This is a genomic window from Paenibacillus glufosinatiresistens, from assembly GCF_031470375.1.
Classification (GTDB): domain Bacteria; phylum Bacillota; class Bacilli; order Paenibacillales; family Paenibacillaceae; genus Paenibacillus_AQ; species Paenibacillus_AQ glufosinatiresistens.
The window spans coordinates 115,344-172,196 of sequence record NZ_JAVFHT010000006.1 but is presented as its reverse complement, the minus strand read 5'-3'; the positions used below and the strand labels follow the sequence as shown (position 1 = coordinate 172,196).

Below are 56,853 nucleotides of genomic sequence, written 5' to 3'. Positions count from 1 at the left end.
GCCGAGCGCGCCCGGTGCTTCCTTGGAGAGATACTGGAACAGGGGATGGGCGCCGCTGCCGTTCACGTTGATTTTCTCGTACATCGGGAAGGTAACGCCATAATTGAGCTGGCAGAATTCTTCGATCTCTCCGCTGCTGCCCGGTTCCTGTCCGGCGAATTGATTGCTCGGGAACCCCAGCACTTCCAGCCCGCGGTCCTTGAATTTGTCGTAGATCTCCTGAAGTCCCTTATATTGCGGGGTCAGACCGCACTTGCTGGCCGTGTTGACAATCAGCAGCACCTTGCCTTCGTATTGGGACAGGGACTCCTCCTGCCCGCGTAGCGTATGGGCCCGGAATTCATAGACGCTCATGGTCGATTCCTCCTGTAATGTATTTTCAACAACTTAATTGTATACCATTAATTCAAACAGTCAATGGCGTTTCAATCTTCCCCCGGCGTGTAAATGGTAAGTATGGGCGGGTGCCCAAACGCGAAGAATATCAGCTGAAGGAGAGGATTAGGAATGAACAGCGAGACGAATGAACTGAAGCCGCTCTATACGGCAACCGCAACGATACACGGCGGACGCGAAGGCTCTTTTGAGACCTCCGACGGTGCGCTCAAGTCCAACCTGACGATGCCGAAGGAACTCGGAGGCTCCGGCGGAACGGGGACGAATCCCGAGCAGCTGTTTGCAGCCGGCTACGGGGCTTGTTATGAGAGCGCGCTGGCGAATATCGCCCGCAAGGAGAAGGTACGGCTGACCGATGTGGAAGTCACCTCCAATGTCACGATCGGCAAGGATGATACCGACGGCGGGTTCAGACTGGCGGTTCGGCTGGACATCAAGCTGCCGGGAATTGAGCGTTCGCTGGCGGAGGATCTGGCCCGCAAGGCGCATGACTTCTGCCCGTACTCCAAGGCTACCCGCGGCAATATCCCCGTTGAACTGAACGTTCTGTAGACGGGACGGCGGCTTGGTTGACATCCCCCTCAAAATTCTTTAAGATGTCTAGGTATTAAATCTAGAAGCGATGGGTGATGAAGCATGTCTTACAGACCGAATATTACGAACGTGACCAAAGCCAGCAGCAACGATAAAGAGGGCTTGTACGAATTTATAATCAAGCTTGCCGACGGTACGGAATGCCGCGCCTTCTATAACCGTTACCCGGAATGGAAGATGACGAACATCAGCCGCCTGCTCAAGACGCCTTGTCCGGTATGCCGCAAGGATTTTATCTGCAAGTGCATGGATGCGTTCACGCCGGAACTTGAAGAGCAGATGAGCAACACCTGGATCGAGAAATCCATCGCCGAATAGTCATCAGAGTCACAAGCGCGGGAGTCCCCGCGTTTTTTTGTTGCCTGTCAAGCGGGAAGGAGGGGAGAACATGAACGATGCTTCGCCAAAAGCCCCCGCCGGGCCAGACGGCCCCGTCGTCCTTATCGACGGCGTGTGCCACCTGTGCCAGTGGGCGGTCCGGTTTATCATTCCCCGCGATCCGGCGGGGAAATTCCGCTTCGCTGCGCTGCAGAGCGCAGCCGGCGCCAGCCTGCTCCGGTCCGCGGGGCTTGCCCCCGGCCGGATGGACTCGGTCGTCCTTGTAGAGGACGGCCGGGCCTATACGGATTCGGCCGCCGCGCTCCGGATTGCGCGGGGACTGCGCAATCCGTGGCCGCTGCTGTACGGCTTCATGCTCGTTCCCCGTCCCGTTCGCGACGCGGCCTACCGATTCGTGGCCCGCAACCGGTACCGCTGGTTCGGCCGGGACGAGAGCTGCCTGCTGCCGGCCCCGGGCATCCGGGACCGGTTCCTGCCGGAGGAGCCGGAGGGCCCGCCGGGCAAGGAAGCATCCATGCATACAAGCAGAGATGAATAGAGCGATTTTTAAATATTGTACGTACCTTCTCTATATGCTACTATGTATGTAAATTATAGGGATGACGACGGAAGCACCGTTCAACAGCCGCAGATTTGCGGTTGTGAACGGTGCTTTTTTTGTTGCGTTGTTGTCCGGGAGGAGGGAGCGCAGTGGCTGCCCGAATTGTACTTGCTGTGCGGGAGAACGAATATATCGAGCCTCTGCTTGCCTACGTGCAGCGCAGCGGTTACCGCGATCAGATCGGAATCAAGGCTTTCAGCCGGCCCGAACTGTTCGCCGCTTATATGCAGGGGAAGGACCGGCCGGATGCGGTTGTGGGCGACCGCGCTTTTGTGGAAGTTTGGCTGGTCGGAGGGAGAAGCGAGGTGCCGTGGGCGGTGCTGGAGGAAGGAGGCGGTCCCGGGGGTAACTCCCCGGAGAACCGGGAGAGGAGAAGCGAACCCGGCCGGAGCATTGCGAAGTACCAGCCGCTCCCGGATCTGCTGGGCTGCATGCTTCAGCTCTGCGGAGGCTCCCGGTTCCCCGGCGGCGGACGTAAGGGAGAGACCCGTCTGATCGGTGTGGTATCGGGCTCCGGAAGCTGCGGGAAGACGACGGTCGCCCTCAATATGGCGAAGCTGCTGGGAGGCCGGGGGCTTCGTGTCTTCTATCTGAATCTGGAGACGGTCGACAGCACCGGGCTGTATCTCCGAACCTCACCGGCGCCGGGACCGGGGCTGGAGCGGCTGCTCTATGAGCTGCAGGGGCTTCCGGCAGAAGCGGGCCGGGGGTTGGCAGGGCGCTATGCGGTCCGCAGCGATGCTCTGCGGTGCGACACCTTCCGGCCGGTAGAGAATGTGAAGGAAATGCTGAAGATGACGGCGGAAGATACGGACCGGCTCCTGGGTCTGCTGACGCATGACGGCGGATACGATGCGGTAATTGCAGATACGGGGAGCATCGCGGAAGAGCGGGCAGAAGCGGTTCTGCGGCGCAGCGAGGAACTGATCTGGGTACTGCGCGACGATGAGCCGAGCCTCTACAAGACGGAACGCTGGTTGGCGCATTACCGCTCCTCCCGACCGGAGATGGCCGGACCGCTGCTGGACAAGAGCCGGTTCGCGCTCAATTTCTGCGGGGAGACGGACAGCCGCAGCCGGCTGCCGCCGGAGATGCCGATTCAGGCGGCGCTGCCGTATATGCCGGCATGGAGTCTGCCGAACCGGGGCGAGCTGTGCCTCAACTCGCCGGGATTCCAGCAGGCCATTGAACGGCTCTGCGAAGCGATTACCGACCGTTCGGCGCTTGAGCCCGGGATGGCGCGGGGTTCGGCGAGAACGGGGGACATCCCGTGAACGATGAGCTGTTTCAATCGCTGCGCAGTGAAATTCGGGCCGGCCTGGATGTAACCGCTGCGGTGCCGGACGATGAGCTGCTGGTGCGGATCGAAGGAGCCGTCTTTGCCCGCTCCGGCCTGAGCCTGCTGACCGCCCAGGAGAAGCGGAGTCTGGTCAGGCGCCTGTTCGATTCTTTTCGGGGCCTGGATGTTCTCCAGCCGTTGGTGGATAACCCGGAGATCACGGAGATTATGATCAACAGCCACCGGGAGATCTTTATCGAGCAGGAAGGAGAGATCCGGCGGTTGGAGGAAGAATTCGAATCGCCGTCCAGGCTGGAAGATATTATCCAGTCGATCGTATCGGAGGTGAACCGTACCGTCAATGAATCGACCCCGATTGTGGATGCAAGGCTCAAGAACGGTTCGCGGGTCAACATTGTGCTGCCGCCGGTGGCGCTGAAGGGCCCGGCCATGACCATCCGCAAGTTCCCTGCGGAGCCGATGACGATGGCAGAATTGGTGAAGCGGGAAGCGCTGACCGGAGAAGCGGCGGAGCTGCTGAGCCTGCTGGTGAAGAGCAAATACAATATCTTCATCAGCGGAGGGACGGGTTCGGGCAAGACGACCTTCCTCAATGCGCTCTCGCAATTCATCCCTTCGGAGGAGCGGGTGATTACGATTGAGGATTCGGCGGAGCTGCGCATCGTTGCCGTCCCGAATCTGGTCTCGCTTGAGACGCGAAATGCGAACACCGAAGGCCGGGGCGAGATTACGATCCGGGACCTGATCCGGTCATCGCTGCGGATGCGGCCGAACCGGATTGTGGTCGGCGAAGTCCGGGGGCCGGAGGCTCTGGATATGCTGCAGGCGATGAATACCGGACATGACGGCAGCTTGTCGTCAGGGCATAGCAACAGCGCGCGCGATATGCTGAGCCGGCTGGAGACGATGGTGCTCAGCGGAGCAGAGCTGCCGGTCGCAGTCGTCCGGCAGCAGATCAGTTCGGCCATTGATATCTTCGTTCATCTAAGCCGGATGCGAGACCGCTCTCGGCGCGTGTTGGAGATCTGCGAAGCGGACGGCATGGAGAACGGCGAAATCCGGCTGAATCCGCTGTACCGGTTCAGAGAGAACGGCGAATCCGGAGGGCGGATATGCGGAACGCTCGAAAGAACCGGCAATCCCCTTTTGCATACCGGCAAGATCGACATGGCCGGCTGCCGCAGAGATCTGCAGAGGCTTATGAAGGAGGAACCCTATGAGGCAAATTCAGATTTCCGCGCGGAGCGGAGCGGGGAGAGCATCAGACAGAAGCGGTTGGCGGAGGAGATGGAGGAAAGGAACCGATGAGGAGAGGAGAAGCAGAGACAATGGAACGGATGCGAAGAATGACGGGGTTGAAAGGCCCGAAAGAGGAAGCCGGCCGGGGAGCGCCCTTCCGGACTATAGGCAGTATACGCTCGGAAGAAAGACGACCCGGCTTGCTGCGGCCGCCGGCTGCACGCTTCTCTATGGCGTCGGCCTCCTGTTCTACTCCCATCCCCTGCTGGCGCTGCTGCTGGTACCGGGAGGATTCTGCACCCCGCGCCTGCTCCGGAATTATATGCGGAGCCGCCGCCGCCGGATTCTGAATCTTCAGTTCAAGCAGACGCTGTTCTCGCTGTCCTCCTCCCTGTCGGCCGGCCGTTCGGTCGAGAATGCGTTCCGCGAGGCTATCCGCGATCTGCTGCTGCTGGACCCCGACGGGGGCGGAGACATGGCTGCCGAGCTGAATATCATCTGCACCCGGCTGGAGTACGGGCAGCCGATCGAGGAGGCGCTGCAGGACTTCAGCCGCAGGGCAGGGATGGAGGATGTCGCCCGGTTCGCCGACGTATTCAGCGTCTGCAAGCGAACAGGGGGCGATCTGATCGAGGTTGTCCGCCGGACATCCGGCATTATCGGCGAGAAGCTGGATATCGAGCAGGAGATTGCCGTCAGCGTCGCCCAGAAGAGATTCGAGGCTCAGGCGCTGCTGCTCTCGCCGCTGGTTATGCTGCTGTTCATGAACCTCTCAGCCGGCGATTACATGCAGCCTATGCACACCGGTGTCGGTCTGTTGATCTCTACGCTGGCGTTGGGCGGGCTTGTTCTGTGCTATGGCTGGATCAGCAAGATTATGAATATCCCGCTGTGAGAGGAGGAGAGGCATGAAGCTGATCTGCGCTGCGGTCGCCGTACTGCTGGCAGGACTATGGGCAGGGCTTAAGCTTCGGCTGGAGAGAAGCAGCCGGCTGAAAGCGCTGCGAAGCCTTCCGATGGAAGGCCTTCGGCTGCGGGCCGCCGGCGAACCGATGCTGGCATTGCTGGAGCGGCCTGCAGCGAAGGCCCTTTTTCCGGGATATGTGCTCCGCCTCCAGCGCTCCGTTCAGCGAATCTATGGTATCCGCCAATCCTCGGAACGGACGCTGCTGTTCATGGCAGAGATGCTGGCATATGCCTGGCTGTTGCTGCTTGGCGGCTGTGCAATGACGCTGCTGGGGGCGGGAATGGCCGGCCTGGTGATGGGACTGCTGCTGGCTGTGCTGGTTCCGGCTGCATTGGGAATGGATCTGCACAGCAAGGTGAGACAGCGCGAAGAACTGATATTGATGGAGCTGCCTGAATTGCTGAACGGCATCCTGCTGCTGGTCGGCGCGGGCGAGACGGTCCAGCGGTCCATTGTGCGCTGCATGGAGAGCCGCCGGGACCGGACGGACCACCCCCTGTACCGCGAGATGTTCACGCTGATGGCGGAATGGGAGAGCGGCTATTCGGTTCAGCAGGCTTTTGAGAATTTCAGCAAGCGCTGCGCCGTGCAGGAAGTGTCGCTGTTCACGACGACGATTCTTCTGAACCACCGGAGAGGAGGTTCCGACCTGGCTCTGGCGCTGCGGGACCTGTCCCGCGTTCTGTGGGAGAAGCGGAAGGCGGTCAGCCGGACCCGGGGGGAGCAGGCGTCATCGAAGCTGATTTTTCCGATGGTTCTGATTTTTGTGATTGTAATGGTACTGGTGGGGGCTCCCGCATTAATGATGCTGAACATGTGAAGGAGGAACGGAGATGAAGGAATTGGCAGCTATGATGAAGGCACTGTGGCATGGAGAAGAGGGGCTTGGGACTCTGGAGATGATTCTGATTATCGCGGTGCTGGTAGCGGCGGTGCTGCTCTTCAAGGACAAGATCAAGGATCTGATTACGAAGCTGTTCGCGATCGCGGGCAACAAGAGCCAGGAGGTCTTTAACGATTAAGAGCCTGGGAAGGGAGGAAGACGGCAGCTTCACGCTGGAAGCGTCGCTTCTGCTGCCCATTCTGCTGGCGATGGTCATGCTGCTGCTGTTCTTCGCGCTCTACAGCTACCAGAAGACCATGCTGGTGCAGGTGTCTTCGGCTGCCGCCGAACGGGCTGCGTATACCTGGGACAACAGCCGGAAGGCGGAAGACGGATCATTCGCGGCCGAGGAGACTGATTCGCTGTATTGGCGCATCAAGGACGACCGGCTTCTGGCCCAACTAACCGGCTCCGGCGGCGGGGCATCGGAGGGGGTAACGATTCCGATGCCCGGCAGCGATGCCTTAACCGAAGATAAAGCTTCCCTGCCTGTCGCGAAGCTGCTTCACACGGCAGCCCGAATCCCTTCGGAGCTGTCCGGTACCCTGAATTACCGCTATGCCCTAAGTGGGAGAAGGGTGACGGTTCAACTGAAGCGTGTTCTGAATCTTCCTGTGATAGACGGCATGCTGAATGACAAAGCGCAGCCGGCTGCGGTCTCCCGTTCTCTTGTGGCGGAGCCGGTTGAGTTCATCCGTACGGTTGAACTGATGCGTTATCTGGGATCCAAGTTTCAGCGGGACGGGGCGGGAGCGGCCGGCGGAATGAAGAAGACGGATGCTTCCGCGGTTATGGGCAGGCTGGCAGACAAATAGGCGGTGCGGTTGATGCCGCAAGTTGGCATGCTTGGATGAAAGGAGGACAAATATGATTCGCAGTCTGTATAGAACCCGCCCCGACAACCGCAGAGCGGACGGCGGACACAACCGAAGAATACGGGAGAGAGGAAGAACGGATGGATCGGTATCCCTTTTTCTGATGTTCGCCTTGGCTTTGATCTTTCTGTTCACGGCCGTTCTCATTGACTATTCCCGGATTGCGGCTGCGAATGTGCAGGGCGAAAGGCTGGCCCGGGCAGCGGTACGTTCCCTGATGTCGATGTATGATGCCGATCTGCAGCAGGCTTACGGACTCTATGTCTATGGGGGAGAACGTCCCGAGGAAGCCGTGAGCCGGGTATTGAACGGCTCTCTGGAGAGGAGCGGCCGGGATGACATCATGAACATCGTTCCGCTAACAGCGGACTCGTCTGAAGTGTCTTTGAGCAGGCCGCTCGGCGACTATGCGGTATTCCGGCGGCAAATTGCAGAGGAAATGAAATACAAGGCGCCGATCGACGCCGCTCTGGAGCTGGCCGGCCAATTCAAAGGCTTATCCGGAGCGATGGAGGAAGCATCCCGAACCACACAACTGTATGCGAATCTTCAACCCTTGTACGATCGGCGTGAGGCGGCGCTGGACCGGATGCTGGACAACCGGCGTCAAGCGGCTGAGGCCGCAAGGAAGCTGCTGGACCGAATTATGGCGCCTCCCGGCGGAAGCATTGCCGACAGCACGCTCGGTTCGATTGCGAATGCGGCGGACATCGCAGCTCAGTACCGGGATTACGCAGGCAAGAGCAGCGCGGACATGAGCCGCCCCGAGAAGGAGACGCCTCGCTATACTGAGGCCATCTCGCGTTACCAGGAGCAGAGAAGCGCGGTTATTGCCGATATCGCCAAGCTTGTCGGGGATTACAGGGAGGAGAGTGCGCGTCTGCTGAAGGAGGCCGGTTCGGCCATGGAAGAAGCCGGGAGCCTCAATGCGGAGATGAGGCGGAGAATCGAGGAAGAGAGAGCTTCGCCCAGGCAGGCCGGATATGCCTCCGCCGACTCTTGGGAGGTGCCCCCGGCAGGCAGCGCGTCCGGCGAAGCGGCGAATCTTCGAGAACAGGCAGAGCAGCTTCTTCTTTCGGATTCTCTGCTAAGCAGTATGGACGGGTGGCTCTCGGACCAGCGGCAGGCTGCCGACCGGGGAGTTGCGGCCGCAGACCGGCTGCCCGCAGCACTTGCTCCCTCTGCGGCTCCGGGGGCCGACGGCGAGCGGCTGAAGATCGCCGTTCTGTCGGCGGCAACCGGCCTTGATGCTTATGTCCGGGATTATGGCGCCTCAGGAACCAGGCTTGAACGGGAGCGAAGGGACGTGGAGAGCCGACGTGCCGGAGATGAGGAGCGAAAGGCGCTGGAACAGGAGGCCAAGACCAGTCTCGGCAGTCTGTCTGAGGTGCTTGGCCGCCTTCGGTCCGGCGGAGAATCTCAAGCCGGGGCGGAAGCGTTAGCGACAATCCGGCGCTATGCGCAGGAGAATGCCGCATCCAACCGCAGCCAGGCTGCTTCGGCCGCACTGCCCGGCGGGGAGAATGACCCCGAAGCGGCAGCCGCCGCTTCGATGAGTTCCACCGACGCGCTGTACGGCGCGCTCGGTTCGGTCCTTCAGGAAGCGGGCAATCGGCTGTTCCAGAGTGAATATGCCGCGCTTTATTTTCCGACCTGCGATATTACCTCGCTTGGCACTTCGCCGGAGAGCAGGAACGGACCTGCCGGCGGGCCGATCTCCGGATTGGGGCCCGAGGACCAGGAATTGGAGTATGTGCTGTACGGTCTGGATAAGCCCGGCGCCAACATTGCGGCCGCCTATGCGGAGATCTTCGGCATACGCCTGGCCATCCGGACTATGGAAGGCTTCGCCTCCAAGGCCGGTCTCGGCCATCCGCTGCTGATCGTTGCGGCAGCCTTGGTATACGGGATTACCGAAGCATTGAAAGATATGGCCTTGCTGTGCAGCAAGGGGTCTATCCCGCTGGCCCGTTCCATACCGGCAGAGCTTGCCTACCGGGATTACCTTCGGTTATTCCTGTTCATGCACGGCAGCGGTGAACCGCAGCTTGCCCGGATGCTGGCACTGATCCGCTATCATACCGGAGTCAATCCGCAGGAGAGCTGCACCTACGCTTCGGCTACTGTCCGGTTCGGCATCAGGCTGTGGTTTCTTCCGGGTATCGCGAAGCTGATTCAGTACACGGGAGCGATGCCGGGAGAGACCGAGAACGGAATCCGGTTCCGGTCGGTGCGCGCCGATTTCTCATATTAGGAAGGTGAGCGCCATGGGATACATGCGCCAAAGATTGCGGCGATTATCGGAAACGGAAGGCGTCCTGGTCGTAGAGGCCGCTATGCTGATGCCGTTCTTCCTGCTCTTCGTGCTGTTCCTGATCTTCATGGTGCAGATGACCCTCTATTCAACGGCGCTTCAGAGTACCGTGTCGGATACGGTAAAGATGACATCAGCCCATTGGTATCCGGTTAATCTGGCACTTGAAGAGAGAAGAGGAACGAATCAGCCGGCCGGAACGAACCGCGACGCAGAGAAGTCTCAGGCCGGCCGGGAATTGAACACGGGGCAATGGACGGTTCCCCGGCTGTCGATGCAGGAATGGGCTGGGGCCTATGTGTCTGCGCTTCCCTCTCCGCTGAAAGAATGGGTTCGGGAAGCCATAGAACGCGGAGAAGGTCCTCTGCAGCGTGTACAGGCGGAGAGTACGGAAGCTGTGCTGGACCAGGCGGTCAAGCCGCTCATGAAGCCTTATCTGGCCTCGGATCTGCTCGACTTTACGCGGCTGCATATATCGAATATTACGATACCGGGCGCAGAGGAAGGGCAGGATGCTTATTTCGGAATACAAGCGAGTTACGCGCTTCCGATGCAGGTGCCGTTTATTCATAAGCGGATTGTTCTGGAAGCCTCCGCTATGGAACGGGTATGGATCGGCAATACAGAAGGAACCTCAGTGGAAGACACGCCGCCCGATTCAACGGATACCATTAGGGTTCTCTCCGTTCCCGACCCGGCCTTTCCGGGAAGCAAAGGGAAAATCCGTATAAGGCTGGCACCGAATGCATCAGCGAATCTGACCATTTACTATAAGAGCGGCAAGAGCGTTGCCAAGTATTTGGGTTGGAAGAATGCCGATAAGGACGGCTTTATCGAATGGGAATGGATTGTGGGCGGCAATACCACCCCGGATACATGGCCTGAGTTCAGGGTCGAGAGTCAGACGGGCGCTGCCGCAGAGGGCCGCTTCCGAGTGATGAAGAAGCCGGGGCGGGCGCCGTGAGGCAGAAAGGGGAGAGAAATGATCGAACACTGGGAGTTGTTGGGGGTAGCGCCGGTTCTGGCGGCAGCCCTGTGGACGGATATCCGCTCCATGAGAATTCCGAACCGGATCACGGTTCCGGCTGCGGCTGGCGGGGTGGCGGTACAGACTGTAATCAGCGGGTGGGACGGTATAACGGCGGCGATGGCGGGCGCCGGTGCAGGTCTGATTCTGCTGCTGCTCATGTACGGGATCGGAGCCGTAGGCGCAGGGGATGTTAAGCTCTTCGCTGCCATTGGCGCCTGGACAGGCGCAGCCTTTACCGTCCAGACCCTTCTGTATTCGCTGTTGTTCGGAGCGGTAATCGGTTGGGGCATTGTGCTGTGGAGACAGGAAGGACTCAGGCGTCTGCGCACAGCCGCCGGCATGCTGGCCGGAATCTATATCACCCGCAATCCTCGGCTGTATGCCGGATCAGGGCGGGAGGAGATGCTGCGTTTCCCCTTCATGCTTGCGGTAGTGCCGGGAACCCTCCTGGCTATGTGGGGAGCTTGATTCAGAGAAGCGGGGTAGAGGAGGGAAGATGTTGTTTGGATTGACGCGGGATTTTGTACAGCTGGAAGGATTCCGGATGGTGTTGGGGCGCAGCGGCGGATTGCCGGCAGAAGAACTGAACCCGGTAGAAGTACGGATGCTCGGTTCGAAGGAGATTGCCCATCATCTGCCCTTCTATCTCAAAGAGATCGACTTCAACGCCACTCTGGAATATTCGCTCTGCGGGGCGAAGATGCTGTCTTCTTTAATGAAGAGCGGAAAAATGGGCCTTACGGAATTTTATGCTCTGCTGTTGCAGATCGCAGAAGCGCTCGAAGAGGGGATTCTTCATATGCTAAGACCCGAACAGTATGCGCTGCACGAAGATTATATCTTTGTGGACGGCGAGCTTGGAACAGGACGGGTGTATCTGACCTACATTCCGCTGCGGCGGAATCCGGGAGAAGGGGAACTGGCCGAGCGTGTACTGCGGCTGACCTCTTCGCTTTTGAAGGGCATTACCGAGCTTAGGGGTGATGGTATCCAGCGAATTCTTCATTATTCCGGCAGCGAAGAGTTCACGATCAACGGTTGGAAAGTCCTTCTCTCCGCTCTGCTGTCCGGGGAGAGCGGACTGCCGGGTCTTCTGAGAGAGAAGCAGGAGCCCCTTCTATCGGAGGGGACTATGAGGACCATCTCTCCGCTGCCTGCGCAGGAAGCCGAGAAGAGGGCGAGCCCCGCGGAGCCGACGGATTGGCTCAAGGGATATCCGCTCTTTGGAACCGGGGAATCTGCGGCTGCCGGAGAACAGACGGCCGGGTGGTCGATGGGGCGCATGGGACGGAAGGGAAGGGAGAATGAGTTTTCCCGGAAGGAGGAATCGGCCGAAGGGGAAGAAGGCGACAATGCCGGAAGGCGGCAGAGCGGGAACCGTCCGTTTTGGATAGCAGGCTGCGTTCTGGCGGATCTGCTGCTCTGGCGCTACGGATACCTGAACCACCCTGGCCGTGCAGCTCTGGCTGCGGCAGGGGCGGGAACGCTGGCTTTGGGCTTTCTGGCCTGGGCAGCCTGGAGAGGCGGCCAAGGGGAAGCGGAGCCCGGCGGGAAGGCGGACTCGGAACCGTACGAAGCGGAAGGCTTGACTTTGAAACCGCAAGCTTCTCTTCCAACCAAGCCATCCGCTCGGCCTGTTGCGTCTTTGCAGGTGGATTGTGATCCGTCTGACCTAACGATCGGCCTAACGTCCGGCCTGACGGGCGAGATCCTGAAAGAGCGTCCAGCCAGACTCGATGAACCGGCTACGACGCTGCTTGTCCGGGAACCGGAAGGGAGGAAGAGAGACGAGAACCGCTTCCAGCCGTTTCTTGAGCGAACCCGGGAAGGGACAGATGGCGTGGAAGTGATCCCGCTGAACCGGGGCAGCTTCATTATCGGCCGCTCCAGAGAGGCAGCTCAATACATGGAGGATACAGAAGGGGCGTCGCGCGTTCATGCCGAACTCTCCCGCAGCGGCGGTACCTATGTACTTAAGGATCTGGATTCCCGCAACGGAACACGGCTTGGCGATGAGCCGCTGATTCCCTACAAGGAGTATCCTCTCCAAGAAGGAGATGTGTTCACCATAGCGGGCGGGCGGTACCTGTTCCGGGCGGGTCAGGCTCTGGACTTCAGATGACGAAGGGCGGAATCAAGCTCGGGATAGCCAAAGTTAAATCCGGCCTCCTGAAGCTTGGCGGGCAGCACGCGCTGGCCCCGGAGCAGAATCTGTGACAGCTCGCCGAGAGCGGTCTTCAGCAGAGAAGCCGGAAGCGGGAACCAGTAGGGCCGCTGGTAGACGCGGGCAACGGTTCTGCCGAATTCCGCATTGGTTACCGGGATAGGCGCTACGGCATTGACGGGGCCGGATAAGACGGGATTCAGGGAGCAGTAATCGATCAGGGCTATCATATCGTCCTCGTGAATCCAGGACATCCACTGCCGTCCGGTACCGATCCGTCCCCCGAATCCAAGCAGAAAGGGCAGCTTCATCTTCGGAAAAGCGCCTCCCTTGCTGCCCAGCACAATGCCGGTGCGCAGCTTGACGAGCCGGACTCCGCGGTAGGAACGGTCCGCGGCATCCTCCCATTCCTTGACGACTTCAGACGGGAAGTCGGAGACACGGGACGGTGAAGCTTCCGTGAATACGGCTGACTCGGATGTGCCGTAGATCGCAACGGCTGAAGCCTGAATAACGGCTTCCGGGAGTCTGTGCAGTGAGTCCAGCAAAGACCCGGCAGCGGCGACAGTCTTCAACCGGGATTCCATAATGAGCCGCTTGTTGTCTGGACTCCAGCGCTGGCTGAGTGTGGCTCCGGCCAGGTTAACGAGGACCCGGCAGCCTTCAGCCGGAGACGGATCGGCTTGCAATTCATTCCAGGTAAGATAGACTGCACCGGGCACGATGCTGTCTTTTCCGGGCAGGCTCCGTCCAATGATCAACACCTCATGTCCCGCCTGAATCCAGAACTTGGCGAGTGCTGATCCGATATAGCCGGTTCCTCCGCAAATGGCTGCTTTCATGGAGTGCCTCCTGTGTGGATGGATTTCTTATCCCAATCACGATAAAATAAGCTGTAATTCGTGAAGAAAGAGGGATAGCTGAATGCTGAAGATAGGTTCGCATGTGTCGTGCGCGGCGAAAGGGCTCCTGAGCGCGGCCAACGAAGCCCAGGAATACGGATCAAGTTCATTTATGATATATACGGGTGCGCCTCAGAATACGCGCCGCAAACCAGTTGAAACGATGTATGTAGAGGAAGGCCGAGCATTCATGAACGCTAACGGCGTGGACGAGATTGTCGTGCATGCTCCCTATATCATTAACCTCGGCTCCTACAAAAATCACACGTACCAGCTGGCCGTCGATTTTCTCCAGGAGGAGATTCATCGAACCCATGCCCTTGGTGTGAAGCATATTGTGCTGCATCCCGGCGCTTATACGGACAAGGATGCGGAATACGGAATTCAGCGGATTGCCGACGGACTGAACGAGGTGCTGAACGGAACCCGGGAGACGGATGTTCATATCGCTCTGGAGACCATGGCGGGCAAAGGAACCGAGATTGGCCGCAGCTTTGAGGAGATTGCTTCTATTGTAGACCGGGTGGAGCATAATGAGCGGTTGTCGGTCTGCCTGGATACCTGCCATATCCATGATGCCGGCTACGATATTGTCGGCGATCTTGACGGTGTGCTTCAGGAATTCGATCGGATTGTCGGATTAGACCGGATCGGCGTGGTGCACATCAATGACAGCAAGAATCCGGCCGGCTCCCGCAAAGACCGGCATACGCCAATCGGCTCCGGCTGGATCGGCTATGAGACGCTCAACCGGGTCGTCCATCATGAGCTGCTTAAGGGTCTGCCTTTTATTCTGGAGACGCCTTGGATCGGGAAGGATGCGAAGACCCAGCGTCCGATGTACGAGGCCGAGATTGCGCTGCTTCGCGGCAATGTCGGCGAACGCTTCGGCGGAGAGTTTCTTGCACAGGTGGAGGAGCTTCATGCTTTCTTTGCCCAACGGGACATTGCGCCCCGTCCGTATGTGCTGGGGGTCTGGAACGTTCTGAAGAGCGATGCCAAGGCCAAGAAGGCTGATCCCCGCGAGCCGCTGGAACGGCTCTATGATATGGTGACAGAAGCCGCCCTCTTCCCGGAACTTAGCGAAGAAGCGATCAATCACCGGCTGATGGTGTGGCTGGCCGGCAAGGAGATGAACAACTAATCATGGAACTTCACGTTAAACCAGAGCATTCATCAAATACTAGCGCTTATCCGGAGAGAGCCCGGATGCTGATCTCCTGTCCCGACGGTCCGGGCATCGTGGCGGCGGTATCCCGCTTCCTGTTCGATCATGAAGCCAACATCGTCCAGTCGGACCAGTATACAATGGACCCTGCGGGCGGCATGTTCTTTATGCGGATCGAGTTTGATCTGCCCGGTCTCGATGACAGGCTTGAACAGCTGAAGACCGAGTTCGCGGAGATTGCCGGCCGGTTCTCGATGAATTGGCAGATCTTCCAGGTAAGCCACAAGAAACGGCTGGCCATCTTTGTATCCAAAGAAGACCACTGTCTGGTTGAACTGCTCTGGCAATGGCAGGCCGGCGATCTGGACGCCGATATCGCACTGGTTGTCAGCAACCACCCGGATATGAAGGAATACGTGGAATCCTTCGGTATTCCCTATCATCATATCCCGGTAACGGCGGAGACGAAGACCGAGGCCGAGCGCCGCCAGCTCGAGGTAATCGGCAATGATATTGATGTAATTATTCTGGCTCGTTATATGCAGATTATCTCTCCGGCCTTCATTGAGCATTACCGGCACCGGATTATCAATATCCATCATTCGTTCCTGCCCGCTTTTGTCGGCGGCAAGCCTTATGCCCAGGCTTACGCCCGCGGAGTGAAGATTATCGGAGCGACCGCCCACTATGTTACTGAAGAACTCGACGGCGGACCGATTATTGAACAGGACGTGCAGCGGGTCAGTCACCGCGACGACGTGAACGAGCTGAAGCGCATCGGTCGGACGATTGAGCGCGTAGTGCTGGCCCGGGCCGTCAAATGGCATATTGAAGATCGGATTCTGGTACATCAGAACAAGACGGTCGTATTTAATTAATCTATTCCCGGCGGGGTGCCCGCCCTGCCGGTCTTTTTAAGCAAGAATCCCCTCCTGCCTCACGCTCTTTTTCATTCCCATATGTCTCTCCCGCAGGTAAAAAAGCATTTTACCACATTTTGGATAATAATATCCAAGGTGTGTTTTGTCATGTCTGCCGGAGGGAAATGGGGAGGAGCGATGAGGAGGGAGGAACAAAAAGGCAGGAGTTGAAAGGAGGGGCGGCAAAATGCCCTCGAGAAGTCAATGGCTCCGCCGGAATGTCATCCTGGCTGTTCTGGTTCTGGTGACGGGCTTCGGCGGTTTGCTGGCATATGATCTATATATTAAGCCTTATGTGCTGGCCCGGACCGTTGTCAAGGTGAAAGTGGCAGATTATGGACTGCTTCCGAAGAACCGGGTGCTGCTTGCCTCGGACCTGTACCTTGATTCTGTACAGTCCCAGGATGTCCCGGAGGGAGCGTTGGTGTCGCTTGGACAGGCGGAAGGCAAAATGGCCAATGTCAGTCTTACCGACGGCATGATTCTGACAGAGTCGCTTGTGGACGTAAGCAACCTGGAACCGGGGCCCGGAGAGGGGATTTTTCCGGTGCCCAAGGAGAGTATTTATGCAATCAACGGGTCTCTGCGAAGCCGGGACAAGGTGGATCTGTATCTTATTCAAGGTTCCGCGGACAGGACGCTGGCCCGCGGCGAAGGCGGCGAGCTCTCCGGGAACGAAGTCCAGCCGCCGTCCGGAAGTCTGTTCCTGAGCGGCGTGACGGTCAATTATGTCCGCACCGAGGACAACAATGATGTTAGAGACACCGAGAACGGGAATGACAACCACCGCTTTACCTCGACCGGTAAAGTGGCGGTCCCCGAGCTTAGGCTTGCCCGGAAGGACGGCGAAGCATTGGTCAAAGCCCTGGGCAGCGGATGCAGGATCTGGATTGTGCGCGTGGAGTAGCAAGCAGATCAGAAAGGTGGAACTCTCATGAAGATATCAAGCTTGGGACTGGATCAGTTGACGATTCATGCGATCCGGAATGCGGGCTACGGAATTATTGATCACCAATCGGAACCGGACCCGGGACAGGTGGAGGACGGGCTGCTGATTCTGACCAGTGAGCAGGTAGCTCCTGAAGCACTGGCGGGGGTTCGGGAGCGGTATCCGGATGCCCGGCTGCTGTATTGGTACCGCGAGTTCGGCATCGGCGGCTACCGTACGGTGCATATGCTGTGCGAAGAGCGGGATATTCAGTTCCTCCCGCCGCGAACGACCCCGTCCGCGCTGGTTGAACGGCTTCGGCTGATGTTCGACCGGCAGGCCGAAGAACGGGCCAATATTATTGCGGTTCTCGGAACCGGCGCGGGCGTTGGCTGTACCGGCGCAGCCCGGTTGATGGCGGAACGAATGGCGGCCGCAGGCTGCCGGGTCCTTCTGCTTGGCATGAACGTGTACGATCCCGGATATGACCATAAGCCTTCGGTCAGCCTGGACCGGCTGCGGCCCAAGTTGACCGGCAAACGGCTGCATCCGACGGATTTTGAACAATGGGTAAGACAGGACGGCTATCTGTATCTTCCGGGCAGCTTCGATTATTTAAGCGCGCTGGACTATCAAGAGGATGAAATGGAGTATCTGCTGACAGAAGCAGCCGCGCAGTTCGATATTGTGATATCCGACTGCGGCTCCATTCCGGAGAGCGCAGCCTGGTATGCGGCGCTGCAGAAGTCTTCGCTTCGCGTAATGGTAGCGAGTCCCCGGCATGAATACCGGCTGCACAGCCTGCTTGAATTGGCCGGACATCTGGGATTGGCCCCCAAAGACTTCCGGCTGTGGGTCAACCGCTGCCGTCCCGACGACGGCCTGTCCGCCAAAACGCTTGCCGCCCGGACAGGCTGCGAGCTGCTGCTGGAGCTGCCCGAATATGCCTCGGCCGGAGAACGTCTACCGCTGGGAAGACGGGAGCTTCAACTGTTGGACAGCAAGGTAAAAGCGATGCTGTGCGCCTACGGGCTCTCCGGCCGCGGCCGGGAGAAGGGGGTATTGGCATGAATGCAATACGAAGACCGGCTCTTGGCCGGCCCGGCGTCCCGTTGGCGAAATGGATCAAGGCTCCCGGTACGGCCGGCAGGGGACATTCTGCTTCCGCAGCCGTAGGCGGCCGGCGAAAGCCGTTCTCCTTGAAAGCCAGCCTTCTTCGCAGCAGGCCGGCCGGACAAGAGGATTTTCAGGAATTCTTGTCTGTGATGAAGCGCGAGCTGGGGGCCGGACTGGAGCGTGAGGACGGCAGTTATTTCGAGCTGAACGGCCGGGCGCTGGTCGGTGAGCCGCAGGCGGTCAGCTTTTTCATGAACGAGATTGAGAAGTATCTGAGGAAGACGCCCTTCAGCGGCAGGTTCCCCGAGGCTTACGACAGCGCTGCGGAAGCGTTGTTCCATGAATGGAAGGGGTTCGGGCCGGCGTACCGCTGGTTTACGGACAGGGCTTACAGCGAGTCAACGGGGCTTCAGATTATCGGCCGTCAGATTTTCTACAACGTGAAAGGGCAATTTGTGCCCTACCCCTATGAGATGCCGTCGCTGGAGCGGGTAGAGCAATTGAAGAGAGCGCTGCTGAAGAGTGATCCTGCGCAGAGGCTGAACAAGGATCATCCTTCCGCCGAGTTCAAAATGGATGACCCGCTGTGGCCCGGACGCTTCATCCGGCTGGCCATCTGGGTGCAGCCCCGGGTATGGGACGGCTTTACAACGCTGTCGATGCGTCGCCAGGTGGTGGAGTTCCTCGATCTCGACGATCAGGCGGGAACCGGGTGTGTACCCGGGGAAGCCGTCCCGATGATTCGCGCGCTGGCGCGAACCTTCCGCAATACGGTCATTGCCGGAGCCGTGGGATCGGGCAAAACGACTTTTGCCAACACGATTGTAGGGGAACAACTGCTTGGAGCCGACTCCTGCATGGGCGTGGTGATGATCGAGAAGCATCCTGAATCCACGCTGCCCCATCAGATTAAAGGCCACCGGATTATCCCGATTCAGGCAGCCAACGAGGAGCTGATGGAAGTCGGCATGGAGTCGCTGCGGCATGATCCGAATCTTATCTTCATGACGGAGATGCGCTACAACGAATGGGAGTTCTACCTGTGGAGCGGCGAGAAGGGCTATGACGGGCTGACGGGGACTTTCCATACGGTTGATCCGGAGGACATTCCGTATCAGGGCGCTTTTGCCGTATCGACCCGGGTTGGAGGAAGCCTGAAGGGGCATCTGGTCTCTGCGCTGAAAGCCTGCGAGCTTGTCTACATTCTGGAGAGCGCCGGAGCAGGGAAGAAGAGACTGAGCCGGATTTCGGAGATCGTGTACGACGAGGCCTCCCGTTCCGTGTATGCCCATGATTTGATGCGCTGGGACAAGGAGGCCGGCGAGTGGCGGTATCATGAAGGAATCAGCGAGTGCATGAGGGTCAAAATGAACGGAAAAGACCGGGACTCCGCCCGTATCTTCCAAAGTGAATTATCCCGGCTGGCCGGCGGGAAGCCGCTGCGCCATCCGCGCAAGGAGAGTCTCAAATCCCGCATGGTGCTCCGCGAAGAGGGAGGCGAGCGATGAAATGGCAGTATTGGCGATGGTGCGGTTCACGCTTCATCTCGTAGCGGCTTGCGGACTGTGGCTGCTGGTTCAGCCGCTGATCGTACCGGTGATTGAGGGACTTGGCTTTCGGACCGGGGGCCTGCGGCGGGAGAAGGAGGGGGGAGAAAGGTGGACTGAAATTCAAAGAAAGTGCCGATTCTGCCGGCATTTGGACAATCTGCTCTATCTGGCTTCGCCCCTTTATGCTCCGGGTATAGCGGTAGTCCGTTTTCTGGCAGGAACCGTTCTGCTTGGTCTGACTGTCTTTCTGTCCTCCTGGGTCACACTGCGGGAGCTGCCCGGCTACCTGGGATTTCACAATGCGCTGCTGAGCGGTACCCTCCATGCCTCGCCCCGGACAGGAACGGGATCATGGCGGCTGGCGCTGTTCCTCACCGTGCTGGCTACGCTCCTGCCTTATCTCAGGCTTCGTTACCGGTATGCGGGCACCCGTGTCAAAGCAAGCTACGACCTGCTGGAGGTTGTCAAACTTGCAGCCAAATATACGCACTTGCCGGTCGATGCGCTGCTGGAACAGACCGCGGCTTCGCTGGCCGGAGACAACATCCTGCGCTATCCGCTTCAGAGGCTTGCCGCTTCGTTTGCCGGGTACAGCACGGAGCATGAGCTTCGGGAGGAGACCATCCGGTTCGCATCTTCCATTTCCACAACATTTGCCGCTGCCTTTGTATCCGATCTGCGGTATGCCGAGCGGGAAGGAACAGGCTATCTCAAGAATGCGCTGCTTCCGCTTACCCGGTCTATGGAAGAACAGCGCGAGACGATTCTTGCGGTCAAGGCCAATGCCAGGGACGCCATCAGTCTCGGATTGTACGGCAATCTGATCGTTCTATTCAGTTCGGTGGGAACCTTCATGTACATGCTGAGGCCAGGAGTATACTTCCGGCTGCAATTTCAGACCCGATCCGGGCTGATCTTCTTCATGGTCATCGCGGCCGGTCTGTTCCTGTCCTTCGCAGTCAGCACCGTCCTGGCGAAGCCGAAGCTGGATTACCATTAGGGGAGGGGAATGCCATGAGCCGGTTGTTGCAGCTGGTCGCCATTCTGGGTGTTTTGTATTTGGCTTGTATGGCCTTGATCGGGGCGGAGAACGGGAGAGAACGCTATTTAAAGCGCCTCGGACGGCGATGGGAGGCGGTTGGCGAACGGCTGAAGGCCAGCAGCCTTCAGCAGCTTTTGGATGGAGCGGGGCTGACGGTCTCGGCAAGAAGCGTATCTCTCCTCCGGTACGGGGCGTTGCTGCTCTATCTCGGTGTGCAGAGCCTGAGCTGTTTCTTGCGAAAAGAGCCGCCGGCGGCTTCGGATGGGCTGACCGTGCTTATGCTGCTCTTGGTAAGCAGTCCGGCGCGCTTCATGCCGATGGGCTGGCTGCTGAGATGGATGAACCGAAGAGTGCTGCTGCAAAAAGACAGCGAACTCATCTCTTTTCTTCGTCTCTATGAGAATAACCGGCTGCGCCGGAGAGGCTATGTCCAGTTCGGGCAATTCTGCGCCGAATCGGCCGGACACTTTCACTATCTGCGGCAGGATCTGTACCGTCTTTCGGAAGTGGCGGTGGACGAAGGGAATGAGGAGGCGATTGAGTGGTTCTGCAGCCGGTTTGGCAGCGGGCACTCCCTGATTGGAGAAGTGCGGTCCATTCTGCTCGCAACCGAAGGGATGGACGACGATCTGGAAGCGGCAGCGTATCTGCGGGAACAAGGACATATGATTGCCCGGATGTCGAGCGACCAGTATCTGCGGCGCTGGTCCATGATCGGAGACGTCGCATCGGTTATCAATGTGATTCCATCCGTCGCTACTTTTCTGATGATCGTAGTTCTCGCTATGCAGTACATTATGCTGATCAAAGGAAACTTTAACGGAGTGGATCTCTTCCGATGAATATTTGTCATATTCGAGTATCCTTAAAAAATATAAAATGAAAAGGGAGAAATTAACAATGAAAAAAGACGCCATCTCTACGGGTTTGTTCATCGCCATCGGATTCCTCTGTGTCGCGATTGTTATCGCGGTGCTGATTCCGGTCGTGCGGGATGTTATTAATGATGCGGATGACAACCGTCCGGCTATCCCGGCCGTTAGCCTTCAGCTTCCTTCCGATTTCGTTACCCCAAGTGGTGGATACCCGGCATGAAGAAAGACTCGATTTCCGTGGCGCTGTTTCTCTCCATCGGGTTTGTTATTGCCGGCATCTTCATCGCAGCGGCTGTACATATCATCGGCAGCAGCCAGGACGGTATCATTTCGCATGTCAAGCAAGTAGAACATTACTAGGGGCCGGCCATGAAAGAGACGGTAATTCGTGCCTTGTTCATGTGGCTGATCCTGTTTATAATGCTGCAGCCGATCTTCACCTATATCGATTATTTGCTGGACCTGCAGGTGAAAGCCAATACGTCCTATCTGGCCCAAAAGGCTGCGACTGAAGGCATAGTGACTTCTTCTCTGAAGAATGAGGTTGTCCATAACCTCGAGGCGCTGGGCTTCTCGCCGTCTTCCATTTCAGTGACCGGCAGTACGGAAGCCGTGCAGAATCGCGAGGCCCGGATCGATGTGTATATTCGGGTTCCCCGAATTCCAATGTTCCCGTACTTCTTTGGCACAGCGAAGCAACCGGAAGAGTACTACGGACACGGCTCGGTTATGAGCGAGTACGTGGAATGAGAGGGCCCGGACATGGACTACATCATTAAGCTTGCTTTTGTCCTGCTGATCTTCGTATATGCCTGGTTGTTTCAGACCCAGAATCAGGAATGGGATACGGAGCGCGCGCTTTTGAAGGACGCGAACAATCTGGCGGTGCATGACGCCTCCAGAGCGCTGGAACCCGGGGAACTGGCGGAGGGACGGATCATTATTGACCGCGCGGCTGCGCTGGAGATTTTCAAGTCGGGATTGGAGGCCAACCTCGGTCTCGACCGCACGCTGGCACCCCTTCCCGGAAGTCCGCTGAATGCGGCAGTTCGAATCGTAGAGTTCAAGGTTCTGGACGAGAGTTCAGGAGCGGAATTCCCCATGCTCTATGAGGACGACCAATACGGCATTACCAAGTACCTGCTGGGTCCGTCCGTCATAGCGGTAATCGAGACCTGCCATCCCGAACTGATTGCCCGGTTAAATTCGCAGGAACCCATCCGGGTCCCTGCCATCCAGGAGTACAAGCCGGATTAGTAACGATAACTCCGGGTTTATCGGGCAACCCGCTTAAGTCGGGCGGGTTGCCCTAATAAGCCCAGAGCCCAAGACTAAATAACTATAAGGGAGAGTTTATATTTTATGAAAAACGTACTGACAGCAGCCTTGGCAGCAGCATTGATTGCCGCCCCATTCACCGCATCCCAAGCAACCGCCGCTCCTGTGAAGCTTGCAACGACAGCTGCCAGCCCGGCTAAAGCAGCGGCCCCGGTCATGCTGGACAACCTGTCCAAGTATGGTCTGAAGAAGGATGTGGAGCTGCCGGTGACGGTAACGGCCGGGGGGTTCAGTTATACGTTGGAGAAGATTATGATCTATGATTACAATTCGCCTGCGGCGGTGGCGTTGCGGGAGAAGTATAAGTTCGTAGATGGCAATGGGATGGTAACCAATCCTAAATACTTCATCTGGACCAAGATTACGATTACAAATAAATCGCAAAAAATTGTAAAACGCGGGGTGCCGGATCTTCTCTACAAGTGGAGATTGTTCTTTGCTGATACAAAAGGGGAGGCTTACGATGCTACCCCGCAAACTATGCTTAAGGTTAAAAATAGCAAGGAAGCGCTTAGAAACTTCACGTTAAACCCTGGCGAATCGTTGACTACTTATCAGGCTTATCTTTATAAGGGCAATCTCGACTATTTCTTGATTTTCCTTGAATATGGGGGTTCTTCCTTAAAGTATGTAGCTAATGATCCGGAGCAGACAGAATGAGAAAATCAAGATTACTTCTAGTTTTACTGATCCTTTTACTTCTAATCCCCACTCTACCTGTTACAGATGCCCAAGCTGCGGATACAAAGTTTGCAACGATTGGAATTCCGTTATCCAACGGACTTCGTGGAAGTGACAATTGCGCCAAGGTTTTTTATCTCGATCTACCCAACGGAGTAAGCGCATTGTCGATTTCGACAAGCAGTTTGAATTACAGCGGCGATAATACTCTGGTCAGTATGGCTCTCGAAAACGGTAAGATTAAAGTCACACTGAAAGGCATCAGCAAGCCAGATACGGTTGATGTTTTTGGTTATAAAGAGAAGCCAGGGATAGAATTCACAACCAACATCGGGAACAGCGTCTGGTTATACGCAGACGGCAGACGATGGCAAATCAATAATTACAACGAAGCGAAGGATACTTTGGATTACGAAATAAAAAATGCAAGTGACTGGACAACCCCTTCCAAGTATCCGCCTATGACGCTAGTTTCTGCGGCATCCAATCAAAGTACGGTGGGGCGAGTTTGGTATACAACAAATGGCGCGGTTGTAGAAAATCAGTATGTCGTTGATTCTACAGTAAAACCTGTGTTTGTATCAGGTTCTGACTATTTGAAAGGAGAACCTAAATTCAAAAAAGGGAAAATCATCACAAACTACGTTATTGGTCCCGAGGGTAGCCCCTTAATAAATTCTACCTATGAAGATCAGACAGATGCGGCTACCATACCCGTTACTGGTTGGGTAGAAGGTCGATTCTACAAAGCTACTGTGAATTATCATTACACCGCCACCGCCAAACTCACCACCTACAGCTACGGCGGAACCGTCACCTTCAACTACAAGCCTGCTACTGAACCGACTCTGGACGGGACTGTCACCGTTCTTGCCCCTAACCCCAACCCGACTAGCAACCAGGGCAAGGATATCCCGGTCAGTTTGAAGATTAACGGCGAGCTACTGGCCTACAATAATTCTTCTAACATCGAAGAATGGGTGTTCTATGCCAAGGAGTCTGGCAGCAGTACCGTGTATACGAAGAAGAATTATATCAAGGCGCTCAAGAGCAGCGAGACCTTCGCCAACTTGGTCATCCCTAAAGGCAGGGTTCCCACGGGGGAATATGAGCAGGAATACACGCTGACCGTTACGGTCCGCTTTTCGAAGCCGATCGACACCCTGAACGGGAGTGTTACAACGTTAAGCCAGACGATGAAAGCAACGGTAGGCGTAACCGATTCTGCGGGAAACCCGCCATCCGGCGGGGGCAACAAGCGACCGGTCGCCGTCCTTAGCGTTCCCGACTCTGTCATGGCCGGCCAGGAGTTCCTGGTCTATGGAAAAGACTCCTACGATCCCGATGGAGCAATCACGGATTATGATTACGGCACCGGATCGGCGGTAGAGCCAGTCACCGGCCCCTACGGTTTTACTTGGTATCCGCTATCCGAGGTGGGGAATCGCCGGACAATCAGCCTGCTGGTAACCGACAATGATAATCTTAGCGGCAGCACTACGGCCAAAGTGAATATCAATGCTCCAAGGCCGAAGGCAGCTGTTAAAATTCTCGGCACGAAGAAAGAGAACCGGAAGATCACGCTCCACGATGCCAGCGTAAATCTTGCCGAACATTTCCCGGTAGACTCCTCTAAGACCCGGTTCACGATCCAGGCGGTCAGCGGGGGGACGGCGGGTGACATTAAATACAGCGGCACGCTAACCGGCGTGAGCGATAAGGATTTGGTCATCAAGAAAGCGGGAACGTACCGGGCTACGATTTATGTCGTGAATAATGTCGGCTACTCGGATACCGCTGAAATAACGTTTGAGATCGCGCCGGACGAACCGCCGACCGCGTACCTTTCAGTTCCAAACCAGGCTTACCGGGACCCGGAACAGGGCAACAAGGCCGCCGCGGTGCTGGACGACATGTCTTTTTCGCCGGACTATGACTTCATCGGTCACCGGCTCTGGCAGTGCCGCTATGATTCGGATAATGACGGAAGCTTCAGCGACGAAGCCTGGTCTACACTCAGCGATGCTAACGAGAGCCGCATTGCCTTCAATCCGGCAGCTGTAGGCCGGTATGAGATCCGCTTGACGGTGACGGAAGAGTTCGATCAGCCGACCTTGGAGGAGTTTGTAACGCCTGCGGACCGAAGATCCGCGAATACGGATTCACAAAGTGCCACCGAGAAGATCCTGACGGTATATAACCGCGCCCCGGTAGTGGACTGGTCCTGGTAGGAGGGAAGAAAGTAGATGAATTTAAAGACCATTTGGCGCAGAGTACTTGCAGGTATCCTTTCTCTGGCGCTGCTTCCCTGGTTCAGTCCGGCTCCGGAGAAGGTACAAGCTGCCGGGGAAATCATCGAGTATAACGATGTCACCATTCCGGCCCGTTCTTATACGGCTTCAAGGCCCGCCAGTTACCCCGGAGACCCGGACTGGTATGCGAGTACGATGGAGGCGGATTTCGGAGAGAACACGTACAAAATCAAATACGACCAGATCCAGCATCTTCTCTATCTCGATATGACCGGCATCTACGCTCCGACCAGAGTTGAGGTTCATCGGGAACCTCTGGGAGAGCTGGCGAAGAATTGGACGCGGGACCGGGCCTGGCATGGGTATGATACTTGGTGGGATCAGAATTTGGATCTTAAATACAGTGACGGCACCATAGAACAATTATCCAACGTGCATGGCGGCACCTTTAACAGTATGTACGAGAATGGCGATCTTAGCGGGTATCATAATGGTTCTAGTGAGATCCGGGAGAATCCAATGGGCTATTATAAAAGATGGTACCCTGACCCCGTTAATCATCCGGACTATTACCAGCTCGATTACTCTAAAAGTGACATTGTACCCAGTTCCTACTTTCCGCTTGATCCGGCCAAGAAGCCAGTAGCGCTAATACTTACCTTAAAATATACGGACTCTTATGATACGTTCAATATGAACTTCAACCGTACAAATCATTATCCCTACAGCATTACCGATACGGTTACAATCCCGCTGACGACCAACAAAGCACCGAAACTGACGCTGACTTCGCTTCCGGGAAGCATCATGAACGAGTCGGGGTTCAGCACTTACAACCTGGAGGGCTATGTGCAGGACCCCGACAATGATACGCTCGATTTGATTGCCGAAATTCCGAATGTGTTCTACCGGAAAATATCCATACCCGCTACCGGATCGCCCAAGAATTTCAGCATCCCGATAGATACCTTGACGGACAGCCTGTCGCCGGGCACGTACACGATACAGGTAAAAGCGGTAGACCCCTTCAAGATGAAGGCAGTCGCCTCAACCAGCCTCACCGTAACGAAGCGGCTGAAGAACAAAGCGTATTATCTGGTTAACGAGCCTGTCACCATATCGGGCAGCTATAGCGATTATGAGAACGACCCCAAATACGCAGAACGGTACATGTATGAACAAGACCCCGGATTCTTCGATAATCCGATGGGGCTAATTTCAGATAACGGGCTGTGGAGAAGCAGCAGGTACACTTCTTTTCCATACAGCGGCGCTTACGCAGCGAGATTTCAGAACCGGGACAACCCGCTGAACGACAACCGGTTCGACGAGTTCCGGGCATGGAGCCGGGACAACCTGTCCAGCATGACGTTCCTGGTTCATCGTAAGCCGGTGGCGCTGTTCACGGCCAGATTGAATAACGGAAACGTGGCGCTTGCGGATCAGTCCTATGATCTGGACCATGTCTCGGCTCCGAACAAAGGCATTTACGCCCGTCAGTGGCAGTATAAGAAGAAGTCTGACGAGACCTGGACAGAGGGAAGCTTATCGGTGCTTCCGGCCAATGACGCCTATGACATTCGGCTGCGGGTGCGGGACATTGACGGACCGGACGGAATCGGAGTATGGAGCGACTGGTATCAAGTCGGTGTAGGCGAACCTGGCAATATGCCTCCGGTCGCGCTCTTCACAGTGACGCCGAATAATGTCAGTTACCGCAAGAATACCACTGTGGCAGACCGCTCCTTCGACCCGGATAATGATGCGCTGGATACGTATGAGTGGACGCTTGAGAAGAGCGGAGAAGGAACAAAGTGGCACTCCCACGGACCGGTGACAACGCCGCCGAATATCGCCGCCTACGGCGTCGGCAGCTATACGCTGACCCTGAAAGTGCGTGACAGCTGGGGCCTGTGGTCCAGCCTGTACTCGCAGACGGTTCAGGTGACCAACGCGCCGCCGGTTGCGGCTTTTGCGATGCCGGAAGAGCTGTACCGGGATTCGGTCGTCACGATGGAGAATACGACTCCCGATCCGGACGCAGACGGCGACGCCGTAAGCTATAAATGGAATGCACGGCTGAACGGCGGCGGTTACTATTTTGCCGGCAGCAACCGCAACCAGAACGTCAGCGTTCGCAGCTTGATCACTCAAATGGGGCTGACCGAAAGACAGGCCGTATCGGAAGGCTGGGAAATGCGGCTGACGGCGTCAGATGGCAGCTTAAGCTCCAACGCCACCCGGCTCTTCAAGGTATTGAACCACGTTCCGGTCGCCGCGATCGGCGGATCGGAATCGGCTGTTCAATACCGGACGTATACCTATGCGTCGGCCGACGAAGACGGGGATTCATCAGACGCGGCCAACCTCCAGTATTATTGGCGCATCACGGATGCGGACGGGGCGAAGGAGATAAGGCGCACGCCGAATGTGCAGATGACCTATGACCAGCCCGGTGTCTACACGTTGGAACATTGGGCGGTTGACCCGATCGGGGCCAAGTCCAATATTGCCGTGCTGAAGGTGAATGTTGCGCCGAATCTGCCTCCGGCCATGACGATAACGGCCCCAAGTGGAACCGCGACAAATCCAGCCATTCTGGATGCCGTCAAGGACGGCGATCCGCTTGTAACCTGGGGATACTCGGACCCCGAAAACGACGCGCAGGAGAAGTACCGGCTGGAATTCTACGACAAGGCCGGGTTGCTCTACACCACCGCCGAGAACACCGATCCGGCAGGCACGGCGCGTAAGTGGCAGAGCCCGGCAATGAAGTTCGAACGTTTTGTTGCCTATACCGTCATCGGGCGTGCCTATTCCAAGCAGAGCTGGTCCGAGCCGTCGAACGAGCGGGCATTCATCGTGGATAATCCGCCGGTGCCCGGGTTTACGCTAATCACCGACACCGGCCGGGATGCAGCCGGAGTTCCGATTTACCGGACGGATACGCTGCGGATCACCAGCACCGCCTATGACGATGATGAATCGAAGGGCGACACGATCACTTATCGCTATTCCTTGAAGCCAAGCGGCGGCAGCGAGAGCCTGATAAGCACAGGGGCAGAATGGGAAAAGAAGTTCAGCACGAACGGGACATTTACAATTCGTCAAGTGGTGACGGATTCGCTGGGCCTGTCCCGTGAAGAAGCGCATAGCCTGATAATTCAGAACCGGCTGCCGACCGTAGAGCTCGCCTCTCCGTCCAGTCAGAACTCCGCGAAACCGACGATTGCCAGCACCCTGACGCCGGTAATCAAGTGGAATTACGCCGATCCGGACGGCGACGAGCAGCACCGATACCAGGTTCATATCCGGGATGCTGCGACGGATGCGCCGGTTCTGGAGTCTCCGCTTACCGCGTCGAGCGCGAACCAGTGGACCGTTCCGGCGAATGCGCTGGTCGAGAACAAGGTGTACCAGGTCAGCGTCACCGTATATGACGGGCCGGACGGAGCCGGTTACGGAAGCACGACTTCCGATCCCCGTTATCTTATGGTCAACCTGCTCAGCGTCAAAGGCAGCGTGAAGCACACGGACGACTGGAATGCGAACCGGCAGCAGTACAACCTGAAGCAGAGCGGCAATGCCGAGCTGCCACGGGGATATCGCGTGTTCTGGGCCGGGGAGAAGTTTGTGCTTTATGCCGACGCTGCGGGTCTGCCTGATACGATTACTGCGCAGATGGACGGCGGGAGGCAGACTGAGCTTCATCCGCTGAATGAAGACAGAACACTCTGGACCGGAGAAATGTCCGATCCGGCGTTTGCCCTACTGCCCGATGGACCGCTCGCTTTTACATTCACTGCCCGCAATGCCTATCACACTAAAGTGGACCGCGTTGTGGTCGAAATCCGTGGGGCCTGGGATGATTACTTCCGGAATCATCGGGTGAAATAAGCAGAGAAACAAAAGGTGTTATCCGCATAAAATAACGGCCTGCATACGACACTGAATAAGCGTGCCCCCAGGAGCGCGGCTTCAAAAAACACTATTGGAAATGCTTCCACTTTAGTGATACAATAATAGTCAAAATGACATTTATGAGTCTTGAGGAGGATAATAATGACCGAAGAACAGGCAAAACAGCAGGCATTGCCGCAGGACGAGAACTCCACGGTGGACAACCTTGCGATCACCACGATCCGAACTCTGGCCATCGACGCCATCGAGAAGGCGAATTCCGGCCATCCGGGGATGCCGATGGGCTCCGCTCCTATGGGCTATCAGCTCTTCGCCAAGACGATGAACCATAACCCGGAGCATCCGACATGGGTGAACCGCGACCGCTTTGTTCTCTCCGCCGGACACGGCTCCATGCTGCTGTACAGTCTGCTGCACCTGAGCGGCTATGATCTTCCAATGGAAGAGTTGAAGAAGTTCCGTCAGTGGGGAAGCCTGACGCCGGGTCATCCGGAGTTTGGACATACCGCCGGCGTTGACGCCACGACCGGTCCTCTGGGACAGGGGATCGCGATGGCGGTCGGCATGGCGATTGCGGAAGCGCAGCTCGGCGCAACGTACAACAAAGAAGGCCATGACATCATTAACCATTATACGTATGCGATCTGCGGAGACGGCGACCTCATGGAAGGCATCTCTTCGGAAGCGGCTTCCCTGGCAGGCCATCTTCAGCTCGGCAAGCTGGTCGTTCTCTATGACTCCAATGATATTTCGCTCGACGGCAAGCTGAACCTGGCCTTCTCCGAGAATGTGGCCAAGCGTTTTGAAGCTTACGGCTGGCAGGTGCTGCGCGTGGAAGACGGCAACGATCTTCCGGCCATCGGCCGCGCCATTGAAGAAGCGCAGAAAGAGACCGGTAAGCCGACCCTGATCGAAGTCAAGACAATCATCGGCTACGGCAGCCCCAACAAGCAGGGCATCGGCGGCCACGGCGGTACGCACGGATCCCCGCTGGGATCGGCGGAAGCGAAGCTGACCAAGGAATTCTACAAGTGGGTCTATGAAGAAGATTTCTACGTGCCGGATGAAGTGCGTGCCCGCTTTGCCGAAGTGAAAGAGAAGGGCATTGCAGCGAACAAGAAATGGGACGAGAAATTTGCGGCTTACCAGAAGGCCTATCCGGAGCTTGCCGCGCAGCTGACCACGGTGCTGAACGGCGATCTGGCAGAAGGCTGGGATGCCAAGCTCCCGACTTACAGCACGGAAGACAAAGCGGTCTCGACCCGCGTCGCTTCGGGCAACGCGCTGAACGGCCTGGCCGGAGGCGTTCCGCAGCTGTTCGGCGGTTCCGCCGACCTGGAGAGCTCCACCATGACCCATCTGAAGGGTCTGCCTGCGTTCACGCCGGAGTCGTACGACGGCCGCAATATTTATTTCGGCGTCCGGGAATTCGGCATGGCTGCCGCGATGAACGGCATCGCTCTGCATACCGGTCTGAAAGTATTCGGCGGCACCTTCTTCGTGTTCACCGACTACCTGCGTCCGGCCGTCCGTCTGGCGGCGCTCATGAAGCTGCCGGTGACGTATGTGCTGACGCATGACAGCATTGCGGTCGGCGAAGACGGTCCGACCCATGAACCGATCGAACAGCTTGCTTCGCTGCGCATCATTCCGGGTCTGACGGTTATCCGCCCGGCAGATGGCAATGAAACATCGGCAGCTTGGGCGTATGCCATGGAGAACAAGTCCGGCCCGGTTGCACTGGTTCTGACCCGTCAGAACCTGCCGATCCTGGAAGGGACTACGAAGAACGTGCGCGAGAACATCAAGCGCGGCGGATATGTCGTCTCCGATGCGAAGGACGGCAAGCCGCAGGCCCAGATTATCGCGACCGGTTCGGAAGTGCAGCTTGCCGTGAAGGCGCAGGCCGCTCTGGCCGAAGAAGGAATTCAGGTCCGCGTCATCAGCTTGCCGAGCTGGGAGCTGTTCCAGCAGCAGGATAAGGCGTACCGCGATTCCGTTCTTCTTCCGGACGTCAAGGCCCGCCTGGCTGTGGAAATGGCCCAGACCTTCGGCTGGGAGCGCTACGTCGGCGACCAGGGCGATATCCTCGGCATCACCACGTTCGGCGCTTCGGCTCCGGGCGACACGGTTATCAAGGAATACGGGTTCACGGTAGAGAATGTAGTCAGCCGCGTCAAAGCGCTGCTGTAAGCTTATATTCGAAGAATAAGGGAGCTGGGGACAATGGGACAATTCGAGCAGGCAACCGTTCAGAAGAAAGCGAACATTTATTATGACGGCAAGGTTACGAGCCGTACTGTTACTCTGCAGGATGGCCTCAAGGTGACGCTGGGCATCATGCTTCCCGGAGTCTATGAATTCGGAACGGAAGGACCGGAGACGATGGAAATTCTGTCCGGCGAGTTGAAGGTACGTCTTCCCGGCGCCGAAGTCTGGCAGGAGATCAAGGGCCCCGAAACCTTCCACGTTCCGGGCAACTCCAAATTCGCGCTGGAGGTCTTCACCGTTACCGATTATTGCTGCTCTTACCCGGACAAGCTGTAACGCTTCCCCGGACTCCGCGAGATTTGAACCCAAGCGTACCGGCTGCCGCCGGTACGCTTTTTTATAGTCCGCTGCGGCAATTCGCTGAAGCAATCCGCTGCAGCCGAAAGCCGCCCCCTTCCCGCTCCGCTTCAAAAAAACCGCCCGCGCAGAGTGCGCGGACGGTCCGGTTTTGCTGGTCATTCTTCCCGGCCTGTTCCTGCCGGCCTATTCGCCGATCCGGCGGCCCAGCCAGGCTTCATACACCTTGACGACCGAGGAGAGGTCGTCTTCGCCGAAGCCGCCGTTATAGCCGGCCTGGAACAGGCTCTTGGCGAGCTCCAGCGCCGGCGTCGGAACGCCGCCGGCATCGCTGAGCGCGGAAGCGAGCTTCAGATCCTTGAGCATAAGACCCAGCGAGAACTGGTTGCTGAAGTCGCCGTCGATAATTTTGCGGCCCTTCAGTTCGGCCTGCTTGCTGCCCGCGGAGCCGTTCTTCACCAGCTCCAGGAACTTGTCCGCCGGTACCCCGGACTGGACGGCGATTGAGAAGCCTTCCGCCAACGCCACGTTATGGATGCCGACCATGGCGTTGTGCGCCAGCTTGGCCGCCGCTCCGCTGCCGTTGTCGCCCATATGCAGCAGCAGCCGGCCCATCGTGTCGAAGAGATCGCGGCTCTGCTCAATGGCATCGGCGCTGCCGCCGACCATGAAGACCAGCGTGCCTTCAACGGCGGCCGGCTTGCTTCCGGTTACCGGCGCATCGAGGAAGGACGCGCCTTTCTCTTCCACCGCGGCGGCGATCTCCTTGACGAGGCCGGGAGAAATGGTGCTGGAGTCGATGACGATCATCCCCGGACGGAGCGCGGCGAGCACGCCGTCTTCCCCGTAGAAGACCTCGCGGATGGAAACGTCGTTGCTGATCATGGTAATCAGCGTGTCCTGGCCTTCCGCCGCCGCGCGGGGCGTAGAGGCGGTGGCTGCGCCCTCGCTTGCCAGCGGCTCGCACTTGGCGGCCGTGCGGTTATACACGGTTACCGGGAATCCGGCGCGCAGCAGGTTGGAAGCCATCGGGGCTCCCATGGTGCCAAGGCCAATAAATCCAATACGTTTCATGAAATGCTAACACTCCTTTCGGCCTAATGGGTTCTATTTTATCACGCGGCAGCGGGGGAGTGAACAAGTGAACAAAGGAAGGGGCATCTGCCGCAGTGACCGGCGCCCTTGTCAGTGATGGCAAATTAAAGTATCCTATTAGAAAGTTGCGACCATCCGTGTCCAAATGAAAGAACTAACAGGAGGGACCCATTTCAATGTCCAAGAAAGCCGTATTCGATTATAGCAAAGCCCTATCCTTCGTCAGCCAGCATGAAGTCGACTATTTCGCCGCACCGATCAAGCTGGCTCACGAGCAGCTCCACAGCAAGAGCGGAGCGGGCTCCGATTACACGGGCTGGATCGATCTTCCGCATGCATACGACAAGGAAGAATTCGCCCGCATTCAGCAAGCGGCGAAGAAGATTCAGAACGATTCCGAAGTGCTGATCGTGATCGGCATCGGCGGTTCCTACCTCGGCGCCCGCGCCGCGATCGAAGCGCTTACGAACTCCTTCTACAACAACATGGAGAAGGGCAAACGCGGCACGCCGGAAGTTTATTTTGCCGGCAATAACATCAGTTCGACCTACATGACTCACCTGCTTCAGCTTATTGAAGGCAAAGACTTCTCCATCAACGTGATTTCCAAGTCGGGAACGACAACCGAGCCGGCTATCGCCTTCCGGATCTTCCGCGCCGCGCTGGAGAAGAAATACGGAAGAGATGAAGCCCGCAAGCGTATCTATGCCACGACCGACAAGGCCAAGGGCGCGCTCAAGACGCTGGCCAATGAAGAAGGCTACGAGTCCTTCGTCATTCCGGACGACGTCGGCGGACGCTACTCCGTTCTGACGGCCGTAGGCCTGCTGCCGATCGCCGTTGCCGGCATCGACATCGAAGAGATGATGAAGGGCGCAGCCGCTGCTGCCGACGATTTCAACAATCCGGACGTAGCGACGAACCAGGCTTACCAGTATGCAGCCGTCCGCAACGCGCTGTATCGCAAGGGCAAGACCACGGAGATCCTCGTCAACTACGAGCCATCCCTGCACTATGTCTCCGAATGGTGGAAGCAGCTCTTCGGCGAGAGCGAAGGCAAGGATTACAAAGGCATCTACCCGGCATCGGTTGATTTCTCGACGGACCTGCATTCCATGGGCCAATTCATCCAGGAAGGCAACCGCAACATTTTTGAGACCGTCATCCAGGTGGAGAACGTGCGTGAACACATCACCATCGAGAGCGATCCGGACGATCTGGACGGATTGAACTTCCTGGCCGGACAGACCGTGGACTTCGTCAACAAGAAGGCTTTCCAGGGCACGCTTCTGGCCCATACCGACGGACAGGTTCCGAACCTGGTGGTTACGATTCCGGATCAGACGCCTTACAGCTTCGGCTACCTGGTGTACTTCTTTGAAATTGCCTGCGGCGTCAGCGGCTACCTGCTCGGCGTCAACCCGTTCGATCAACCGGGTGTGGAAGCCTACAAGAAGAACATGTTCGCGCTGCTCGGCAAGCCGGGCTATGAGAAGGAGAAAGCCGAACTGGAAGCTCGTCTGACCGAATAGCACCGGAAGTATCACAAGCATCACAAGCAACCTATTATTCATCCACTGGAGAGGAGCAGTCCCACAGAGGCGGTATACGCCCGGACTGCTCCTTCCGGTATCTTGAATGAAGAAGCCAAATAAGGAATGAACGCATATGCTGCAGCAGTATCGAACGGTGCGCGCCCCGGGTTCCAAGGAAGTCATCATCCGCAAATCGCGCTTTATCGGCCATGTTATGCCGGTGGAGAGCGAAGAGGAAGCGGTGCGGTTCATCGAAGACATCAAGAAGAAGCATTGGGATGCGACTCATAACTGCTCCGCCTATGTCATTGGGGAGCGGGACGAAATTCAGAAGGCGTCCGACGACGGGGAGCCAAGCGGAACGGCCGGCAAGCCGATTCTGGAGGTTATCCGGAACCAGGGCGTCAAGAATGCGGCAATCGTCGTGACCCGGTATTTCGGCGGAATTCTGCTGGGAGCAGGCGGATTGATCCGGGCTTATACCGATGGCGCCGTTCTGGCGCTGGAGGCGGGCGAGGTGATTACGCGTGTGCTTCGGCGGGAGATATTCGTCGAGCTGGAATACACCTGGCTGGGCAAGGTCGAGAACGAACTTCGAGGACGCGGCGTCAAGACCGGCAATACCGAATTTAGCGATAAAGTCAGACTGTTGTGCCTGCCGGAGGAGGGGGAGAAGGGCAATTTCACCGCCTGGATGACGGATCTGACGCAGGGGCAAGCCGTAATTACGGAAGGCAGGAGGCTTTATTTTAACGAAGGGGAATAGATAAAATGGCGAGAAGAGCAGTGGAACAGGAGTTGTCGCGGGAGCGGATTCTGGAAGCAGCCAGGCATCTGTTCATCACGAAGGGCTACCGGGCGATCTCCATGCGCAGTATCGGTCAGCATCTGGGGTACAGTCACGGATCGCTCTATTATCACTTTAAAGAGAAGGCCGAGCTGTTCTATGCCATTGTGGTGGAGGATTTCAATTATGTCGCCGAGCTTCTCGGCAGGGCGATGGATCACCCTCCCGAACCGGGCATGACCAAGGTGGAGCAGCTCGTGCTGGAATTTATCCGATTCGGACTCGACCATCCGTATCAGTACGAAATCATGTTCATGATCCGGGACGAAGAACTGCTGGCCTATTGTCGCAACGAACAGGGACGATGTTTCGACTTGTTCGCGGATATCGTGCGTCAGCATATGAAGGAAGAAGGCCATGTCGCAGGCGACTGGCAGAATATCCCGAGGACGCTGTTTCTCTCCGCTCATGGTTTTATATCCTACTATATTCAAGACAAGGTGCGGTTTGAAGACGTGGAGGCATTGGCGCGCATGCATGTTAAGGTGTTGTGCCGCAGTTTGTGACGGACGGGGCTTTGCTGCGCGCCGGTGCTTTAGGACTGTGAATCGGTGACGAAATGCTTCTCTGCTATGCAAAAGCTCTCAATCCGTTTCCATGCCTGCCCGGCGCAGGCAGAGTTAGCCCTCCATAATCTTGAGATGATACTGCCGGCGCCGCGGGCCGTCGAATTCGCAGAAGTAGATGCCCTGCCAGCGGCCGAGCAGCAGCTCGCCTTCATGGATAATGATAGTCTGGGAAGTCCCGGCTGTGATCGATTTCAAATGGGAAGCGGTATTGCCCTCCGCATGCCGGTATTTCGGATGCTCCCAAGGATAGACTTCATCCATACGCATCAGCACATCATGTTTCACGTCGGGGTCGGCATTCTCGTTGATCGCGATGCCGGCCGTCGTATGCGGGCAGTAGACGAGCAGCAGTCCCTGCTGGACGCCGTTCTTCCGGACATAGGACAGGCAGTCGCGGGTGATGTCCCGCATTTCGTCGCGCTTGCTTGTTGAAATTTCAACCGTATACAGCATAAGCTTATTCTCCTCTCCATAACTTCGTAACGGGCCGCATCTACCCCATTATACCCGCTGCAGCCCGAACCTTACACAATTTGCTCGTAAAACCAATTGACGCTGAGCTTCTTCCTTGGTAAAGTAAGAATACATATAAAACCAAGTATATTAATAGGAATAATAATCGGTCTCTTGGCGGCATGCCTGGCGAACCGACCGGTCAACCGGAGGCGGGGAGGTATCTGTGTTTGAATTCGCTGCTTAGACACAAGGGTTGGACCCGGGGATTCCGGACAACCGTACTGCTCTATTTCGTACTGCTGATCGTCTGTCCCATTCTGGGTGTTTATTACAATGCATTCACCGGAGGGCTGGAAGGCTTCTGGGAGAGTGTCTCCGATCCCATCGCGTGGAAGGCCGTTCTGCTGACACTAAGGCTGGCGCTGATCGCGACTCTGATTAATGTTCTGCTGGGGACCATGATCGCCTGGGTGCTGATCCGCTACCGGTTCCCGGGCAGGGCGCTGCTCAACAGTCTGGTGGATCTCCCGTTCGCGCTTCCGACCGCCGTCGGCGGACTCATGATTCTGCTGCTGCTCGGACCCGGAAGTCTTGCAGGAGAGATCGCGGAAGCGCTCGGCCTGGAAATCGTCTTTCATCAGCCGGCCATTGTAATCGCAATGGTATTCGTGACCTTTCCCTTCGTTATCCGCGCGGTACAGCCGCTTCTGGAGGAACTGGATGCTTCCGAAGAGGAAGCCGCCTATACGATGGGAGCCGGGCGCCCGCGGGTGTTCGGGCAGATTATCCTGCCTTCCATGATGCCGGGGATGATTAGCGGAGGCATGCTGGCCTTCTCCCGTGCCTTGGCGGAATTCGGCGCCGTTGTGCTCGTGGCGGGCAATATTCCCGGCCGGACGCTCGTCTCCTCGGTGTTCATCTACGGCGAGGTGGAGAGCGACAATCCGGCCGGAGCGGCTGCGGTCTCGGTCATTCTGCTGACGCTCTCGTTCCTGATTCTCTGGCTCATTCACGTGGTGCAGATGAGGGGGAGACGGGCATGAGAAGACTGTGGATCGGACTGACCTACGCCGTATTCCTGCTGCTGATTGTGGCTCCTCTGGCTAAAATGACGTCCGGCGCCTTCGCTGACGGCTTCTCTGGGTTCTGGTCGGCGCTGACCCGCCCCGAAGCGCTGCACGCGCTGATGATGACGCTGCTTGTCGTTCTGGTCGTGACGGCGCTGAATACGATATTCGGCATCATGACCGCCCTGTATCTCGTTCGGGCCGCCTGGCTGCCGAAACGGCTGAAGGGCATTCTGAACAGCGTAGTGGATCTGCCCTACGCGGTCTCGCCGGTCATCGGCGGCCTGATGATCGTGCTGCTGCTGGGCCCGGACAGTCCGGCCGGCGCCTGGCTGGCCGGGATCGGGGTCGATATTGTGTATGCTTTTCCGGGCATGGTCATTGCGACCCTGTTCGTGACCTTCCCGCTCATGGTGCGGGAGGTGATGCCGGTGCTGCAGGAGATCGGCGCCCAGCAGGAAGAGGCGGCTTCAACGCTCGGAGCCTACGGCTGGACCACCTTCTGGAAGGTGACCTGGCCGTCGATCCAGTGGGCGGTGCTCTACGGCGTTATTCTGACCGTCGCCCGGTCGCTCGGCGAATTCGGGGCGGTGCTCGTCGTCTCCGGCAATATCATGAACAAGACCCAGACGGCGACGACGCTGGTCTACCAGGATGTCGAGAATTTCAATGTGACCGCCGCGGGAGGGCTGGCGCTGGTGCTGGCGGCCTTCTCCGTAGGGCTGCTGCTGCTGATGGAATGGAGCAAGAAGAGAAAGGAAGTGCGCTGATATGCATGTGGAAGTGCGGGGACTGAACAAGCATTTTGGGGATTTTCATGCGGTGAAGGATGTCAGCTTCGGAATCGAGAAAGGGCATTTGATCGGTCTGCTGGGTCCGAGCGGCGGCGGCAAAACCTCCATTCTGCGCATGCTCGCCGGGCTGGAGTCGCCGGATGCCGGCGAGATCGTATTCCACGGCCGGAAGGTGAACGATTTGCCGCCGCAGGAGCGGGGCATCGGATTCGTGTTCCAGAACTACGCGCTGTTCAAGCATATGACCGTCTACGAGAATATCGCGTTCGGACTGCGGGTGAAGAAGGCGAACAAGAACGTCATCCGCGAGCGGGTCATGGAACTTGTCGAGCTGACAGGGCTCAAGGGTTTTGAAAAACGCTACCCGCATCAGCTCTCCGGCGGCCAGCGCCAGCGCGTCGCCTTTGCCCGGGCGCTGGCTCCCGAGCCGCAGCTGCTGCTGCTGGATGAGCCGTTCGCGGCCATCGACGCCAAGATCCGGCAGGAGCTGCGTTCCTGGCTCCGCGAGCTGATCGAGCGGGTCGGCATCACTTCCATCTTCGTCACCCACGACCAGGACGAGGCCATCGAGGTCGCGGACGAGATTATGATTATCAATCAGGGACGGCTGGAGCAGAAAGGCACGCCTTGGGACATCTACAAAGAGCCGAAGACGCCGTTCGTGGCGACCTTCATCGGCGAATCGACGCTGATTGAAGACGCGTCCGAGCTGAAGGGCTTCGGAGGCACAGGGTCCGGGGCGCCGGCCAAAGCCCTGATCCGGCCGGAATATATCGAAGTCGGCGAGCCGCACGAGTTCCGGGTAATATCGGCGACCGAGCGGGGCGTCGTGAAGCATCTGCATTTTCGGGGAAGCGAATGGCTGTTGGAGATCGAGGTCAAGGGCCACAAGCTGGTCACTTACCGTTCGCTGGAGAAAGAGACGCTGCATCCGGGGCAGGAGATCTCGGTGCTGGTTCACCGGGCCTATATGTTCAATGACGAGAAGAGCTGGATTCAGGAGAACGGCTTGAAGGAAGATCCGATGCCGGTATATATTTAGGCCGGGGAATGAGGGTAGACATGAAGGGATTCTGGAGGAGCAGACGACTGCACATAGGAATAAGCCTTCTGCTGCTGGCGCTGGCAGCTTCGGGCTGCGGGGGAGGAAGCAATGCGGCCCCCGGTCCGGAAGGGAAGCCTGCGGGGGACCTAACGCTGGTCATCGGCGCCTACAGCGTCGTAAGGGACGCGATGGAAGAGATTTTGCCGGCTTTTGCCTCGAAATGGAAGGAAGAGACCGGGCAGCGCATCGCATTTCAGGAATCATATGAAGCCTCGGGTACCCAGGCGCGGGCGATTGCCGGCGGTTTTGAGGCCGATGTGACGCTGCTGGCTATGGAGGGCGATGTCGACAAGCTGGTGAAGGCCGGACTGGTGAAGGACGACTGGCGGAGCCGCAGCGGGGTAAACGGGATGATTACGCGCTCGGTTGTGGCGCTGGGCACCCGCGAAGGCAATCCGAAGGGCATCCGGGACTTCGCCGATCTGGCGAAGCCGGGCGTAAAGGTGCTGTACCCGAATCCGAAGACGTCGGGCGGGGCCCAGTGGGATATCAACGCCATTTACGGGGCGGGACTGAAGGCTTCGGAGGCCAAGAGCGGAGTCAAGGACCCCGCGGCGGCAAAAGCTTTTCTGAAGAGCGTGCACGCCAACGTGGAATCCCTCGATAAAAGCGGCCGGGCCTCCATGGCGGCCTTCGAGTATGGGGTGGGCGACGTCATCGTCACCTATGAGAACGAGCTGCTGGCCCGCATCGCTCAAGGGGTGAAATATGAAGTCGTTATTCCCGACGATACGATTCTGATCGAGAATCCGGCTGCCGTTGTGGATCATTACGCGGAGGAACACGGCACCCGGAAGGCAGCCCAGGCGCTTGTGGATTTCCTGGCAACGCCGCAGGCGCAGGAGATCTTTGCGAAGCACGGCTTCCGTCCGGTGGAGAAGTCCGTCTATGAAGCCAACGCGGACCGTTATCCGGTACCGCCGGGATTGTTCGATATCTCCTACCTCGGCGGCTGGGACGAAGTCCGGAGCACCCTCTACTCCAAGCGCGGCGTCTGGTATCAGGTGCTGGCGGGAATATAGAAGAACGATCAAGAGGCTGCGCCTGAAGAGGGCGCGGCTCTTGGTGCTGTCCGGGCGTCGCCCGCACCCTTGGCCTTCCGGCTGAAAATACACTACAATAGACAGACAGCTTACCAACGGACAGGCAAAGGAGAGGCGTATGGACAGACTGGTATTTCTGGGAACAGGCGATGCGATGGGGACGCCGCGGGTGTACTGCGGCTGCGGGGTGTGCGAAGAGGCGAGAACCGGCGGGAAGAATGCGCGGCTGCGCTCGTCCGTGCTGGTGGAGAACGGCGAAGACTTCTTCGTCATCGACTGCGGGCCGGATTGGCGGCGGCAGATGGAAGCACGGGGCATCCGGCGGATGGATACGCTGCTGGTGACGCACGGGCATTTTGACCATATTGGCGGTCTTCCGGAATGGGCCGATGCCTGCCGCTGGCTCGGCGTGCGCGGGCAGCTCTATGCCCCGGCCGAGGTGATTCCGCTGATGCTGCGCCAATATCCGTGGCTGGGAAGCCATATCGACTTCCACGAAGCCGACGGAGGCTTCGAGCTTCAGGGCTGGCGGATTGCGGCCTGGCGCGTCTGCCACGGGAAGAACGGCTATTCCTATGCGTATCGGCTGGAAAAAGACGGATACGCCTGGGTCTACTGCCCCGATTCCATTTCGCTCGGGGAGGAAGAGACGCGGCGGATGCGGGACGCCGATCTGCTCGTGCTGGGCACAAGCTTTTACAAAGAAGAAGCCGAGCTGTCGACCCGCTCCGTCTATGATATGACCGAGGCGGCGGAGCTGCTGAAGGCGGTCCGGCCGGGACAGGCGGTATACACGCATATGTCCCACGATATTGATCTGAATAAGGAATACCCGCTTCCGATCGGCGTCACGCTGGCGACTGCGGGTCTGACGCTGAAGCTGGGCCGCCGTTAGGCGGCCCTTCTTCGTGGGCCTTTTCCCGTGCTCGGCCCCTCCGTTATCCGGCAATGTCGGCTCGGTAGGCGGACGTCAGGACTGCTCCTTGTCCAGCCACTGTGCGACATGCCGTCCCATCTCGGCGGTGGCCTGCTCCGCTTCGGGAATCAGCCAGGCATAGAGAGCGGATAGGCGGTCATGCTCGGCCCGGAGGGCGTCGATTTGCCGGTCGAGCCGTTCTTTTTTGCGCGCAATCAGCGCTTCAAAATCCTCCAGAGTCAGACTTCCGCCCGACAAGCTCAGCGCCTTGGCGATCTCCTTGAGACTGAACCCGTGAGCCTTGGCGTCCCGGATGAAGCCCAGCCGTATCTCCGTCTCCTCCCCGTACATCCGGTAGCCCGACTCCGAGCGGGCCGGGGCCGGAATCAGCCCGAGCTGCTCGTAATAGCGCAGCGTCTCGCTGTGCAGGCCCGTCCTCCGGGCCAATTCTCCGCGCGTATACCTCATAGCCATCCTCCTTTGCTGTCCATTATAATACAGGAATAGAAGACTCTTATGCGACAAAAGGAGGCTTGTCACGATGACCGTTCCAGCCGGTTCCGAAGCTTTTGACCCGAAATGGCTATCCTTCCCGGACAGCTTCGAGACGAATCGACTGCTGATTCGTGCTCCCCGTACGGGGGACGGCGCTGATCTATGCGCGGCGATCCGGGAGAGCCTGGAGGAGCTGCGCCCGTGGATGGCATTCGCGCAGACTGAACCCGACCCGAAGAGTTCCGAGAAAGTGACCCGTCTGGGGCGGGATGAATTCAAGCAGCGGACCGATCTGCCTCTGCGGCTCTACGATAGAGAGACCGGCGGCTTCGTAGGGTGCAGCGGATTGCACCGGATCGACTGGTCGCTGCGGCGGTTCGAGATCGGCTACTGGATCCGCACTTCCTGCGCGGGAATGGGATATATGACGGAAGCGGTCAACGGGATCGTGGATTGGGCGGTCGCCGAGCTGGGAGCGAACCGGCTGGAAATCCGGTGCAGCGGCCGGAACCGCCGCAGCGCCGCGGTCGCCGAGCGCTGCGGCTTCGTTCTCGAAGGCGTGCTGCGCCGCAATCAGAAGAGTCCTGCCGGCGGATGGGAGGACACCCGGATCTATGCGAAGGTGCGGGGCGCGGAGTTCGGGTAAGCCGGGTTCAGAGGCCTTGGAAACAAGAAGAGCCGCGTTCCTTTACGCATTCGGTGGAGAGAGGAGCGGCTTTTAACATCAACCCGTTAATCAATTGGAACGATTAAAGAGAATAAATGACTCTCGCTTCGAAGGAGAGGAACAAGCTGATTTAAGTGTTGGTTGTATAATTCCCAGGCCTGTTCCTTTTGCCAAGGCTTCGGCAATAACTGCTCCGGCAAGAAAGGGTCCTCCAGCAAAATTTCACCGAATCTCTCCCCGAGCTCCAACACCAGCAGCAGCACATTCCATGGCGATGGTTCCGCCGCCGGATTGGCAGCGGCAGCAGACCATTTATCGATTTGGGCGCTCGCCCACGCACTGAACAGCCCGTACTTCTCATTAACGGCTTGAACAGGCCAGATCTGTTCCGCTAAGTCTGCCGTGACCGGACCATGCTCCAGATCTAGGCTGCCCATACGAATCCATTTCTCCAGACCCGTCTGTCTCGCAACCTGCATCACAGATGCGCAACGGTTATAGGGACAAATGAACACGCCGTCGTACAAAAGACCGTAGCCGATTTGCACCAGCTCTCGCCGAAACGTATTTCGAAGAGATCGGAATTGTTCCGGGATCCGGAACATGACGACATGCCAGCGTCCGTCCCACTCGCTGTTCGAGCCGGAAATCTTGAGCTGGAGACTCTGGATGAAAGCGGTACCGGATTCTGTCAGCGTGTATCTTCGCTCCTCCGCGAGAATATACCCCTTTTGCTTCAGGGAGGACAGCGCGTTGCGAATCGTCTGCTCCGTCTTTCCGCGATCCTTGTAAATCTCGATCAGCTCGGCTGCCGTAATTACGTGACGATGCTGGATCATATACAAGATTTGCTTCTCCAATGAGATCATCCCAACACCTCAATCGCGGTTGTGTATTTCTAATTATAACCAGGCCATCCGACACTGACAATCAAGGAGAAGCGGGATAGAAATATTTTATAATAAAAATATTGACCAACGCACTATATGATGTTATGTTCGGAATACAAAACCATCATATCCAATTTTAGTTATATAGGGGTGAGAGAGGATAGATGGTTAGCACTTGAATCGAGTGCCTATCCGTCATGGATTCGCAGAGGAACCCGGATTGTGCAGTCCATTGAGTACTGGAGGGACTATGAGAAAAATACTGAGCTTGTATTTCCTGATTATGTTCATCATCGGCACAGACACCTTTCTGACTTCGCCTCTGCTGCCTACGCTGAGACATGAGTTCAATATCAGCGTTGAGGCATCGGGTTGGCTGGTGGGCGCCTACGCGCTCGGATTCGCCCTGTTTGCTCTCATTGCAGGGCCCCTGTCGGACGGCTTGAACCGAAAGAAGGTTATGCTGTTCGGCATTCTTGGATTCTCCGTATCCACATTTCTGTGCGGTGTAGCCAACGGGTTCTGGACGATGGTCCTGCTCCGGGAGTTGGCGGGGGTGTTCGCCGCCTTCACATCGCCGCAAGTCTGGGCCACCATTCCGATCCTTGTTCCGCCGCAAAAAATTATGCGTTCTATGGGGATTGCGACAGCCGGTCTGGCGGTGTCGCAAACCTTGGGAGTGCCGATCGGCACCTATTTGGCTGTCCAGTCCTGGAAGATGCCGTTCTTAATTATCGGAGCTTGTGCGTTCCTGCTGTTCCTCCTGATTATATGGATCGTCCCCGACTTCAAACCGGCGATTTCCGGCAAGCAGCCTTCGATTGTCGGACGATACGGCACCTTGCTGGGGGAGGGAAAAGCAAAAAAGTCCTTCCTGGCCTATTTTGTATTCCAGTCCGGCAACTTCGCTGTGTTCAGTTTCCTGGGAACGTGGCTGGCCGACAAGTTCGACCTCACTGTCTCGGAGATTGGGAACGTGCTGATTTTCATGGGACTCGGCAACATTATCGGCAGCTTTTTCGGCAGCAATGTGGTAGCTAAGCTTGGCAAGCGCAACACGCTGCTGTACGGCATCGCAATTATGGGGATTTTGTATCTTCTGCTTAATACCACGACTTCCCCCGCGCTCGTTAAAGTCTCCTACTTCTTCTTGTATATTATCGCAGGGACAATTTTCCCTATCATGATGGCGCTCCTGCAGACGCTCTCGACAACGGCGAGAGGAACGATCGCCGCTCTGTCCAATGCGACCATGTATGCGGCAACGACCTTTGGTACTTACATCGCGGGGATTCTCTATGCACAGTGGAATGGATTTGTGGGGGTTACGCTCTTCGCTGCGGTATGTTATGCGCTGTCCATTTGGTTATGGATGAGAAGTGGAGTGGCGCAAGCTTCTGAAGCGGCAGCGCAAGGGCCTGCTGCGGTATCGGCGGCCATAGCTTCGCAACCGTCTGGTCGGCATTTGTTCCGCCGTACCAAGAGCTAATACCAAAGAAGGGCAGACCGGCTAACGGCGAAGGCCCGGAATGCACAGCAAGCCCCCGCTTCCTTAGTGGAGACGGGGGCTTGCTGTATGGGTACGCTGGTGCGCATTGCTTCCGGGATGCGCTCCGCCTGGATGGCGAGTGGTTCGAGGCAGAACGCCGTTCCAAAAGGCTGGCCGCTGCGGCCTACGCTTCCTGCGCGCCGAGAATGAACTTGTCGATGACCGCTTTGACGCCGTCTTCGTTGTTGCTGAGGGTGATATAGTCGGCGATCTCCTTCAGCGCGGGAATGGCGTTGCCCATGGCGACGCCGAGACCGGCCGTCTCCAGCATTTCGTGGTCGTTCCAGGAGTCGCCTACGGCAATGGTCTCGGACACGTCGCAGCCGAAGTAATCGGCCAGGAATTCCAGCGCCAAGCCTTTTGTACCCTCGCGGTGCATGATCTCCAGGAAGTTCGGCTTCGATTTGGTAATATGCACGTTGTCTCCGAGCAGCTCGCGCAGCTTCGGCGCCAGCTCATCCAGGAACGCCGGATCGTCGATAATAAGCAGCTTCGGCGTCTGGTGGTCCACCAGCTTGTGCCAGTCCGGCTCAATGTAATACTTCGTCCGGTTCAGCGCGGCATAGTCGATCAGCTTCTGATTCTCCTCGCGGGAGTAGAGCTTGTCGTCGATGTAGGTCTGAAGATGAAGGTCATGCTCGATGCAGTATTCAAAAAGCCGATGCACCGCCTCCTGCGGCACATAACGCTCATACAGCACCTTCTCGTCCATCAGGTTCTTGACCAGTGCGCCCTGGTAGGTAATGATCGGCACATTCAGCCCGGTCTGGCGGGCGACGGCCTGGGCGGAGGCGTAGGCGCGTCCCGTAGCAAGGGTCACGACCACGCTTGCGTTCACCGCGGCTTCCAGCGCCGCCTGCGTAGCGGGAGTGACTTCCTTCTCGTCGTTGATGAGCGTGTCGTCGATGTCAATGGCAATCAATTTGTACATGGGATTATGTTCTCTCCTTTAAGATTCGGTAGGGCCGGCAGACAGGGGGCCGCCTGCGGCCGGTGCGGCTTGATAAGCGGAGGGCGGAAGTGCTTCATCCTCGGCGATAATGTCCCTGGCGGCGTCTTCGGCGTCAATGCCTCCGGCGGCGTTCTCTCCGCCGCCGGGACCGAGCTCGGCCAGGAGCATGCCTGCAAGAATGCAGGCACATCCCAGAATTCCGGCGGGGCCCAGCGTCTCGCCCCCGAACAGCACGCCGGTGATCGCGGCGAACACCGGCTCGGTGGAATAGATGATGGCGACCCGGGCAGGCGTGGTATAGCGCTGGCAGGCGGTCTGAATCCAGAAGGCGAAGGCGCTGGTCGGTCCGATGGAGACGAGCAGCGCGATCAGCACTTCGGGACGCCGGGCCCACTCGCCGGCGCCGCCGAAGGCTGCCGGACCGTCGTGAAGCAGCGAAGCGGCCAGGCTGAGGAGGCCGACCACGGCCATCTGCAGAATCGCCAGCGGCAGCGCCGGATGCCGGGGCGCATAGAAGCCGGTAAGCACAATCTGAAGCGCGAAGCTGACGGCGCCCAGCAGCACCAGGCCGTCGCCCTTGTTCAGCGAGAAGGCCGAACCCGCGAAAGCGATCAGGTAGAGGCCGGCCGCTGCCAGCGCCGCGCTGATCCAGGTGTAGCGGGAGACCTTCGTCCGCGCCAGAAGGAGCGACAGAAAGGGCACCAGCACGACGGACAGGCCGGTAATAAACCCGGTATTGGATGTCGTCGTATACAGCAGGCCGACGGTCTGGAAGGCATAGCCCAGAAACAGCGTCCCGCCCAGGAGCAGGGCATGCAGCGCCATCCGGGGAGTGACGGAACGCCACTGTTCCCGGTAAAGCAGCGCCGTAATCAGGGCAAGCAGCAGCGCCGCGCCCAGGAACCGGATACTGTTGAAGGCCAGCGGCGGCAGGACCCGAACTGCGGCCTGCACCATCAGGAAGGTGCAGCCCCACATCATCGCCACCAGCAGAAGGCCAAGGTCCGCCCAGCGGGAGCGGTTCACGGCAGTTCATCCTTTCTGCAGGCAAGTTGACCAAATTGTATCTTATATCCGGGGGAACGACAAGCAATCGGACGGCTGGACAAAAATCCTACGGCTTGCTATACTGCGATAGCCGCACACTTGTTCCTATTGTTGAACTGCCAAGAAAGGAGTGATCGCCCATGATGGGACGCTCCCATCTCGTGATCGGAACCGGCGTCACTCTGTCGCTCATGGAACTGGCCGGTTACCGGATCACCATTCCGGCCATCGCCGTGGCGGCGGTCAGCTCCGTACTGCCCGATATTGATGAGCCGAATTCGATGCTGGTACGGGGGGCGCTGCCGCCCTGGCTCATCCGCGTGCTCCAGCTTGTCCTGCTGGCCGCCGGAATTGGCCTCTACTGGCAGGGCGGCCTGGAATGGCCCTGGAATCTGACGCTGTCGCTGCTGGTCGCCAGCGTGGCGTTCCTGCCGGGCCGGCGGCTGCGCCAGCTTGCGATGCTGCTGGCTGCGCTGGGTCTGATGGCTTTTGCCGAACGTTTCGATCCCTGGAACTATGTCATCGGCGGTGTGCTGGTTCTCGCCACACTGGTTCCGCACCGGGGGCTGACCCATACGTTCTATGCCACCGGAGCGTGGGCGCTGCTGCTCTATGCGGCGGGCGGCGGGCTTGCCGCAGGCAGCGGCCTGCCGGAACTGCGCCTCGGCGCCGATCCGCGGCATCTCTGGATCGCCGGCGGCCTGTCTTATCTGCTGCATCTGCTGGCGGATGCCATGACCCAGCGGGGGATTACCCCGCTGCCGCCCCTTCCGCTGAAGCTGCGGCTGAAGCTGATGAGCACCGGCACCAAGCAGGGAAGCGCGGTCGAGAAGGTCTGCGTGCTGCTGACGGCAGCTCTGGCGATGTATGCGTTTGTGCTGCCAAGGTAGAGGCGGCCAGGCGGCCGGGAGAATCCCGGCCGTTTTTGTGTTCGCCGCGTGCCGGTTCTATAATGGAAGAGCATTCCATCCTTCTACCAGAAAGAGGTGCTCCTGCTATGGCAGAACTTATCGTAACGACGCGTCAAGGCCGCCTGGAAGGACAGGCGGCGAACGGCGTCCGTTCCTGGAAAGGCATTCCCTACGCAGCGCCTCCCGTGGGACCGCTTCGCTTCCGGGCTCCCGCGCCGCCCGGCGGCTGGGAAGGAATCCGCAGCGCCGCGGCATACGGGCCCTCCTGCCCGCAGCCGGCCGGCGGAATCGGAGAGGTTGGGGACATGTCCGAGGACTGTCTTTATTTGAATATCTGGGCGCCCGGTCTGCCGGAGCCGGAGCCGGAGCGGGAGCCGCTGCCGGTTATGGTCTGGATTCATGGCGGCGCTTTCGAGACAGGCTCGGGAAGTCTTCCCTTCTATAACGGAGAACAGATGGCCCGGAAGGGACGGGTGGTTGTGGTTACAATGAATTACCGTCTGGGTCCGTTCGGCTTCTCCGACTGGAGCGCCTTCGGGGTGCCGGATGCGGCAGCCAATGTCGGCCTGCTGGACCAGATCGCCGCCCTCGAGTGGGTTCAGCGCGAAATTGCCGCCTTCGGCGGCGATCCGGCGCGCGTGACGGTATTCGGGGAGTCCGCGGGCGCAATGAGCATTGCCGCGCTGATGGCTATGCCTGCCGCCCGGGGGCTGTTCAGCCGGGCGATCCTGCAGAGCGGCGCTTCCCAGGCTGCGGCGCCCCGGCAGGCGCAGCGGTCTGCGGCCGGTCTGCTCTCCGAGCTGGGCCTTAGCGCAGGTCAGGCGCACAAGCTGCGGGAACTGCCGGCCGGAGAACTGGTTGCCGCCATGAGCCGGATGAAGCAATCGCTCGGCGGGATGATGCTCCCGTTCCAGCCGGTGCTGGACCCGGCGTCGCTGCCGGTATCGCCGGCCGCCGCGGCCGAGCAGGGAGCTGCGGCGAAGATTCCGCTGCTGATCGGAACGAACCGGGACGAGGGCGGCATGTTCTTCCGCCCGGATTCGCCGCCGATGCCCGAGGCGGCGCTCGGCTACGCCCTGTCGGTCATGACGGGGATGACGGATGCGGCCAGGCTCGTTCCGCTGTACCCGAAGGACGGGCGGGGGCAGGCCCGGATGATGACCGAGCTGTACTTCTGGCGCGGCGCCGTGCAGTTCGCCTCCGCCCAGAGCGCCCATGCGCCGGTCTGGATGTACCGGTTCGACTGGACGGACGACAGCCATCCGCTGCTTCGGCAGGCCATTCACGCTGCGGAAATCCCGTTCGTCTGGGGGACGCTCTCCCTGCTGGAAGCCTACGGGGTCAAGCTGCCGCCGGACGCTTGGGAGCTGGCCGCGAAGATGCAGGAGGCCTGGACAGCATTCGCGCACGGCCGGCCGCCGCTTCAGGATTGGCCGGCTTATGATCCGAAGCGGCGGGAGACGATGATCTTCGGCCGGCCGCCTGCCGTAGCGGCAGACCCCGACGGGGACCGGCGGGAGCTGCTGGGCCTGTAGCGTTTCTCTGCCGCCCGGCTCACCGCGCGGCTCCGTTCCACCTGAAGCAGCCCGAACCGGCTTGTCCGGTTCGGGCTGCTTCAGGTCGCGCAGATTCAGGAGAGCTGCACATAGAACGTCGTTCGTTCGCCGGGAATACTTCTGGCATAGATGCGGCCTTTGTGCTGCTCTACAATCGACTTGGCAATCGCGAGGCCGAGGCCGTGGCCGCCCTGTGCCCGGGACCGGGAGGTGTCCGTGCGGTAGAAGCGGTCGAAGATACGCTCCAGATGCTCGGGGGCGATACCTTCTCCCGTGTTGGATACGGTCAGCAGCGTCTCGCCCTGCTGCCGTTTCAGCGTCAAGGCTACCTTGCCGGATGGGCCGGAGTATTTGACGGCATTGTCGAGCAGAATCATCACCACCTGCTTGATCCCTTCACGGCTGCCCTCCACGGTAAGGCCGGGGGCGATGTCATAGTCCAGCAGGACATTCTGCTCGTAGATGACCGCCTCCATCGTCAGCATAATGTCCATCACGGCTTCGCTCAGATCAAAAGGCGCGTGGACTTCGCCGATCCGGGCATCGTCCATCCGAGTCAGGTAGAGCAGATCGCTTGTCAGCCGGGACATGCGTTCGGTCTCCGACTTGATGTACTGGAGCCATTTGGCCTGGGAACCGACCGTCTCATCCGGATTGGCAAGCAGCACTTCCGTATTGGTGTTGATGACGGCGAGCGGAGTCTTCAGCTCATGGGAGGCATCGGCAATGAACTGTTTCTGCTTGTCGAACGCTTCCCGCACAGGCTTGATGGACCGGTTGGCAAAGGTGCGGCTGACGAAGAACAGAATGACCAGCATGACGACGGCCACGATGCTGAACGTATAAATCATCTCGGTCAGAATGTCGCGGCGGGCGGTAATATCCAGGAAGACGAGCATATGACCTTGCGGCGTCGGCTGAATCTCGAAGGTCCAGCGGCTGCCGTCAAGCGTGAACTCGCCCGTGTTCCGGTTCTGCGCCACCGCCTTCTGAAGCGCGTCTTCGTAGAGCGTGTCGTCCACCGGGACCCGCGATTCCTTGGCGGTCACCTTCCAGTCGCTGTCGGTCAGCAGCATGAAGGAGACCGACCGCTCCGGCGGCGGCCCGCCGATTCCGTGCACGCCCCGCCCGCCCTGATGCAGCAGGCCTCCGTCTCCGGTTCCCGGCGAGACCGCATCAGCTGTCCCGGTCCCGCTTACCGGACTGTCTGCCGGCGGCACCTGGGTATCCGCAGGAGGCTCCTGGCCGCCGTTGATCCGGTCTGCCGGGAACTTCTCGTAGAATTCCACAATATTCTGCCGGTCCAGCGAAATATCGCCGCTGACATCCTGGTAGGTGATGAAATAGATGGCCGCAAAGGCCAGCAGCATGGTCAGAGAAATCGTGACCAGATTGACAATCAGAAAGCGATTTCGGAGTTTTTTGAACATCAGGCATTCCCCTCAAGCACATAACCGACGCCGCGGATAGTCGAGATCCGGGTCTCCGACCCGAGAAACGTCAGTTTTTTGCGCAGAAAAGAGACATAGACCTCCACATTGTTATGTTCGGCCTCCGAATCAAATCCCCAGAGCTTCTCGATAATCTGCTCCTTGGACGTCACGGCCTGCCGCCGGGTGATGAGCAGTTCCAGCAGTTCGCTCTCTTTCAGCCCGAGCTTCATCTCCTTGCCGTTCACGGCCAGCCGCAGACTGGTGGTGTTCAGCTCCAGATCGCCGAATTTCAGCGCGTCGTCCGGCAGCACTTCGCCCCTGCGGCGCAGCACCGCCCGGATCCGGGCCAGCAGCTCTTCCGAGGAGAACGGCTTGGCAATATAATCGTCCGCGCCGTGGTCCAGCCCTGTCACCATATCGTGAATTTCGCCTTTGGCCGTCAGAAAAATGACCGGCGTCGCCATTCCCTGGCTCCGCAGCGCTTTCAGCAAGCCGATCCCGTCCAGCTCGGGCATCATAATATCCAGCAGCAGCAGGTCATAGATGCCGCTCAGCGCGTAATCCAGCCCGCTTCGGCCGTCGTGGACGGCGTCCACGGAGTAGTTGTGCTTCTTCAGAATCTGGGTTACGGCCTCGGCCAGGTGCTGCTCGTCTTCCACAATCAATATTCGCATGGGGCGATCCCCTTTCCCTATGGTTCAGCGGTACAGGGATCATTATAGCAGGATAAGCTTTAATGAACCTTAAGGGGGCTCTTCAGGCCGGGCCCGTTTCTTTCAGGAACCGATAGCTCTCGATCCGGCTGCGGTCCTTCGCGCGGTTGGAGAAGTATTCGATACGTCCGCCGTGAAGCCAGACATCGTCGGCAAGACCCGGAATCTCGTCGGGATAGAGCACGTCTGCGCTGTTGTTAATCAGAAAGCGCATATTCCTCCAGACGGCTGGCGTCGTGAACGAATAATGATAGCTGGACGAAGCGGAGGCAGAGCGGTTCATGGCGAGGGCGGTGACTCTTTTGACCGAGCGTCCGGTCGACGGCTGCCCCAGAAACGTAACGATATAGACATCGCTGTAATTGATCTGCTCCCGAATCGTCAAGTTCTTGTCGGTGGAGTAATAATAGACCTTGTAGCCGCTGACGGTGTCGCCGCTCCGGTATCGTTTCGAACGGTGGACATAGGTGTATTCCGATGCCGCAAGCGGCAGATTGCCGTTGTCGTCGCCGCGCTCCAGTTGATGGGTGACTCTGGCATGGAAGACCGGATACCAGCCGGCAGGCGTAATCTGCGAAATGATGCCTGCGAATCCGACCTCTGCGATTCCGTCGATACCGGCGTACAGGTAGGCGGCTTCCCCCTGATCGTAGGCCTCGGCTATCGGATAGCCGGGGAAGGTGAGCGAATCCGCTACGAGTCCGTTATAGATCGTGGAACCGCTTGCCGGAGTCTGCAGCCGGTGATAAGCGCCCGTCTGCCTGCCGCTGCTGCTGCCCTGACTGCCGAGGGAGGTTGTCCGGAACGCCGAGTCAACAGCAGCCTCCCGGCTGCCTGCGGCCGGCTGCTTCTCGATCTCTGCCCGAATGTCGCCGTGCTTGGAGCTGGTTGCTTCCAGAAGAGCGCCGTCTGCGCCGATTGTAAGACGAAAGACTTCTCCGTTCCTTAATGGTTCGATCTTCTGCTTCGTGTCCGGCTTCACCCTGCCATTGGACAACATCCGGTTGAGACCGGAGTCAAAATCAGAACCGTTAAGACCCGCGATGCCGACCGATTGCCGGGGCACGCCGCCGTCAAGCATAAGCTCCGTTAGAATGGCATCCCGAAGGCTGCTGTCGAGCCCTGCACGGGAAGCGGGCGCCGCATCCGCTGAAGAGCCAGGAACAGCGGTCAGAAGCAGAAACAGGGATAATACAATCGTGGTTCTCATGTACATCTAACCATCCCCCAAGAGACAAGATATCCGAACGATGGCCAATCCTATCCTATTTCAGTCTACGCACCCCACAGGGGGCGATCGGGAGAACGAAATCGCTCTCTGATGGTATAAGGAATTTCAATCCACGCACCCCATGCAGGGTGCGACGGAGACAAGGCGCATGGTAGTAGCTTCCCAGGCGCGATTTTAATCCACGTACCCCATGCAGGGTGCGACGATCAATGCAAGATTTTGCCCGTAGGGGGTGGGTCATTTCAATCCACGCATCCCATGCAGGGTGCGACTGGCTAGAATCGGATTCTTCACTGAATAATGGCCTGATTTCAATCCACGCACCCCATACAGGGTGCGACGCACTTCGGGCCAGACCTCACGGGCGTACCCGACATTTCAATCCACGCACCCCATACAGGGTGCGACGCGATGCGGTCAGCGTCCGTCGGCGGCGCCTCTGTAATTTCAATCCACGCACCCCATGCAGGGTGCGACGGTATCCCCTGGGCTTGCGTGGGATCTGGCTAACCATTTCAATCCACGCACCCCATGCAGGGTGCGACAGGAGCATAGATAACCTACCTTCGCGCCCACAAAAATTTCAATCCACGCACCCCATGCAGGGTGCGACATATTGGTATGTATGCGAACATGATGTCTGTACAATTTCAATCCACGCACCCCATGCAGGGTGCGACTGGCCGCCTCATCATGAGCGGCCCGGATAGCCGCCTATTTCAATCCACGCACCCCATGCAGGGTGCGACGACACAACGCATCCCGATTACAAGAGACGGGAAGCGATTTCAATCCACGCACCCCATGCAGGGTGCGACATCGCGGTCCGCTCTTCGCTGCTCTCCAGGCATGAATTTCAATCCACGCACCCCATGCAGGGTGCGACCTCTTTTCGGGGTTCGCTAATCGCTTGGTCATATAATTTCAATCCACGCACCCCATGCAGGGTGCGACTTGGAGCCGATTTAGCCGCAGCCTCCCATTTCGGATGATTTCAATCCACGCACCCCATGCAGGGTGCGACGCGCTCCGGCAGGCGTGGTCCGAGAGCCGTCGGCCATTTCAATCCACGCACCCCATGCAGGGTGCGACGCAGGTGGCCGTATACCTTTTGAATCATCGCCGTCATTTCAATCCACGCACCCCATGCAGGGTGCGACGTGGGGGACCTTTTAGGAAACCCCGATTGGGTGATTTCAATCCACGCACCCCATGCAGGGTGCGACTTCGACAATCCGTATCAACGTCCATCAGGTCAATGATTTCAATCCACGCACCCCATGCAGGGTGCGACTTCGGCCTCTGCGCAGCAACCGCTTATACGCTCGATTTCAATCCACGCACCCCATGCAGGGTGCGACTCAAAAGTTAACAATATGGTTAAAGTCCAATAAATTTCAATCCACGCACCCCATGCAGGGTGCGACGGTATCTGGCTGTCTTGTGGTTCCCGGCTTTTTCGATTTCAATCCACGCACCCCATGCAGGGTGCGACGCGCATCACATATACAGGAGCTGGACGGCGGAAGCCCATTTCAATCCACGCACCCCATGCAGGGTGCGACAGCGATAACTACCCTAAATCATCTCGGCGGGAGATGCCTTAGCGCACTTTCTCCTCTTCAGCATATCAAAAAAGCAACTGTTATGGATTGACATTTTCGAGAACGAGAGTAAATCGACGGGATTCGCCAAAATCCGAGGTGCGAAGGACCCGGGGATTTCATGGGAGCTTGGGGTTCGCACCAAGCGGCTCCTTCTAAGCGGCCGGCCAGGGTAACGTGGAAGGCCATTTAATATAGCGACAGGCTGGCGCTGTTCTGCCTGCCAGGAGGGCGGACAGCATGGAGAAGGGCTTGGAACTGGAGGAGCGGCAGCGTTCGCCTTTGTTTTTGAATTTCACCCGCTAACCCTTCCAATCCCCGAAATTCAAAAACAACAGCGACCGGAAGTCCAAGCACTCTCGGAGTGCACCGCGCCCTCCATCACGCCCTCCACCGCGCCCTCCGCTCAAGCACCCACAAACACTCGCCAAGCCCTGGCGCAGGCCCCAAGCCCGCGACGCGAAGCGTTTTTCCGAAATATACCCAACTGTCAGCGCCGTATTAAAAAAAGATAAACGCCATGTAAATCCATTTAAGATTCGTTAAAGGTTCGCCCGCTAACATACAGACATGGGCAAGAGACAAGGCAATCTCCCGAACCCGAAACAGAAAGGATCTGAACCCCATGGCGATTGAAGTCTTCAACCGATACGAGAACAAGTACGTGTTCGACCACGCGGCTTATCAGAAGCTCTACGGCGACCTGCTGGAGTACATGGAGCCGGATGCGTACAACAAGCAGCATGAGTTCTACTCGATCACGAATCTCTACTACGATACCGAGCATGACACTCTGATCCGCAACAGCCTGGCCAAGCCGAAGTACAAGGAGAAGCTCAGACTCCGCGCCTACGGCGTGCCGGACGGGGACAGCAAGGTCTACCTGGAGATTAAGAAAAAAGTGTTCGGCCTGGTCAACAAGCGCCGCACCTCCCTGAAGCTGAACGAAGCCTACGACTTCGTCCGCACCGGCATCGAGCCGGAGTACCGGGATGGCATGAACAAGCAGGTAATCGAAGAGCTGAAATACTTCCTCTCCCGCTATGAACTCCTGCCCAAAGTGTACCTGTCTTATGAACGCAAGGCGATGTTCTGCAAAGACAACCGGGATTTGCGGATCACCTTCGACACCAACATTCGCAGCCGGCGGTACGATCTGAAGCTGGAGAGCGGCCCCTACGGCGAGCTGCTGCTGCCGGAAGGCCAGTGGCTGATGGAAGTGAAGGCCGAGAAGACGATTCCGGTCTGGCTCGCCAACCTGCTCTCGGAGCACCGGCTGTACCGCACGAGCTTCTCCAAATACGGCAATGAATACAAAAAAATGCTGAAAGACAGCGCATCTGAAAGGGAGATTATGTTGTATGCTTGATTCCATTTTTAATACCACCGTAACGTCCGCCGAACTGACCTTCACCGACGCTCTGCTGACCCTGGCCGTTGCCTTGATCCTCGGAGCGGCCATCAGCCTGACCTATATGAGAACGACGCCGGGCAGCTTCACCCAGAGCTTCACGCTGACCATGGTGCTGCTGCCGGCCATTGTAGCCATTATCATTCTGCTCATCGGCAGCAACGTCGCCCGGGCGTTCAGTCTCGCCGGCGCCTTCTCGATCATCCGCTTCCGAAGCGCGCCCGGTGATCCGAAGGACATTGCTTTTGTCCTGTTCACCATGGCTTCGGGTCTGGCCTGCGGCGTCGGAGCGTTCGGATACGCGGTCCTGTTCACCGTCATCCTGTGCGCCGTGATGTTCCTGCTGAGCTACACCCGGTTTGGAGTCCGCAAGTCGGTGCAGAAGACGCTAAAGGTGACGATACCCGAGAACCTGGGGTATGAGGAAGCTTTTGCCGAGGTGTTCGCCCGATTCCAGGTGGATTATGAGCTCAAGAAGATCCGCACGACAGAGCTGGGCAGCCTGTACGAATTGGTCTACAGCGTCACATTGAATGAGAATACGAGCCAAAAAGAGTTCCTGGACGCCATCCGCACCCGGAACGGCAACCTGGATCTCTCGCTCACCATGGCTCCGACCATGACGGAATACTGAGAACAAGCATAGAGGGGATGAGAAGATATGAATAAATTTATTATAGGAAGCAAGGCGGGACTGGTTCTGCTGCTGGCAGCGGCCCTGACGGCCTGCGGTTCGGGCAGCAACAATGCCGCCGGTTCGGGCTCCCAAGCGATCTCCACGGCGGCGGCACTGGCCTCCGCTTCGAGCGGGGCGGCCAAGACGGCATCCGGCACAGCCTCCAAGATCACGGTCAGCGATGTCGTCAGCTTCAGCGAAGAGGATACCGATGCCGCCTGGAGCGCAGACACAGCGACAACGATTGCGCTGAGCGGCAGCGGAGCGACCGTCAGCGGCTCCGGGGCCGAAGTCTCCGGAAGTACCGTAACCATCAACGCGGCAGGCA

55 protein-coding genes and 1 CRISPR repeat array (2 of these 56 running past the window's edge) are annotated in these 56,853 nt (G+C 58.1%); of the genes, 44 read left to right on the top strand and 11 right to left on the bottom strand.

What is annotated here, in order from left to right; translation table 11 throughout:
* Nucleotides 1-354: the 5' portion of a glutathione peroxidase gene (locus RBI05_RS09580; RefSeq protein WP_310550923.1), read on the bottom strand. It extends 123 nt beyond the left edge of the window; the window shows 354 of its 477 coding nt (coding positions 1-354); its start codon is at nt 352-354; its stop codon lies off the left edge, out of view.
* 174 nt (nt 355-528) lie between these two features.
* On the opposite strand from RBI05_RS09580, the gene RBI05_RS09575 reads away from it, so the two are divergent.
* From RBI05_RS09575 to RBI05_RS09515, 13 genes are all read left to right on the top strand, one after another.
* On the top strand, nt 529-948 hold the full coding sequence (locus tag RBI05_RS09575; RefSeq protein ID WP_310550944.1) for an organic hydroperoxide resistance protein: 420 nt from the start codon (nt 529-531) through the stop codon (nt 946-948).
* A gap of 84 nt (nt 949-1,032) precedes the next feature.
* On the top strand, nt 1,033-1,308 hold the full coding sequence (locus RBI05_RS09570) for a hypothetical protein (protein ID WP_150458065.1): 276 nt from the start codon (nt 1,033-1,035) through the stop codon (nt 1,306-1,308).
* Nucleotides 1,309-1,378: 70 nt separating this feature from the next.
* Entirely contained in the window at nt 1,379-1,867 is a 489-nt protein-coding gene (locus tag RBI05_RS09565; RefSeq protein ID WP_150458066.1) for a thiol-disulfide oxidoreductase DCC family protein, read from the top strand.
* A 152-nt stretch (nt 1,868-2,019) separates the two neighbouring features.
* Nucleotides 2,020-3,204: a P-loop NTPase family protein gene (locus RBI05_RS09560; protein ID WP_310550922.1), complete on the top strand. Its 1,185-nt coding sequence runs from the start codon at nt 2,020-2,022 to the stop codon at nt 3,202-3,204.
* On the top strand, nt 3,201-4,538 hold the full coding sequence (locus RBI05_RS09555) for a CpaF family protein (RefSeq protein WP_150458068.1): 1,338 nt from the start codon (nt 3,201-3,203) through the stop codon (nt 4,536-4,538). The genes RBI05_RS09560 and RBI05_RS09555 overlap by 4 nt, the downstream gene beginning before the upstream one ends.
* Nucleotides 4,447-5,364: a type II secretion system F family protein gene (locus RBI05_RS09550; RefSeq protein ID WP_310550921.1), complete on the top strand. Its 918-nt coding sequence runs from the start codon at nt 4,447-4,449 to the stop codon at nt 5,362-5,364. Before RBI05_RS09555 ends, RBI05_RS09550 begins: the two co-directional genes overlap by 92 nt.
* 13 nt (nt 5,365-5,377) lie before the next feature.
* Nucleotides 5,378-6,256 (top strand): type II secretion system F family protein, encoded by an 879-nt coding sequence (locus RBI05_RS09545; protein ID WP_310550920.1) that lies wholly within the window; start codon nt 5,378-5,380, stop codon nt 6,254-6,256.
* A gap of 13 nt (nt 6,257-6,269) precedes the next feature.
* The gene (locus tag RBI05_RS09540) at nt 6,270-6,458 is read left to right on the top strand and encodes a Flp1 family type IVb pilin (protein WP_310550919.1); all 189 of its coding nucleotides are present in this window, start codon (nt 6,270-6,272) and stop codon (nt 6,456-6,458) included.
* Nucleotides 6,454-7,134 carry a TadE/TadG family type IV pilus assembly protein gene (locus tag RBI05_RS09535; protein ID WP_310550943.1) on the top strand — a complete coding sequence of 227 codons (681 nt, stop codon included), beginning with the start codon at nt 6,454-6,456 and terminating at the stop codon, nt 7,132-7,134. Before RBI05_RS09540 ends, RBI05_RS09535 begins: the two co-directional genes overlap by 5 nt.
* A 52-nt stretch (nt 7,135-7,186) precedes the next feature.
* A complete protein-coding gene (locus RBI05_RS09530) occupies nt 7,187-9,448 on the top strand; it encodes a hypothetical protein (protein WP_310550918.1) in 2,262 nt (753 codons plus the stop codon).
* Between the two features lie 13 nt (nt 9,449-9,461).
* Nucleotides 9,462-10,472 (top strand): pilus assembly protein, encoded by a 1,011-nt coding sequence (locus RBI05_RS09525; protein ID WP_310550917.1) that lies wholly within the window; start codon nt 9,462-9,464, stop codon nt 10,470-10,472.
* Between the two features lie 18 nt (nt 10,473-10,490).
* On the top strand, nt 10,491-11,006 hold the full coding sequence (locus tag RBI05_RS09520; protein ID WP_310550916.1) for an A24 family peptidase: 516 nt from the start codon (nt 10,491-10,493) through the stop codon (nt 11,004-11,006).
* Nucleotides 11,007-11,034: 28 nt separating this feature from the next.
* Nucleotides 11,035-12,660 carry a DUF6382 domain-containing protein gene (locus RBI05_RS09515; RefSeq protein WP_310550915.1) on the top strand — a complete coding sequence of 542 codons (1,626 nt, stop codon included), beginning with the start codon at nt 11,035-11,037 and terminating at the stop codon, nt 12,658-12,660.
* Here the strand turns inward: RBI05_RS09515 and RBI05_RS09510 are convergent.
* Nucleotides 12,639-13,544: a TIGR01777 family oxidoreductase gene (locus RBI05_RS09510; protein WP_310550914.1), complete on the bottom strand. Its 906-nt coding sequence runs from the start codon at nt 13,542-13,544 to the stop codon at nt 12,639-12,641. The genes RBI05_RS09515 and RBI05_RS09510 overlap by 22 nt on opposite strands.
* Before the next feature lie 82 nt (nt 13,545-13,626).
* Between RBI05_RS09510 and RBI05_RS09505 the strand changes: the two genes are divergently transcribed.
* The 16 genes from RBI05_RS09505 to ppnP all read left to right on the top strand — a co-directional run bounded on the left by RBI05_RS09505 (nt 13,627) and on the right by ppnP (nt 31,942).
* Nucleotides 13,627-14,748: a deoxyribonuclease IV gene (locus RBI05_RS09505; RefSeq protein ID WP_310550913.1), complete on the top strand. Its 1,122-nt coding sequence runs from the start codon at nt 13,627-13,629 to the stop codon at nt 14,746-14,748.
* 2 nt (nt 14,749-14,750) lie between these two features.
* Entirely contained in the window at nt 14,751-15,650 is a 900-nt protein-coding gene (gene purU, locus RBI05_RS09500; protein WP_150458079.1) for a formyltetrahydrofolate deformylase, read from the top strand.
* Between the two features lie 229 nt (nt 15,651-15,879).
* The gene (locus RBI05_RS09495; protein WP_310550912.1) at nt 15,880-16,599 is read left to right on the top strand and encodes a CpaB family protein; all 720 of its coding nucleotides are present in this window, start codon (nt 15,880-15,882) and stop codon (nt 16,597-16,599) included.
* A gap of 27 nt (nt 16,600-16,626) precedes the next feature.
* Entirely contained in the window at nt 16,627-17,691 is a 1,065-nt protein-coding gene (locus RBI05_RS09490) for a hypothetical protein (RefSeq protein WP_310550911.1), read from the top strand.
* Nucleotides 17,688-19,244 carry an ATPase, T2SS/T4P/T4SS family gene (locus RBI05_RS09485; protein WP_310550910.1) on the top strand — a complete coding sequence of 519 codons (1,557 nt, stop codon included), beginning with the start codon at nt 17,688-17,690 and terminating at the stop codon, nt 19,242-19,244. The genes RBI05_RS09490 and RBI05_RS09485 overlap by 4 nt, the downstream gene beginning before the upstream one ends.
* A gap of 1 nt (nt 19,245) precedes the next feature.
* Nucleotides 19,246-20,286 carry a hypothetical protein gene (locus RBI05_RS09480; RefSeq protein WP_310550909.1) on the top strand — a complete coding sequence of 347 codons (1,041 nt, stop codon included), beginning with the start codon at nt 19,246-19,248 and terminating at the stop codon, nt 20,284-20,286.
* Nucleotides 20,287-20,300: 14 nt separating this feature from the next.
* Nucleotides 20,301-21,170: a hypothetical protein gene (locus RBI05_RS09475; RefSeq protein WP_310550908.1), complete on the top strand. Its 870-nt coding sequence runs from the start codon at nt 20,301-20,303 to the stop codon at nt 21,168-21,170.
* 58 nt (nt 21,171-21,228) lie between these two features.
* Nucleotides 21,229-21,423 (top strand): hypothetical protein, encoded by a 195-nt coding sequence (locus RBI05_RS09470; RefSeq protein WP_310550907.1) that lies wholly within the window; start codon nt 21,229-21,231, stop codon nt 21,421-21,423.
* On the top strand, nt 21,420-21,563 hold the full coding sequence (locus tag RBI05_RS09465) for a hypothetical protein (RefSeq protein ID WP_191089546.1): 144 nt from the start codon (nt 21,420-21,422) through the stop codon (nt 21,561-21,563). The genes RBI05_RS09470 and RBI05_RS09465 overlap by 4 nt, the downstream gene beginning before the upstream one ends.
* Nucleotides 21,564-21,572: 9 nt before the next feature.
* Nucleotides 21,573-21,953 (top strand): hypothetical protein, encoded by a 381-nt coding sequence (locus RBI05_RS09460; protein ID WP_150458086.1) that lies wholly within the window; start codon nt 21,573-21,575, stop codon nt 21,951-21,953.
* 12 nt (nt 21,954-21,965) lie between these two features.
* Nucleotides 21,966-22,460 (top strand): hypothetical protein, encoded by a 495-nt coding sequence (locus tag RBI05_RS09455; protein ID WP_310550906.1) that lies wholly within the window; start codon nt 21,966-21,968, stop codon nt 22,458-22,460.
* 105 nt (nt 22,461-22,565) lie between these two features.
* On the top strand, nt 22,566-23,201 hold the full coding sequence (locus RBI05_RS09450) for a hypothetical protein (protein ID WP_310550905.1): 636 nt from the start codon (nt 22,566-22,568) through the stop codon (nt 23,199-23,201).
* Nucleotides 23,198-25,453, top strand: a complete 2,256-nt coding sequence (locus RBI05_RS09445) for a hypothetical protein (RefSeq protein WP_310550904.1) — start codon at nt 23,198-23,200, stop codon at nt 25,451-25,453. Before RBI05_RS09450 ends, RBI05_RS09445 begins: the two co-directional genes overlap by 4 nt.
* A gap of 15 nt (nt 25,454-25,468) precedes the next feature.
* The gene (locus RBI05_RS09440; RefSeq protein WP_310550903.1) at nt 25,469-29,371 is read left to right on the top strand and encodes a hypothetical protein; all 3,903 of its coding nucleotides are present in this window, start codon (nt 25,469-25,471) and stop codon (nt 29,369-29,371) included.
* Nucleotides 29,372-29,536: 165 nt separating this feature from the next.
* Nucleotides 29,537-31,588 (top strand): transketolase, encoded by a 2,052-nt coding sequence (tkt, locus tag RBI05_RS09435; RefSeq protein ID WP_310550902.1) that lies wholly within the window; start codon nt 29,537-29,539, stop codon nt 31,586-31,588.
* 33 nt (nt 31,589-31,621) lie between these two features.
* Nucleotides 31,622-31,942, top strand: coding sequence for a pyrimidine/purine nucleoside phosphorylase (gene ppnP / locus RBI05_RS09430; RefSeq protein WP_150458092.1), 321 nt, complete (start codon nt 31,622-31,624; stop codon nt 31,940-31,942).
* Between the two features lie 207 nt (nt 31,943-32,149).
* Here the strand turns inward: ppnP and RBI05_RS09425 are convergent, their stop codons facing one another.
* Nucleotides 32,150-33,037 (bottom strand): NAD(P)-dependent oxidoreductase, encoded by an 888-nt coding sequence (locus tag RBI05_RS09425; protein ID WP_310550901.1) that lies wholly within the window; start codon nt 33,035-33,037, stop codon nt 32,150-32,152.
* A 197-nt stretch (nt 33,038-33,234) separates the two neighbouring features.
* Here RBI05_RS09425 and RBI05_RS09420 point away from each other — a divergent pair, with 197 nt between their 5' ends.
* The 3 genes from RBI05_RS09420 to RBI05_RS09410 all read left to right on the top strand — a co-directional run bounded on the left by RBI05_RS09420 (nt 33,235) and on the right by RBI05_RS09410 (nt 35,946).
* A complete protein-coding gene (locus tag RBI05_RS09420; protein ID WP_310550900.1) occupies nt 33,235-34,590 on the top strand; it encodes a glucose-6-phosphate isomerase in 1,356 nt (451 codons plus the stop codon).
* A gap of 136 nt (nt 34,591-34,726) precedes the next feature.
* Nucleotides 34,727-35,359, top strand: a complete 633-nt coding sequence (locus RBI05_RS09415; RefSeq protein WP_150458095.1) for a YigZ family protein — start codon at nt 34,727-34,729, stop codon at nt 35,357-35,359.
* Between the two features lie 5 nt (nt 35,360-35,364).
* The gene (locus RBI05_RS09410) at nt 35,365-35,946 is read left to right on the top strand and encodes a TetR/AcrR family transcriptional regulator (RefSeq protein WP_150458096.1); all 582 of its coding nucleotides are present in this window, start codon (nt 35,365-35,367) and stop codon (nt 35,944-35,946) included.
* Between the two features lie 114 nt (nt 35,947-36,060).
* Here the strand turns inward: RBI05_RS09410 and RBI05_RS09405 are convergent, their stop codons facing one another.
* Nucleotides 36,061-36,462, bottom strand: a complete 402-nt coding sequence (locus tag RBI05_RS09405) for a secondary thiamine-phosphate synthase enzyme YjbQ (protein ID WP_310550899.1) — start codon at nt 36,460-36,462, stop codon at nt 36,061-36,063.
* Nucleotides 36,463-36,692: 230 nt separating this feature from the next.
* Here RBI05_RS09405 and cysT point away from each other — a divergent pair, with 230 nt between their 5' ends.
* The 5 genes from cysT (at nt 36,693) to RBI05_RS09380 (ending at nt 41,369) form a co-directional block, all read left to right on the top strand.
* Entirely contained in the window at nt 36,693-37,508 is an 816-nt protein-coding gene (gene cysT / locus RBI05_RS09400) for a sulfate ABC transporter permease subunit CysT (RefSeq protein WP_310550898.1), read from the top strand.
* Nucleotides 37,505-38,302, top strand: coding sequence for a sulfate ABC transporter permease subunit (locus RBI05_RS09395; protein WP_150458099.1), 798 nt, complete (start codon nt 37,505-37,507; stop codon nt 38,300-38,302). Before cysT ends, RBI05_RS09395 begins: the two co-directional genes overlap by 4 nt.
* A 1-nt stretch (nt 38,303) precedes the next feature.
* Nucleotides 38,304-39,368, top strand: coding sequence for a sulfate/molybdate ABC transporter ATP-binding protein (locus RBI05_RS09390; RefSeq protein ID WP_310550897.1), 1,065 nt, complete (start codon nt 38,304-38,306; stop codon nt 39,366-39,368).
* A 20-nt stretch (nt 39,369-39,388) separates the two neighbouring features.
* Entirely contained in the window at nt 39,389-40,453 is a 1,065-nt protein-coding gene (locus RBI05_RS09385) for a sulfate ABC transporter substrate-binding protein (protein ID WP_408638320.1), read from the top strand.
* 139 nt (nt 40,454-40,592) lie between these two features.
* Entirely contained in the window at nt 40,593-41,369 is a 777-nt protein-coding gene (locus RBI05_RS09380; RefSeq protein WP_310550895.1) for an MBL fold metallo-hydrolase, read from the top strand.
* A gap of 75 nt (nt 41,370-41,444) precedes the next feature.
* Here the strand turns inward: RBI05_RS09380 and RBI05_RS09375 are convergent, their stop codons facing one another.
* Nucleotides 41,445-41,858 (bottom strand): MerR family transcriptional regulator, encoded by a 414-nt coding sequence (locus RBI05_RS09375; protein ID WP_310550894.1) that lies wholly within the window; start codon nt 41,856-41,858, stop codon nt 41,445-41,447.
* 73 nt (nt 41,859-41,931) lie between these two features.
* Here RBI05_RS09375 and RBI05_RS09370 point away from each other — a divergent pair, with 73 nt between their 5' ends.
* Nucleotides 41,932-42,531: a GNAT family N-acetyltransferase gene (locus RBI05_RS09370; RefSeq protein ID WP_310550893.1), complete on the top strand. Its 600-nt coding sequence runs from the start codon at nt 41,932-41,934 to the stop codon at nt 42,529-42,531.
* 86 nt (nt 42,532-42,617) lie between these two features.
* Here the strand turns inward: RBI05_RS09370 and RBI05_RS09365 are convergent, their stop codons facing one another.
* On the bottom strand, nt 42,618-43,412 hold the full coding sequence (locus RBI05_RS09365) for a PaaX family transcriptional regulator C-terminal domain-containing protein (protein ID WP_310550892.1): 795 nt from the start codon (nt 43,410-43,412) through the stop codon (nt 42,618-42,620).
* Between the two features lie 280 nt (nt 43,413-43,692).
* On the opposite strand from RBI05_RS09365, the gene RBI05_RS09360 reads away from it, so the two are divergent.
* Nucleotides 43,693-44,931, top strand: a complete 1,239-nt coding sequence (locus RBI05_RS09360) for an MFS transporter (protein WP_310550891.1) — start codon at nt 43,693-43,695, stop codon at nt 44,929-44,931.
* A gap of 184 nt (nt 44,932-45,115) precedes the next feature.
* Here RBI05_RS09360 and RBI05_RS09355 read toward each other — a convergent pair whose 3' ends face one another.
* Nucleotides 45,116-45,922, bottom strand: a complete 807-nt coding sequence (locus tag RBI05_RS09355) for a Cof-type HAD-IIB family hydrolase (protein WP_310550890.1) — start codon at nt 45,920-45,922, stop codon at nt 45,116-45,118.
* A gap of 18 nt (nt 45,923-45,940) precedes the next feature.
* Nucleotides 45,941-46,969 (bottom strand): DMT family transporter, encoded by a 1,029-nt coding sequence (locus RBI05_RS09350; RefSeq protein WP_310550889.1) that lies wholly within the window; start codon nt 46,967-46,969, stop codon nt 45,941-45,943.
* A gap of 161 nt (nt 46,970-47,130) precedes the next feature.
* Here RBI05_RS09350 and RBI05_RS09345 point away from each other — a divergent pair, with 161 nt between their 5' ends.
* Nucleotides 47,131-47,880 carry a metal-dependent hydrolase gene (locus RBI05_RS09345; protein ID WP_310550888.1) on the top strand — a complete coding sequence of 250 codons (750 nt, stop codon included), beginning with the start codon at nt 47,131-47,133 and terminating at the stop codon, nt 47,878-47,880.
* A 107-nt stretch (nt 47,881-47,987) separates the two neighbouring features.
* On the top strand, nt 47,988-49,436 hold the full coding sequence (locus tag RBI05_RS09340; protein WP_310550887.1) for a carboxylesterase/lipase family protein: 1,449 nt from the start codon (nt 47,988-47,990) through the stop codon (nt 49,434-49,436).
* Between the two features lie 95 nt (nt 49,437-49,531).
* Here the strand turns inward: RBI05_RS09340 and RBI05_RS09335 are convergent, their stop codons facing one another.
* The 3 genes from RBI05_RS09335 to RBI05_RS09325 form a co-directional block, all read right to left on the bottom strand.
* Nucleotides 49,532-50,887 (bottom strand): sensor histidine kinase, encoded by a 1,356-nt coding sequence (locus RBI05_RS09335; RefSeq protein WP_310550886.1) that lies wholly within the window; start codon nt 50,885-50,887, stop codon nt 49,532-49,534.
* On the bottom strand, nt 50,887-51,564 hold the full coding sequence (locus RBI05_RS09330) for a response regulator transcription factor (protein WP_150458112.1): 678 nt from the start codon (nt 51,562-51,564) through the stop codon (nt 50,887-50,889). The genes RBI05_RS09335 and RBI05_RS09330 overlap by 1 nt, the downstream gene beginning before the upstream one ends.
* Before the next feature lie 82 nt (nt 51,565-51,646).
* A complete protein-coding gene (locus RBI05_RS09325) occupies nt 51,647-52,819 on the bottom strand; it encodes a hypothetical protein (protein ID WP_310550885.1) in 1,173 nt (390 codons plus the stop codon).
* A gap of 117 nt (nt 52,820-52,936) precedes the next feature.
* A CRISPR array of direct repeats spans nt 52,937-54,399; the repeat unit is 33 nt; unit sequence ATTTCAATCCACGCACCCCATGCAGGGTGCGAC.
* 664 nt (nt 54,400-55,063) lie between these two features.
* Between RBI05_RS09325 and RBI05_RS09320 the strand changes: the two genes are divergently transcribed.
* The 3 genes in view from RBI05_RS09320 to RBI05_RS09310 are tightly spaced (at most 27 nt apart) and all read left to right on the top strand, a layout consistent with a single transcriptional unit that may run on beyond the window.
* Nucleotides 55,064-55,807: a polyphosphate polymerase domain-containing protein gene (locus tag RBI05_RS09320; protein ID WP_150456399.1), complete on the top strand. Its 744-nt coding sequence runs from the start codon at nt 55,064-55,066 to the stop codon at nt 55,805-55,807.
* Nucleotides 55,800-56,483, top strand: a complete 684-nt coding sequence (locus tag RBI05_RS09315; RefSeq protein WP_310550884.1) for a DUF4956 domain-containing protein — start codon at nt 55,800-55,802, stop codon at nt 56,481-56,483. The genes RBI05_RS09320 and RBI05_RS09315 overlap by 8 nt, the downstream gene beginning before the upstream one ends.
* A gap of 27 nt (nt 56,484-56,510) precedes the next feature.
* Nucleotides 56,511-56,853: the 5' end (the start) of a carbohydrate-binding domain-containing protein gene (locus RBI05_RS09310; protein WP_310550883.1), read on the top strand. Its footprint extends 1,754 nt past the window's final position; the window shows 343 of its 2,097 coding nt (coding positions 1-343); it begins with the start codon at nt 56,511-56,513; the stop codon falls past the right edge of the window.

Bases quoted from the DNA above. Each gene is read 5' to 3' on its own strand.
- RBI05_RS09360 (WP_310550891.1), top strand. From the start codon at position 43,693: ATGAGAAAAATACTGAGCTTGTATTTCCTGATTATGTTCATCATCGGC.
- RBI05_RS09530 (WP_310550918.1), top strand. From the start codon at position 7,187: ATGATTCGCAGTCTGTATAGAACCCGCCCCGACAACCGCAGAGCGGAC.
- RBI05_RS09355 (WP_310550890.1), bottom strand. From the start codon at position 45,922: ATGTACAAATTGATTGCCATTGACATCGACGACACGCTCATCAACGAC.
- RBI05_RS09455 (WP_310550906.1), top strand. From the start codon at position 21,966: ATGGACTACATCATTAAGCTTGCTTTTGTCCTGCTGATCTTCGTATAT.
- tkt (WP_310550902.1), top strand. From the start codon at position 29,537: ATGACCGAAGAACAGGCAAAACAGCAGGCATTGCCGCAGGACGAGAAC.
- RBI05_RS09505 (WP_310550913.1), top strand. From the start codon at position 13,627: ATGCTGAAGATAGGTTCGCATGTGTCGTGCGCGGCGAAAGGGCTCCTG.
- RBI05_RS09325 (WP_310550885.1), bottom strand. From the start codon at position 52,819: ATGTACATGAGAACCACGATTGTATTATCCCTGTTTCTGCTTCTGACC.
- RBI05_RS09420 (WP_310550900.1), top strand. From the start codon at position 33,235: ATGTCCAAGAAAGCCGTATTCGATTATAGCAAAGCCCTATCCTTCGTC.
- RBI05_RS09425 (WP_310550901.1), bottom strand. From the start codon at position 33,037: ATGAAACGTATTGGATTTATTGGCCTTGGCACCATGGGAGCCCCGATG.
- RBI05_RS09490 (WP_310550911.1), top strand. From the start codon at position 16,627: ATGAAGATATCAAGCTTGGGACTGGATCAGTTGACGATTCATGCGATC.
- RBI05_RS09340 (WP_310550887.1), top strand. From the start codon at position 47,988: ATGGCAGAACTTATCGTAACGACGCGTCAAGGCCGCCTGGAAGGACAG.
- RBI05_RS09380 (WP_310550895.1), top strand. From the start codon at position 40,593: ATGGACAGACTGGTATTTCTGGGAACAGGCGATGCGATGGGGACGCCG.
- RBI05_RS09465 (WP_191089546.1), top strand. From the start codon at position 21,420: ATGAAGAAAGACTCGATTTCCGTGGCGCTGTTTCTCTCCATCGGGTTT.
- RBI05_RS09495 (WP_310550912.1), top strand. From the start codon at position 15,880: ATGCCCTCGAGAAGTCAATGGCTCCGCCGGAATGTCATCCTGGCTGTT.
- RBI05_RS09515 (WP_310550915.1), top strand. From the start codon at position 11,035: ATGTTGTTTGGATTGACGCGGGATTTTGTACAGCTGGAAGGATTCCGG.
- RBI05_RS09415 (WP_150458095.1), top strand. From the start codon at position 34,727: ATGCTGCAGCAGTATCGAACGGTGCGCGCCCCGGGTTCCAAGGAAGTC.
- RBI05_RS09510 (WP_310550914.1), bottom strand. From the start codon at position 13,544: ATGAAAGCAGCCATTTGCGGAGGAACCGGCTATATCGGATCAGCACTC.
- RBI05_RS09410 (WP_150458096.1), top strand. From the start codon at position 35,365: ATGGCGAGAAGAGCAGTGGAACAGGAGTTGTCGCGGGAGCGGATTCTG.
- RBI05_RS09335 (WP_310550886.1), bottom strand. From the start codon at position 50,887: ATGTTCAAAAAACTCCGAAATCGCTTTCTGATTGTCAATCTGGTCACG.
- RBI05_RS09470 (WP_310550907.1), top strand. From the start codon at position 21,229: ATGAAAAAAGACGCCATCTCTACGGGTTTGTTCATCGCCATCGGATTC.
- RBI05_RS09375 (WP_310550894.1), bottom strand. From the start codon at position 41,858: ATGAGGTATACGCGCGGAGAATTGGCCCGGAGGACGGGCCTGCACAGC.
- RBI05_RS09545 (WP_310550920.1), top strand. From the start codon at position 5,378: ATGAAGCTGATCTGCGCTGCGGTCGCCGTACTGCTGGCAGGACTATGG.
- RBI05_RS09475 (WP_310550908.1), top strand. From the start codon at position 20,301: ATGAGCCGGTTGTTGCAGCTGGTCGCCATTCTGGGTGTTTTGTATTTG.
- RBI05_RS09540 (WP_310550919.1), top strand. From the start codon at position 6,270: ATGAAGGAATTGGCAGCTATGATGAAGGCACTGTGGCATGGAGAAGAG.
- RBI05_RS09440 (WP_310550903.1), top strand. From the start codon at position 25,469: ATGAATTTAAAGACCATTTGGCGCAGAGTACTTGCAGGTATCCTTTCT.
- RBI05_RS09570 (WP_150458065.1), top strand. From the start codon at position 1,033: ATGTCTTACAGACCGAATATTACGAACGTGACCAAAGCCAGCAGCAAC.
- RBI05_RS09480 (WP_310550909.1), top strand. From the start codon at position 19,246: ATGGCAGTATTGGCGATGGTGCGGTTCACGCTTCATCTCGTAGCGGCT.
- RBI05_RS09390 (WP_310550897.1), top strand. From the start codon at position 38,304: ATGCATGTGGAAGTGCGGGGACTGAACAAGCATTTTGGGGATTTTCAT.
- ppnP (WP_150458092.1), top strand. From the start codon at position 31,622: ATGGGACAATTCGAGCAGGCAACCGTTCAGAAGAAAGCGAACATTTAT.
- RBI05_RS09565 (WP_150458066.1), top strand. From the start codon at position 1,379: ATGAACGATGCTTCGCCAAAAGCCCCCGCCGGGCCAGACGGCCCCGTC.
- RBI05_RS09445 (WP_310550904.1), top strand. From the start codon at position 23,198: ATGAGAAAATCAAGATTACTTCTAGTTTTACTGATCCTTTTACTTCTA.
- RBI05_RS09525 (WP_310550917.1), top strand. From the start codon at position 9,462: ATGGGATACATGCGCCAAAGATTGCGGCGATTATCGGAAACGGAAGGC.
- RBI05_RS09330 (WP_150458112.1), bottom strand. From the start codon at position 51,564: ATGCGAATATTGATTGTGGAAGACGAGCAGCACCTGGCCGAGGCCGTA.
- RBI05_RS09345 (WP_310550888.1), top strand. From the start codon at position 47,131: ATGATGGGACGCTCCCATCTCGTGATCGGAACCGGCGTCACTCTGTCG.
- RBI05_RS09450 (WP_310550905.1), top strand. From the start codon at position 22,566: ATGAAAAACGTACTGACAGCAGCCTTGGCAGCAGCATTGATTGCCGCC.
- RBI05_RS09315 (WP_310550884.1), top strand. From the start codon at position 55,800: ATGCTTGATTCCATTTTTAATACCACCGTAACGTCCGCCGAACTGACC.
- RBI05_RS09320 (WP_150456399.1), top strand. From the start codon at position 55,064: ATGGCGATTGAAGTCTTCAACCGATACGAGAACAAGTACGTGTTCGAC.
- RBI05_RS09370 (WP_310550893.1), top strand. From the start codon at position 41,932: ATGACCGTTCCAGCCGGTTCCGAAGCTTTTGACCCGAAATGGCTATCC.
- RBI05_RS09395 (WP_150458099.1), top strand. From the start codon at position 37,505: ATGAGAAGACTGTGGATCGGACTGACCTACGCCGTATTCCTGCTGCTG.
- RBI05_RS09405 (WP_310550899.1), bottom strand. From the start codon at position 36,462: ATGCTGTATACGGTTGAAATTTCAACAAGCAAGCGCGACGAAATGCGG.
- purU (WP_150458079.1), top strand. From the start codon at position 14,751: ATGGAACTTCACGTTAAACCAGAGCATTCATCAAATACTAGCGCTTAT.
- RBI05_RS09460 (WP_150458086.1), top strand. From the start codon at position 21,573: ATGAAAGAGACGGTAATTCGTGCCTTGTTCATGTGGCTGATCCTGTTT.
- RBI05_RS09385 (WP_408638320.1), top strand. From the start codon at position 39,389: ATGAAGGGATTCTGGAGGAGCAGACGACTGCACATAGGAATAAGCCTT.
- RBI05_RS09485 (WP_310550910.1), top strand. From the start codon at position 17,688: ATGAATGCAATACGAAGACCGGCTCTTGGCCGGCCCGGCGTCCCGTTG.
- RBI05_RS09520 (WP_310550916.1), top strand. From the start codon at position 10,491: ATGATCGAACACTGGGAGTTGTTGGGGGTAGCGCCGGTTCTGGCGGCA.
- RBI05_RS09550 (WP_310550921.1), top strand. From the start codon at position 4,447: ATGAGGCAAATTCAGATTTCCGCGCGGAGCGGAGCGGGGAGAGCATCA.